The sequence below is a fragment of the Paraglaciecola sp. genome (genome assembly GCF_039943935.1).
Classification (GTDB): domain Bacteria; phylum Pseudomonadota; class Gammaproteobacteria; order Enterobacterales; family Alteromonadaceae; genus Paraglaciecola.
Window position 1 is genome coordinate 230,686 of sequence record NZ_JBDUZQ010000023.1, and the last position, 57,671, is coordinate 288,356.

At 39.9% G+C, this 57,671-nt stretch carries 39 protein-coding genes (2 of these 39 only partly in view); 23 read left to right on the top strand and 16 right to left on the bottom strand.

Annotation, left to right across the window (positions count from 1 at the left end; all coding sequences use genetic code 11):
- On the top strand, positions 1-301 hold the 3' portion of the coding sequence (locus tag ABJD71_RS15905; protein WP_348171957.1) for a tetratricopeptide repeat protein. 65 nt of this gene lie to the left of the window's left edge; the window shows 301 of its 366 coding nt (coding positions 66-366); the start codon falls outside the window, past its left edge; it ends in the stop codon at positions 299-301.
- Between the two features lie 86 nt (positions 302-387).
- On the top strand, positions 388-1,359 hold the full coding sequence (gene rho, locus ABJD71_RS15910) for a transcription termination factor Rho (RefSeq protein WP_348171602.1): 972 nt from the start codon (positions 388-390) through the stop codon (positions 1,357-1,359).
- 101 nt (positions 1,360-1,460) lie between these two features.
- Here the strand turns inward: rho and ABJD71_RS15915 are convergent, their stop codons facing one another.
- Positions 1,461-2,378: a LysR family transcriptional regulator gene (locus tag ABJD71_RS15915; protein WP_348171605.1), complete on the bottom strand. Its 918-nt coding sequence runs from the start codon at positions 2,376-2,378 to the stop codon at positions 1,461-1,463.
- Positions 2,379-2,563: 185 nt separating this feature from the next.
- Here ABJD71_RS15915 and ABJD71_RS15920 point away from each other — a divergent pair, with 185 nt between their 5' ends.
- Both ABJD71_RS15920 and ABJD71_RS15925 read left to right on the top strand, forming a co-directional pair.
- Entirely contained in the window at positions 2,564-3,907 is a 1,344-nt protein-coding gene (locus ABJD71_RS15920; RefSeq protein WP_348171608.1) for an aspartate aminotransferase family protein, read from the top strand.
- A 76-nt stretch (positions 3,908-3,983) separates the two neighbouring features.
- Positions 3,984-5,474, top strand: coding sequence for a CoA-acylating methylmalonate-semialdehyde dehydrogenase (locus ABJD71_RS15925; RefSeq protein ID WP_348171611.1), 1,491 nt, complete (start codon positions 3,984-3,986; stop codon positions 5,472-5,474).
- A 398-nt stretch (positions 5,475-5,872) separates the two neighbouring features.
- Here the strand turns inward: ABJD71_RS15925 and ABJD71_RS15930 are convergent, their stop codons facing one another.
- On the bottom strand, positions 5,873-6,922 hold the full coding sequence (locus ABJD71_RS15930) for an AraC family transcriptional regulator (RefSeq protein WP_348171614.1): 1,050 nt from the start codon (positions 6,920-6,922) through the stop codon (positions 5,873-5,875).
- A 300-nt stretch (positions 6,923-7,222) separates the two neighbouring features.
- On the opposite strand from ABJD71_RS15930, the gene ABJD71_RS15935 reads away from it, so the two are divergent.
- The 6 genes from ABJD71_RS15935 to ABJD71_RS15960 all read left to right on the top strand — a co-directional run bounded on the left by ABJD71_RS15935 (position 7,223) and on the right by ABJD71_RS15960 (position 17,044).
- On the top strand, positions 7,223-9,424 hold the full coding sequence (locus ABJD71_RS15935) for a TonB-dependent receptor (RefSeq protein ID WP_348171617.1): 2,202 nt from the start codon (positions 7,223-7,225) through the stop codon (positions 9,422-9,424).
- 193 nt (positions 9,425-9,617) lie between these two features.
- Complete coding sequence (locus ABJD71_RS15940) at positions 9,618-10,772, top strand: MFS transporter (RefSeq protein ID WP_348171620.1); 1,155 nt, start codon at positions 9,618-9,620, stop codon at positions 10,770-10,772.
- Positions 10,773-10,836: 64 nt separating this feature from the next.
- Positions 10,837-11,967, top strand: a complete 1,131-nt coding sequence (locus tag ABJD71_RS15945; protein ID WP_348171623.1) for a P1 family peptidase — start codon at positions 10,837-10,839, stop codon at positions 11,965-11,967.
- Positions 11,968-12,175: 208 nt separating this feature from the next.
- Positions 12,176-13,279, top strand: coding sequence for a site-2 protease family protein (locus ABJD71_RS15950; protein ID WP_348171626.1), 1,104 nt, complete (start codon positions 12,176-12,178; stop codon positions 13,277-13,279).
- A 148-nt stretch (positions 13,280-13,427) separates the two neighbouring features.
- Complete coding sequence (locus ABJD71_RS15955; RefSeq protein WP_348171629.1) at positions 13,428-15,041, top strand: FAD-binding domain-containing protein; 1,614 nt, start codon at positions 13,428-13,430, stop codon at positions 15,039-15,041.
- A gap of 137 nt (positions 15,042-15,178) precedes the next feature.
- Positions 15,179-17,044, top strand: coding sequence for a class I SAM-dependent methyltransferase (locus tag ABJD71_RS15960; RefSeq protein WP_348171632.1), 1,866 nt, complete (start codon positions 15,179-15,181; stop codon positions 17,042-17,044).
- Positions 17,045-17,295: 251 nt separating this feature from the next.
- Here the strand turns inward: ABJD71_RS15960 and ABJD71_RS15965 are convergent, their stop codons facing one another.
- Positions 17,296-18,753 carry an amidohydrolase family protein gene (locus tag ABJD71_RS15965; protein ID WP_348171635.1) on the bottom strand — a complete coding sequence of 486 codons (1,458 nt, stop codon included), beginning with the start codon at positions 18,751-18,753 and terminating at the stop codon, positions 17,296-17,298.
- An 87-nt stretch (positions 18,754-18,840) separates the two neighbouring features.
- On the opposite strand from ABJD71_RS15965, the gene ABJD71_RS15970 reads away from it, so the two are divergent.
- A complete protein-coding gene (locus tag ABJD71_RS15970) occupies positions 18,841-19,917 on the top strand; it encodes a helix-turn-helix domain-containing protein (protein WP_348171638.1) in 1,077 nt (358 codons plus the stop codon).
- A gap of 168 nt (positions 19,918-20,085) precedes the next feature.
- Here the strand turns inward: ABJD71_RS15970 and ABJD71_RS15975 are convergent, their stop codons facing one another.
- The 6 genes from ABJD71_RS15975 to ABJD71_RS16000 form a co-directional block, all read right to left on the bottom strand.
- Positions 20,086-21,153: a type 1 glutamine amidotransferase domain-containing protein gene (locus tag ABJD71_RS15975; RefSeq protein ID WP_348171641.1), complete on the bottom strand. Its 1,068-nt coding sequence runs from the start codon at positions 21,151-21,153 to the stop codon at positions 20,086-20,088.
- Between the two features lie 55 nt (positions 21,154-21,208).
- Entirely contained in the window at positions 21,209-22,432 is a 1,224-nt protein-coding gene (locus tag ABJD71_RS15980; RefSeq protein ID WP_348171644.1) for a HAMP domain-containing sensor histidine kinase, read from the bottom strand.
- Between the two features lie 9 nt (positions 22,433-22,441).
- A complete protein-coding gene (locus tag ABJD71_RS15985) occupies positions 22,442-23,131 on the bottom strand; it encodes a response regulator transcription factor (RefSeq protein ID WP_348171647.1) in 690 nt (229 codons plus the stop codon).
- 199 nt (positions 23,132-23,330) lie between these two features.
- Positions 23,331-24,446: an ankyrin repeat domain-containing protein gene (locus tag ABJD71_RS15990; protein ID WP_348171650.1), complete on the bottom strand. Its 1,116-nt coding sequence runs from the start codon at positions 24,444-24,446 to the stop codon at positions 23,331-23,333.
- 10 nt (positions 24,447-24,456) lie between these two features.
- Positions 24,457-25,827: a DUF1552 domain-containing protein gene (locus tag ABJD71_RS15995; RefSeq protein ID WP_348171653.1), complete on the bottom strand. Its 1,371-nt coding sequence runs from the start codon at positions 25,825-25,827 to the stop codon at positions 24,457-24,459.
- A complete protein-coding gene (locus tag ABJD71_RS16000; RefSeq protein ID WP_348171656.1) occupies positions 25,796-28,321 on the bottom strand; it encodes a DUF1592 domain-containing protein in 2,526 nt (841 codons plus the stop codon). Before ABJD71_RS16000 ends, ABJD71_RS15995 begins: the two co-directional genes overlap by 32 nt.
- Positions 28,322-28,613: 292 nt before the next feature.
- Between ABJD71_RS16000 and ABJD71_RS16005 the strand changes: the two genes are divergently transcribed.
- From ABJD71_RS16005 to ABJD71_RS16030, 6 genes are all read left to right on the top strand, one after another.
- Positions 28,614-28,865, top strand: coding sequence for a DUF465 domain-containing protein (locus tag ABJD71_RS16005; protein ID WP_348171659.1), 252 nt, complete (start codon positions 28,614-28,616; stop codon positions 28,863-28,865).
- Between the two features lie 144 nt (positions 28,866-29,009).
- Positions 29,010-29,489, top strand: coding sequence for a DUF6491 family protein (locus ABJD71_RS16010; RefSeq protein ID WP_348171662.1), 480 nt, complete (start codon positions 29,010-29,012; stop codon positions 29,487-29,489).
- A 158-nt stretch (positions 29,490-29,647) separates the two neighbouring features.
- Entirely contained in the window at positions 29,648-31,030 is a 1,383-nt protein-coding gene (locus tag ABJD71_RS16015; protein WP_348171665.1) for an MFS transporter, read from the top strand.
- Between the two features lie 328 nt (positions 31,031-31,358).
- The gene (locus tag ABJD71_RS16020) at positions 31,359-33,653 is read left to right on the top strand and encodes a tetratricopeptide repeat-containing diguanylate cyclase (RefSeq protein WP_348171668.1); all 2,295 of its coding nucleotides are present in this window, start codon (positions 31,359-31,361) and stop codon (positions 33,651-33,653) included.
- Between the two features lie 40 nt (positions 33,654-33,693).
- Positions 33,694-34,326 carry a 3'-5' exonuclease gene (locus ABJD71_RS16025; protein WP_348171671.1) on the top strand — a complete coding sequence of 211 codons (633 nt, stop codon included), beginning with the start codon at positions 33,694-33,696 and terminating at the stop codon, positions 34,324-34,326.
- Between the two features lie 134 nt (positions 34,327-34,460).
- A complete protein-coding gene (locus ABJD71_RS16030) occupies positions 34,461-36,158 on the top strand; it encodes an alkaline phosphatase D family protein (RefSeq protein ID WP_348171674.1) in 1,698 nt (565 codons plus the stop codon).
- A 63-nt stretch (positions 36,159-36,221) separates the two neighbouring features.
- Here ABJD71_RS16030 and ABJD71_RS16035 read toward each other — a convergent pair whose 3' ends face one another.
- Positions 36,222-37,088, bottom strand: a complete 867-nt coding sequence (locus ABJD71_RS16035; RefSeq protein ID WP_348171677.1) for an MYG1 family protein — start codon at positions 37,086-37,088, stop codon at positions 36,222-36,224.
- 186 nt (positions 37,089-37,274) lie between these two features.
- Complete coding sequence (locus ABJD71_RS16040) at positions 37,275-37,844, bottom strand: TetR/AcrR family transcriptional regulator (RefSeq protein ID WP_348171680.1); 570 nt, start codon at positions 37,842-37,844, stop codon at positions 37,275-37,277.
- Positions 37,845-37,982: 138 nt separating this feature from the next.
- On the opposite strand from ABJD71_RS16040, the gene ABJD71_RS16045 reads away from it, so the two are divergent.
- Together ABJD71_RS16045 and ABJD71_RS16050 are read left to right on the top strand one after the other, a co-directional pair.
- Positions 37,983-39,029, top strand: coding sequence for an efflux RND transporter periplasmic adaptor subunit (locus ABJD71_RS16045; protein WP_348171683.1), 1,047 nt, complete (start codon positions 37,983-37,985; stop codon positions 39,027-39,029).
- Positions 39,029-42,073, top strand: a complete 3,045-nt coding sequence (locus ABJD71_RS16050; RefSeq protein WP_348171686.1) for an efflux RND transporter permease subunit — start codon at positions 39,029-39,031, stop codon at positions 42,071-42,073. The genes ABJD71_RS16045 and ABJD71_RS16050 overlap by 1 nt, the downstream gene beginning before the upstream one ends.
- A 108-nt stretch (positions 42,074-42,181) precedes the next feature.
- Here ABJD71_RS16050 and ABJD71_RS16055 read toward each other — a convergent pair whose 3' ends face one another.
- The 5 genes from ABJD71_RS16055 to ABJD71_RS16075 form a co-directional block, all read right to left on the bottom strand.
- Positions 42,182-43,366 (bottom strand): DEAD/DEAH box helicase, encoded by a 1,185-nt coding sequence (locus tag ABJD71_RS16055; RefSeq protein ID WP_348171689.1) that lies wholly within the window; start codon positions 43,364-43,366, stop codon positions 42,182-42,184.
- Positions 43,367-43,393: 27 nt separating this feature from the next.
- On the bottom strand, positions 43,394-44,071 hold the full coding sequence (locus ABJD71_RS16060) for a hypothetical protein (protein WP_348171692.1): 678 nt from the start codon (positions 44,069-44,071) through the stop codon (positions 43,394-43,396).
- A 239-nt stretch (positions 44,072-44,310) separates the two neighbouring features.
- On the bottom strand, positions 44,311-46,674 hold the full coding sequence (locus ABJD71_RS16065) for a TonB-dependent receptor (RefSeq protein WP_348171695.1): 2,364 nt from the start codon (positions 46,672-46,674) through the stop codon (positions 44,311-44,313).
- A 297-nt stretch (positions 46,675-46,971) separates the two neighbouring features.
- On the bottom strand, positions 46,972-49,218 hold the full coding sequence (locus tag ABJD71_RS16070; protein ID WP_348171698.1) for a heparinase II/III family protein: 2,247 nt from the start codon (positions 49,216-49,218) through the stop codon (positions 46,972-46,974).
- Between the two features lie 271 nt (positions 49,219-49,489).
- Positions 49,490-52,531: a TonB-dependent receptor gene (locus tag ABJD71_RS16075; protein WP_348171701.1), complete on the bottom strand. Its 3,042-nt coding sequence runs from the start codon at positions 52,529-52,531 to the stop codon at positions 49,490-49,492.
- Positions 52,532-53,219: 688 nt separating this feature from the next.
- On the opposite strand from ABJD71_RS16075, the gene ABJD71_RS16080 reads away from it, so the two are divergent.
- The 4 genes from ABJD71_RS16080 to ABJD71_RS16095 form a co-directional block, all read left to right on the top strand.
- Complete coding sequence (locus ABJD71_RS16080; RefSeq protein WP_348171704.1) at positions 53,220-54,677, top strand: mannitol dehydrogenase family protein; 1,458 nt, start codon at positions 53,220-53,222, stop codon at positions 54,675-54,677.
- Between the two features lie 15 nt (positions 54,678-54,692).
- Entirely contained in the window at positions 54,693-55,889 is a 1,197-nt protein-coding gene (gene uxuA, locus ABJD71_RS16085) for a mannonate dehydratase (RefSeq protein WP_348171707.1), read from the top strand.
- Between the two features lie 212 nt (positions 55,890-56,101).
- A complete protein-coding gene (locus ABJD71_RS16090; protein WP_348171710.1) occupies positions 56,102-57,352 on the top strand; it encodes an Nramp family divalent metal transporter in 1,251 nt (416 codons plus the stop codon).
- A gap of 109 nt (positions 57,353-57,461) precedes the next feature.
- Positions 57,462-57,671: the start of a class I mannose-6-phosphate isomerase gene (locus ABJD71_RS16095; RefSeq protein WP_348171713.1), read on the top strand. Its footprint extends 867 nt past the window's final position; 210 of the gene's 1,077 nt are visible here — the first part of the coding sequence; it begins with the start codon at positions 57,462-57,464; its stop codon lies beyond the right edge, outside the window.

Consider the following 57,671-nt stretch of genomic DNA (forward strand, 5'->3'; position numbering starts at 1 on the left):
TTGTGTAGAGAACGAGAACACGCCTAAAGATCATCCCGAGCAGTGGGAAACATTGGCCGATTTTACCGAAGACTTGGCCGAGGCCGTAATTGGGTATCAAAAAGCGCTCTCAAAAGCCGAGGCGATTAATTCGAAAGATCATATGTCGTCTATCGGGTATTCAATGGCTAGGTTACAAGTTGAATTGGGTGATACCAGCGGGGCCGTTAAAAGCCTAGAAGCGGCAAAAATTAGTGCTAATAAAATTCAAGATAACGAGCTTAAAGCAGAAATACAGCAACTGCTTGAATCATTACGTTAGGCTTGTCTTAATGGCTAAAGCAAAGCTAATCTTAAGCGCAACATTTAACTCATCATTTTACATCTCATAGGGTACGCATAGGCATTATGGCCAGAGAAATATTATCGTTAAACTTGAAAAGAAAAAAAGTCAGCAAGCCTGCTGATAGCCAAGTTAACAAACATGACGTTAACCCATCGCCCACCAAGCAAGCAGTTGAAGACCCTCAATCTTGTTTTTTAAAGGGCACGGCGGTTAATCCTTATGAATGTATTCAACTATCGTTAACCTCTAACGAGCCTACCATGCGGGCGATGGATATGTTTACGCCCATTGGCAAGGGCCAACGTGGCTTGATTGTGGCGCCGCCAGGGTGTGGAAAAACCACTATGCTAAAACACATTTGTCAGGCCGTAGGGGCGGGGCACCCCAAGATAAAGCTCTATGCATTACTGATTGATGAACGCCCAGAAGAAGTCACCGATTTTACCCGCAGCGTACCTGCTATGGTACATGCCTCATCTACCGATGAAAGTTATGCTCACCACGTTCAAGTGGCGAATAACTTACTGAATATCGCCCGCAAAGAAGCTGGCGAAGGGCATGATGTGATGATTGTGATTGATTCATTAACCAGACTTACGCGAGTGCATAATGCTAAACAAAAAAGCAGTGGTCGTACTATGTCGGGTGGCCTAGATGCAAAAGCAATGGAGATGCCTCGCAAGTTATTTGGCTCAGCCAGAAAAGTAGAAGATAGCGGCTCGCTCACCATTTTAGCCACAGTACTTGCCGATACCGGTAGCCGTATGGACCAAGTGATATTTGAAGAGTTTAAAGGCACAGGCAATATGGAAGTGGTATTATCGCGCGAGGCGGCCAGCCAACGGGTATTCCCAGCGCTTGATATATCAAAAAGCAGTACACGCCGAGAAGAGCTGCTACTAGCCCCTAAAACCCTGCCTAACATTAGAGCACTACGCAGGGGATTAACTGGTCTTAAATCCGTTGACGGTGCTAAAAAACTAGTTGAATTACTTAATAACTACCCAACCAATGCAGAGCTGTTGCACCGCTAAACCGCCTAATATTTGCAACCCATAATCCAAACTAGGTTAATATTGCCCTAAGAATTTTTGTTGAGTGAATGCTATTCATTTTATTCATCACCATCACCCGCTTAGGTCTTTTCTAGTTCTGCAATATATGCATCTAATATTGAGTGGCTACGTGCTCCTTTATTAACAATTGCTGAAAATTTGGTATTAAATTTCCGAGTGTTTGACTCAATAGACCGCATTTTATCTAGTGTGGTCCAACGTTTTGCAAAGTGAGTCGGTAAGAAGCCAATAAATCGCCCAGTTAATATTAGAAAAGCGATACCCTCTCTATCTGTTGCTGTGGCAGTGGCATTTAGATAGCTCTGTTGTTGTTTTATTTCTGCTGATTGCGGATAACTGGGAAGGACCGCATCGTATTTCCCTAACGAACTATCACTAATAGTGTCCGTTTCGGAATGAAACAATGGATGTTGATCACTACAGAAGAGTTGAGATTGTTCTTGATACAGTGGAGTATAATTAAACCCAGTCAACGTTCGAAATTCAGGCACCACACCAACATGTAATTGCCCATTTAGTATTGCTGTTTCTATATCATTGGGAGGCATCATACGAATGTTAATGATCACTCCTGGTGCTCGATGTTTAAGGGCACTTAGTGCGCGGGTAATACGCATTTCTTCCATAGTGACTAAGTTATCTGTGATTCCAATATTGAGTTCACCTATTAACTCGGTATTAATTGCATTTATTTCCGCTCGAAAGTTTTCAATATTACCCAATAATAATAATGCGGATTGGTATACCTGCTTACCTTGTTCAGTAACAGAGAAACCGGAACGACCCCGATAACAAAGCTTCATTCGCAAAAGAGATTCCAATTCTGTCATCGCTAAACTTATAGCTGAGCGACTAATATTTAATTCAACTTGGGCAGCAGAAAACCCTCCAGATTCAATGACTATTTTATATATACGCAATAGTCGAATATGGCTATCGCCAATTTTGTGGGGAAGAATGTTCGTGTTTTTCTTCATAAATTAAACTTTCCTATACGTAGTAGCCTATTGAATAGCCTTACGGTTTCTTATAATCGCATCTTTTATAATAAGTTAAGTAAATACTAAACTTAACGTTATTTTTATTGAATTTAATAACCTATTTAAACATTGATAATACATTCTCACAATTGAACAAGTCGCAATTTGATGTTGAGGTAATAATGAGTAAATCAACAAAGGCTAACAATCATGGCATCACCCAGGCTCAATTAGATGCGCACTGGATGGCATTTACTGGAAACCGTGAATTCAAAAAAGATCCACGTATTCTTGTTTCAGCAAAAGGAAATTATTATACGGATGCAGATGGTAGAGAAATTTTTGATGGGTTATCTGGGTTATGGACCTGTGGAGCTGGTCATTCGAGACCTGAAATTACAGAAGCGGTAAGTAAGCAGGTTCATACGTTAGATTATTCTCCTGCCTTTCAACATGGGCACCCAAAAGCGTTTGAATTAGCCCATAGAATTACGGAGTTTATGCCTGAAGGGTTGAATCGTGTGTTTTTTACTGGTTCGGGTTCAGAGTCGGTAGAAACAGCATTAAAAATAGCTCGTGGCTATTGGCGTAAGAAAGGTATGGCTAGTAAAACCCGATTTATAGGGCGAGCAAAGGGGTATCATGGCGTAAACTTTGGTGGTATTAGCGTCGGAGGTATTGGCGCTAATAGAGCTATATATGGTCAAGGAATCGAAGCCGGACATTTAGCTCATACAATGCTGCCTGAAAATAAATTTTCAAAAGGGATGCCAACAGAAGGTGCTCATTTAGCTAAAGAGTTGGAAGATATGATAGCAACATATGATGCATCGAATGTTGCTGCTGTTATTGTAGAGCCACTCTCAGGATCTGCAGGTGTAATCCCCCCTCCGGTAGGCTACTTAAAGCAATTAAGAGAAATTTGTAACAAACATAATATTCTACTGATCTTCGATGAAGTCATTACTGCATTTGGGCGTATGGGAGCCAATACTGGTTCTGAAGAGTTTGGTGTAGTGCCAGACATCATGACGATAGCCAAACAGTTGACTAATGGTGTTATCCCAATGGGAGCAACCATTTCTAAACAAGAAATTTATGACACATTCATGGATACCGCCGGACCAGAATACATGTTGGAATTACCACATGGTTATACTTACTCTGCACATCCTGTGGCCTGTGCGGCTGCTTTAGCTTCTCTAGATATTCTACAGCAAGAAAAATTACCTGAACGTGTCAAGTCAATTGCCCCCCATTTTCAAGAAGTATTACATTCATTAAAAGCTTGTAATCATATTGTAGATATTAGGAATTATGGGCTTGCAGGGGCTTTAACTATCAATGCTGTCCCAGGAGAGCCTGCAAAACGCCCTTATCAAATAGCGATGAGAATGTGGAATAAGGGATTTTATGTACGCTATGGCGGCGATACGATCCAATTAGGATTACCTTTTACGTCTGAACTTTCAGAAATAGATAGCTTAATAAATGCATTGGGCGAGACCCTCAATGAAATTGAGTAAAGCTCATAACATACTTTAAATATAAATTGCTGTGATAACTTTTATCGCATGAGTCACATAGAGTTGAGGAAATAACATGAAAACCATAGGTCACTTAATTAATGGTGAAATAGTTAATGATAAAGAACGTTGCCAAGATGTGTTTAACCCTGCTACTGGTAAAGCAGAAAAAACAGTTGCATTAGCTTCAAAAAAAACAGTAGAACAAGCAATTTTAGCTGCTGAATCTGCATTTCCTGGGTGGAAAAATACGTCACCTATTAAACGTGCACGTGTTATGTTTCGTTTTAAAGAATTACTTGAACAAAATGCTGACAAAATTTGTCAATTGATTGGTGAAGAACATGGAAAAATCTCTCATGATGCGGCTGGAGAACTGCAACGCGGGATAGAAAACGTTGAGTTTGCTTGCTGCGCACCAGAATTATTAAAAGGCGAACATAGCAAGAATGTTGGGCCTAATATTGATGCTTGGTCTGAATTTCAACCTTTAGGCGTTGTTGCTGGTATTACACCATTCAATTTTCCAGCCATGGTGCCTATGTGGATGTTTCCACTTGCTATTGTTTGCGGTAATACTTTTATTTTAAAACCATCAGAACGAGATCCAAGCTCTACACTTTATATTGCTCAACTTTTAAAAGAAGCCGGTTTACCTGATGGAGTGATGAATGTTGTTAATGGTGATAAAGAGGCTGTAGATGTACTCTTAGCCGATCAACGTATTAAAGCGGTTAGTTTTGTTGGTTCAACGCCAATTGCTGAATATATTTACTCAACTGCCAGTGCAAATGGTAAACGATGCCAGGCACTTGGTGGCGCTAAAAATCACGCTATAGTTATGCCTGACGCGGATATGGATAATGCTGTAAATCAATTGTTAGGTGCAGCTTTTGGATCATCAGGTGAACGTTGTATGGCGCTTTCTGTTGCTGTAACTGTAGGTGATGATGCTGGTAATGCGCTTGTTGCTAAAATGAGAGAAGCAATGAAAGGCTTAAGTGTTGGAGAGTATACAAATGCAAAAAATGACTTCGGCCCAGTAATAACACAAGTACACAAAGATAAAGTCAATGGCTTTATTGAAAGTGCAAAGCGTCAAGGAGCCGATATAGTTGTTGATGGTCGAAATCCTGAAGTAGCAGGGTTTGAAGATGGTTTTTTTGTTGGCGCTACATTAATTGATAAAGTATCACCAGATATGGATAGTTATAAAGCGGAAATCTTTGGTCCGGTATTACAGGTCATTCGTGTAGAAACAATGCAAGAGGCAATGAAACTTATTGATGAGCATGAATATGGAAATGGTACATGTATATTTACTCGAGATGGTGAAGCTGCTCGTTACTTCTCTGATAATATTCAAGTAGGAATGGTAGGCATTAATGTACCATTACCTGTACCCGTGTCTTATCATAGTTTTGGTGGTTGGAAACGTTCACTTTTTGGTGATTTGCATGCTTACGGCCCTGACGGCGTACGTTTTTATACGAAGCGCAAAACCGTCACCCAACGTTGGCCATCAAGCGGCGTTCGTGAAGGAATTAGTTTCTCATTTCCTAGTTGAATTGAACTCTAGATAAGCCTTACCGTCCAGTCTGGCTATTATTACGTTTACCTTGGTCGAACTTGCTCTAAAAAGCTCACTGTTCCTTTGCAAGTTCGACTCAACAAACGCAATAATGTCAGCGCTGGATGTGTATAAAGCTATAATCAGTTAAGGATGACTATCTAACTTACTGTTACCGCAACGCCTAATCCTGCGATAAAGTTAGTTTGTGGAAATTAAAGCCAAGCTAGTAATTGGTGACATTAATGAGTAGCTAGGGCTTTAAATCGATTTTAGAGGTGACCCTAAAATCAGGGTTGAGTAATAGGTGTTATTTAGGCCTGTGGAATAGAAAATATACGCAAAAAAGATGCTAATCGTGACTTTTCAATTTGTGAATACAACTTGAGGATAATTCATTTTGGTGTGATCCTATGTTTTTTGCGAAATTCTAAAGGTGTCATATTCGTCCATCGCTTAAAGGCACGACTAAAAGAACTAACATCTGAATATCCCAAAAATATGGCGATATCTTGTGGTAACACCTCTGAAGCACTTAAATAATTTGATGCTAGCTTGTAGCGTATACTCTCAATAACGCTCAAAAATGATAACCCCTCATTAGAGAGTTTTCGCTGTAATGTACGTTTACTAACATACATTTTATCAGCAATATCATCTATTTTAGGGACTCCGTTTTCCAACGAATTAATAATTTTTTCTTGAAATGGGTGAAACCAATCTTCTTCTAGTTGCTCTTGATTAATAGAGAGAAGTTGTTCCATAGTAATAGTGAGTGATTTCTTTAATTGAATATCGATATTATGTACTGGAGCATTTAAGAGTTTCTTTTCAAAAAATAAACAATTAAACGATTTATTAAAGTGAACACTTGAACCGAGTAATTTCGTATGCTCGCTAGTGTCATCAGGCGCTTCATGTGAAAAGTGCACTGCAGATGGTTGCCATAATCCATCATAAAGAAAACGTATTAACGTTACGGCTCCCATTAATGTCATTTCGGCGTCTTGTCTGCTTTTGGGACAGTTTTTTGTGGTTATATTATAAGTTAAAGTAGCAATGTCATCTTCTACAACTAAATTATATTCCATCCCTTGTTGGAATAAACAATAATAACGACTTGAAAAATATAATGCTTCTCCAATTGTTGTACTATTAAGCAGTACATAACCAAAAATACCTAAACGTCTGAAGTCAACATGTTGGTAATAATGAAGTCCTAAATTTTCATCTCCAATATATTTAGCGGCTTCTTCTAGTATCATGACAAATTTAGACATAGGCATTAAGCCTTCATCATCAATAAGGCTATCTTTATCAACATTTAGTTGACTTAGAAAAATGTCTGTATCTGCCATTGCTCTATTACGCATATGTTCAAGCAATATATTTACATAAGTTTTGCTGATTTGCGCTTCATCTAAAGATAAATGGTTACTTATCATTTATTAATGCCTTAATTGCTACCAGAAATACTAATTATTATATTTACCAATATTCGAACATTTTCCCATTTTTATTGATATTGCAACATGTGCCAACAAATGGCATGTGGCGTCATTGCAAAGAACAAAGCGGTCGCTCATTATTTAATTCGTTCGATATTTATACTTTAAAATTAAGTACGTTTAATCACAATACTTTAATGTACAGAAGTAATTAATTTTATCAATGTATGAACAACAGCCAAAGTTAAATCATCAGATACGCTAATAAATACAATAATTAAAAGGTGGTGAATTACCATGAAATATAAAATCAGTAAAACATATCAATCTGTAGTTTTAGCACTAACTGTTAGCTCGTGTTTTAGTCTTAATTACGTTTTTGCAGCAGAGGAAGATACTGTAAAAGAGAAGAGCACAACCTTTGAGGTTATAGAGGTTAAGTCGCGCAAGCGTGTCGAAAATGTTAGAGATATTCCCATTGCGATTAGTTCCATGGGGGAAGAAAAACTAGATGCGTTAGGTGCAGACACCTTAGGCGATATAATTGGTAACGTACCAAATTTAGCAATCGACCCAAATGGCAACTCTTTAAGTTCTTGGGGGATGAGAGGCATTGTTAGTGTTACGCGTAATGCGGGACAAGAAAGTGGCTTAGGAGTATATGTTGATGGCGTCTATGCCGGAAGACCTGCATCATACAACGTCCCCACTAGTGATATTCAACAGGTTGAAGTATTACGTGGTCCGCAAGGTTCATTATTTGGACGTAATACAATTGCTGGTGCAATAAACATTACAACCAAGGCTCCTGAAGGTGAATTTGCCGGTAATTTATCAGCATCTTTTGGTAACTTTTCTAGAGTTGAAATACAAGGCGGTATTTCAGGTGAACTTATTGAAGACGTGCTCTCAGCCAAAGTCAGTGTTTTCTCTAATAAACGTGACGGCTACGTGAAAAACGTGTTTGATAATAATGATTATATGGATAATGACCGCCAAGGCGGTCGCATAGGATTATATTGGACACCGAGTAGCAATTTATCATTCACTCTGGCTTCTGATTTTGTGGACCAAGATAACAATCAACTTTTTGGCCAAACAGTCGAACCTCAATTAAACGAATTTGTACCTGATTGGTACCAAAATGATCCGTATACCGTTAACCATAATGATCCAAATAGCGAAGAAATTCAATCTGGTGGTACAAGTTTGACTGCTGAATGGGAAATGGATTCAGGGTTTATTTTAACTTCAATAACCGCAAAGCGTTATGCTGATTTTGAAGTGTTTGCAGATGATGATGCAGGGCCAATCACACTGAGTTATTCACACTTTGAAGATAACTCAGAAACCTTTAGCCAAGAACTCCGTCTAACGTCACCTGAAAATAATTCTTTTGATTATTTAGTTGGTGTTTATTATTTAGATCAAGAAATTACCGCAAATCGTGAAACAATAACTTTTGACCCTTTCCCTACAAATTCTTTAGGTATTTTTAGTGATGCTTCTGTTGATAGCGAAGCTTGGGCCATTTTTGCCACAACCAATTTTCGTTTAAATGAAGAATTAACGTTAAGTGTTGGTCTACGATATACCGATGAAGAAAAATCAAGCGTGTTTCAACAACTTGAAAATGCGGATCTTGGTTTTCCTACCGTATCTTTTGAGCCAACAATTCAAGACAGTGGCTTATCCGGTGATATAAGTGTTGGTTATGAATTAAATAGAGAAATTAATTTATATAGCTCTATACGAAAAGGCATCAAAAGCGGTGGTTTTCAAACTGATATCATCGACTTTAGCTCAGAAGATTTATTTGCTTTTGAACCAGAAGAAGCCACATCATACGAAATAGGTATGAAAGGCATACTGTTAGATAATACCTTACGACTAGATCTTGCCTTATTTCATACTGATTATGAGAACATGCAAGTAGGTCAGTTGTTAGGTCTTGGTTTTACAACTACCAATGCTGGTGAAGCAGAAATAACAGGAGTAGAGGTAGAATTTGAATGGTTAGCCACTGATGATTTGGCTATCGGATTCAATGGAGGGGTAATGGATAATGAATATACTTCTTACGACGGATGTAATGGCGCAACTGTAAGCTGTGCAGGAAATAATTTACAGTATGTAACTGATTGGACTGCTGCAACCACAATCGATTATTTTTACAATTTCGATGATGATTCAGGATTAAATATCCACTTAGATGCCACTGCTCGAAGCGATAGTTTCTCAGATGCTATCAACGATCCTGATTTAATTGTAGAAGGCTATACATTACTTAATGCACGTATTAGCTATGTTACACCTGATGAAGATATTACCGTTGCGTTGTGGGTTAAAAACATTACTGATAAAACTTATAGCTCTCTTCGCTGGAAGTATCCTATAACTCCTATCGCTTTTGGTGAATTCGATCCTTCAATCACTGGTGCACAACATTTATTAGGCTCACCGAGAACTTTTGGTCTTGATGTTAGTTACAGGTTTTAACTTATTTAGCTAAATTTACGGTTTATATCTGGAGTTCAGTGTAATTGTTTGCATTGAACTCCATCGTTTTTCACTAAATGCAGACTATATAACTTTTATAAATTGCTCATCCTAAATGAAAAGTAAACTTTAGAGTGAGTAAAACTATTTCAGTCTTATATGACGTTGTTTTTCATGCTTGGGAGTTAATGGGATGGAAATTTATAAACGTGACGCCGTTATATCACCAATCATATTAAGCGTTATAGGGATGAGCGGCTTTCTCATATTGCCATTAATAATTGGCGCAGCCGCCAATAGTTTGCACTTTGATGAGCAACAACTTGGCTGGATGGCTTCTATCATAATGTTTGCAGCCGCATTAAGTTCAATTTTTGCTATAGTTTGGATCCGCAAGATAAATTGGCAATTAGCAGGATATGTAGCTCTGTCAGTTATGTGTTTTTCTTATGTCGCGGCGTTTTTCATTCATCATCAAATTTTTTTCGTTTTGTTAATAGCCTCAGCCGCATTTGGCGGTGGCACTTTATATTCTATCGCTCTCACCGTTCTTTCTGATAGTAAACATACTGATAGAAACTTTGGTTTTTCAATTGCAGCTCAGGTTTCTTTTCAAGTTTTGAGCTTGATGATATTACCCATGTTTATTCAGCAACATGGTATTAATAGTTTAATTGTATTATTTCTCATACTCGTAATCGTAGGTTTAACACTTGTGCGATGGATTCCTATTGGTGGTGTTAAAAGTATCAAGAATGAGCCCAGTAAAAATAATGTGACCGATGTAAAGCATGTTCTAAGTGCCATTTTGACGCCTAAAATCATTTTTGCTTTACTAGGCTGCTTTATGTTCTTTATGAATGTGGGTGTTATATGGACATACATAGAACGGATGGGGAACAATGAGGGGTTTTCTGCTGAAAATATTGGCCTAGCATTAAGTATAGGGGTGTTTTTTGGGATCCCTGGAGCATTGCTCGCATCATGGGTTGGTGAGCGTTTTGATTGTATTCGTTCTCTAGCTTTAGGAGCTATAGTCACCGTTATCTCAGTATATATGTTACTTGAAAGTATGACTTTTGTTGATTATATCATTGCACTTGCTCTCTACAATTTAGCATGGAATTTCTCACTTACTTTTCAATATGCTGTCGTTAATAAAGTAGATACTTCAGGAGTAGTGGTTGCAGCAGCTCCCGCTTTTCATGCAACAGGAGCTGCAGCAGGTCCGGTTATTGCTGTTTTGTATGTCACATCAAGTAGCTTTGTTGCAGTCAATACGTTAGCTATATGCAGCGTTATCATAAGCTTTTTGTTTTTTGCCATAGCGACTTATTTGGACAAATGATGACCAAGTCATTCATTGACCCAATGGATGTCTAAAATAATTGTGAATTTTGAGAATAATATTAATGAATTTAAAACATAAAATACGGGCAAGAGATCTTGGTTTACCGTTAGCGGGTAAACCAGGGAAGTGGAATGCCATCACTGATGTTGCGGGTGTAGAAGTTGGGTACACAACAGTAATGCAAGGGGCCAGTGACTTGGTTGTTGGTGAAGGACCTATTTGTACTGGCGTTACCGCTATATTACCTCGAGGTCGACAAGAGACACCTCGCCCCATTTGGGCAGGCCAATTTGATTTAAATGGCAATGGAGAACTAACAGGTTCTCACTGGATCAAAGATGCAGGATATTTTGTTAGCCCCATTTGTATTACTAATACCCATTCGGTTGGTATTGCTCACCATGCGACAACTGCTTGGATGATTGATCAACATAAAGAATATTTTCAGAGTTCACATACATGGGCTCTTCCTGTAATCGCAGAAACCTATGATGGTTTATTAAATGATATTTGCGGGCAGCATATTACGTCAGAACATGTACTTAGCGCATTGAATACTGCCACCACAGGAATGCTCGATGAAGGTAATGTCGGCGGTGGTACAGGTATGCAAAGCTATGAATTTAAAGGAGGGACAGGTACGAGCTCACGTCTAATTACCATTGAAAATAAAGAATATACCGTCGCAGCCCTTGTACAATCGAATTTTGGTTTAAGGCCCGAGTTTACTGTTTGTGGAGTACCTGTCGGTCAACACATAACAGATAATGCAATTCTATCTGAAACAACTGGTCATGAAACGGGTTCTATTATTGTCATCTTAGCTACAGATATTCCGATGCTCCCAACTCAACTACAACGGCTAGCTAAGCGAGGTGCTATTGGTATCACTCGGACTGGCAGCTATGGAGGTCATTTTTCAGGTGACATAATGCTAGCTTTTTCTACAGGCAACAATATTGATATGCCGCCATTAGGTGCCGAACAACCTCTTAGTTTTAATTTGGAGTGCATTAATGATGCACATATGGATGTCATTTATGAAGCGGCAGTACAAGCAGTCGAAGAGTCGGTACTTAATGCAATGGTAGCCGCTAAATCCGTAGCAACTGTAAAGCCAGCTAACCGTGTTCTTGAAGCGATAAACCATCAAGCTTTATGCGATGTCATGAAGAAATATAATCGACTGTAACTAGTATTGAGTGAAAGAGGATACATATGAGAGCAACAGGTTTTGTTTGCCAAGAAATTTATTTGTGGATGGCAGCAGTGCTTGTGACTGTGTGTTTATGTCTGTTTGTTCCCTGTAAGACTTCTTCTCTAAATCAATGCTGAGTGCTCACTTGTTAACATTAATAGGGTTATAATATCGGCCTATGCTTTTTTGTTAGGTTTATATAGTGCAGTTATTAGAAGTAGAGTGTTTAGGTAAGCCCCTTAAGTTAGAAGGGTCTATGGCAGGGTGGCAGCAGTTGTTTTGGGGTGACCAATGCGTATCGCAAATTGATGCGAGCGCCACCCATAACAACAGTGATGAGCCAGACGGTACGCCGTTTTCACACCAGTTTACGTTACAAAGTGAGCAAGGTGATGTTCATATTGAGTTGAGTGGGGCACTTAACTGGCAGCCATTTGCACTGCAATTTACGCTTTTGGTCAACGATGAGCAGGTAAATGATGGCTCTCTCAACGAAAAAGACATAGAGCAGCGGCAGATTACTCAAGGTAAAAAGCAGCCAATTAAGTTTAGTTTTGTGGGTATGGCAAGCCTAGGGTTAAAACTGCTAAAAAGTGCCAAGGTGGTTAAGGTACTGTTTGCTGCGGGCAGTTTAGCGGCTTATAGCTGGTTGTTTTCTATCGAGTTTGCCATTGCCCTTATTCTTTGTTTGGTATTTCACGAATATGGTCATATTAAGGCTATGCAGTACTTTGGCCTAAAAACCAAAGGCATTTATCTCATCCCCTTTGTGGGTGGCTTGGCCTTAAGCGACAGCAAAATAAATACTCGCTGGCAAGATATCGTGATTTCAATCATGGGGCCATTTTTTGGTTTAATATTGTCTGTGGCATGTTTACTGGCATATTGGATCACCGATATAGAAATACTCGCAGGTTTGGCGGTATTTAACGCCTTACTCAATTTATTCAATATGTTGCCGGTACTCCCCCTAGACGGTGGTCATGTGCTAAAAAGCATCGCGTTTTCTGTCAACTCTTGGGTGGGCATTATTGCCTGTATATTGGGCGCGGTATTAGGTGTGTTTGTTAGTTACTATTTTGGTTTGGCTTTGCTAGGGTTTTTGCTCGCCATAGGTAGCCTAGAGATATTCTTTGAATACAAACGCAGGCATTTAAGTGAACTGTTGCCACTAAACCGTTATGCACAGTTTGTTTCTGTAGCTTGGTACGTGGTTACAATAGGCGGCCTAAGCGCGATTATTTGGTTAGTTGGGCAAACCGGTAATGATGCCTTGTCTTTACCCTTAAAAATATTGGGTAGTTAGGTTTATTAGCCTTAACTAGCCCAGTTAAACGCTAATAATTCACAGCTTTGTTCTAATCCAAAATTTGGTTTTAAACGTACTACTAAAAGCAGTCTAGTGCTGCTTTTTTATTTGCTAACGTTTAAACACCGGATTCCAAGATACAAGCATGAGTACAGCCCCCCATACCCCAACAAACGTGGCCATTTGGTGGGTTAAAAGAGACCTTAGACTGTTTGATAACGAAGCATTAACTCAAGCTTTGGCCCACAGTAAGATTGTTATCCCGGTATTTTTACAAGAGCCATTACTACTAAACGGGCCAGACTGGGGCGCGTTTCATACCCATGCCTTACAAACTGGGGCCAATGCCCTAAGCCAAAACCTGAATCACTTTGGCAGTGGCCTATTAGTCTTTAAGCTGTCGCCCATAGAGGCTGTGCAATATATTAACGCCGCCATCAGCGAGCTTGGTTTTGTAGTCAATCAAGTGTTCTCCCATGAAGAAACAGGTTTAACCCATACGTTTGAACGTGATAAAGCCTTTAAGCTTTGGTGCGACAACAATCATATAAAATGGCACGAATACACCAACAATGGTGTGGTTCGTGGCCCCATGAATCGCGATTACTGGGACAAACACTTTAAAGACTACATATTCAAACCTGTACTTAACATACCCAAAGAGCCCTTACTGGGTAGTTTTCCTGAAGCGCTTAAACAGGCTTTTTTCAAGCATTTACACCCCAACCACCCAACCTTAAAACTTAACTCTTTTGCAGCCGAATACTCATCGGTAAGCGAAAGATATGCTAGGTCTACACTCAAAGACTTTTTATGGGTACGGGGTAAAAAATACCGAGGCGGAATAAGTAGCATGAACAAAGCCCCCAGCGCATGTTCAAGGGTGTCGGCCCAGTTAGCGTGGGGCGCGTTATCCCTAAGGGCGGTATTTCATGAATGCGATGTTAGGTTACAGCACTTGGTTGAAGCCCAGCGCGCCATGCCAGAGGTTAATTACAAGCAATGGATATCGAGCTTAAGAAACTTCACCTCGCGGCTTTTTTGGCATGCTCACTTTGTACAAAAGCTAGAGAACGAAGTCGAAATGGAAGTGCAAGCGGTTAACCCAGCCTTCAGAAGCGGCTTGCCCTACATTACCAAACAAGAAGACGAAACTGAGCACACAAAACGGCTTCAAGCATGGTTATATGGCGAAACGGGGTTTCCGGCCATTGACGCTGCCATGCGCTACTACCAAAAATATGGATGGTTAAATTTTAGATCAAGAGCCATGATCACCAGCTTTGCATGCAATGCCCTAAGGCTACCGTGGCAAACAGTTATGTATGAGTTGTCTAAGCTAATGGTTGACTACGTGCCCGGTATACATGTGTCGCAAATTCAAATGCAGGCAGGTATCACAGGTATTAATGCCATTAGAATATATTCACCCCAAAAACAGCTCAGCGACCATGACCCCCAATGCCATTTTGTGCGCAGTATGATACCCGAGCTGCGCTCTCTAAAAACCGAACAAATCATGGCGTTAAACCATGAAAACGTAGCACCAAAATATGCAAAACCTATTATTGATTTCAAGCAAGAATCAAAAATAATGAAAGACGCCCTCTACGGAATATCAAAGTCTGTAAGTGGTAGGCAAAACGCTAAACAAGTGTTTAAAAAGCACGGCTCACGAAAACGCAACAGCACCAAAAAGAAAGCCAAACAAAAAGACAAACCAAGCGCCCAAGACACCCCCCAACTAAAACTGTTTTAAATGGCCTGCATTGGCTTTTGGTTGATAGAGCACATAATTACCTTTACGCCAGAACCTTTATTCTTTTAATATAAAATATCAGTTCTAACAACACTCAAGTTTGGCAATTTGAACCGCTGTATGACTAAAGGAATATAATGTCGTCGGAGTATTACAACAAGCAGGTTAAAAGCGTATCTGAGCAGTATCTATCTCTTTCATTTGAAGATGTTCATGCTAGTTGGCTACATCACCTACCTGCTATTTGGGAAAAACCGAACCTTGCTATTTTAGATGTCGGGGCAGGGGCTGGTCGTGATGTAAAGCGAATGGCTGAGCTCGCAGTTGCTGAACAACCCGAAGGCAGCACATGCCAAATATATGGAGCTGAGCCTTCAGAGGCCTTGTTAAAAGTCGGGCAGCAAACCACCGCTGGCCACAATGTAAATTGGCTACAAGATTCATTACCGTCGTTAGATAAAATCACCTCTTTAGAAGTTAGCTTTGATTTGATTCTATTGAGCGCTGTTTGGATGCATGTGCCACCGTCACAGCGTAATCGAGCCTTACGTAAGCTTACAAACTTGCTTAAACCTGGCGGTAAGATTGTTATTTCGCTTAAGTTTGGTATGACAGTCAGAGAGCAGCAACAACGCAGTATGTTTGATGTCAGTGTAGAAGAGCTTGAACACTTAGCGCAAACCCTCGGGTTGTTTTCAACCTTGGCGGGTTCTGCCGACAAAGACAAATTAGGTCGCGATGCCGTCTATTGGCAAACCTTAGTGTTGCAACTGCCAGATGATGGCACGGGCGCATTTCCTTTTATTCGCCACGTTGCTATTAATGACCATAAATCTGGCACTCATAAACTAGCATTGCTTAGAGTGTTATTACGTATTGCTGATGGACACCCCGGAGCCGTGTTACGGCGCGAATCAAGCCCAAACGGCGACAGGGTGATTTTGCCCATGGGGTTAGTGGCTTTGTATTGGTGTCATCAATATAAAGAGCTAATTGACACTCACCAGTTATATCAAACACCTAATGAACGTCCAAACATGGGGTTTATGAAAGAAAATGGCTGGCATAAGTTAACCCACCGCACAGCTGCAGATTACCGTATTGGTAACTTGTTTTTAGGTGAGGATGCTATTTCACTTCACAGAGCACTGTCGGCAGCGGTCATTAATATTAAAAAAATGCCTTGTAATCGTATAACCTTGCCCAATAGTGACCAGACTATATTTGAAGTAGACAATAAAACAGTCAGAGCTAAAGACAGCTTGTTTCTAGACTTGCAAACTCTAGAGCAATGGGGCGAGTTTTCATTGCCAGAGTCTACATGGTTGGCCTTTAATCGCTATGCCTGTTGGATAGAGCCTGTATTAGTGAGCGAGTGGGTTAAAATCATGGCGGGTTATACTGGCAACCAGCAATATGCGGCACCTAAAAGTCAGTATTATTTGCAACAAGCTTTACTCTGGTTAGAGCCTAAACGCAGCACAGGTGAGGTGCGAACAAGGTTTGAACAAGTAACCCAACAAAGTCCTGAACTCGCTCAGTGCGTTTGGTCTGCTAAATCACTTAAAAGAAAGTACGACATTGATCACAGTATGCCGTTTGCTCGCTGGCCCAATAACGACCTGTGGAACCTGTTACCAACCGATAGCAAAATTAATAATCAAAAAAGCGATAAGCTACCATCTGAGCAAAAATTAAAAGAGGCTAAAGAACGGATCCAAAGCTGGTGGCAACAAGCTTGGCTTCAAACTACTGACCAGAAGCTAGCAGTAAGAGAGCAATCTGCAAGTTATCGTATTGGTCGTAGTGAGACTAGCTCAAAGGTTGCAGAGCCTTCACTGGAAGGATGGCAACAAGGCAATCAAATCAAACGCTTTTTCGCCGAAGCTAACATTGCTTTACCTGGACTAAGTTCAAACAACGACTCAATTGACGATCTTTTTGAAGCGCTGATTTTACAAAGAGGTAGATTGAAAGAAATGCAACAACTGCAAGAGTGGTGACACTTAAGCATTGGTTAAACCTCAATATGTGATGTATTACCTTCTCACCCTCCCAGCATGTTTATGATTTCAGGTAATTTATTTTTCTTTGCTAGCTCTAGCGGGGTGAGTTGGGGTGGGTAGTAGTTTTCGATTTTAGGGCATAAGGTTTGAAACTCTGTCGCTTATTTGCCATTTCTTAGACTGCCAACTTGGGGATATCCTCGAATTTGTTGATGAGCGCTAAGGCCTATTAGGCTCATCCTGCGTATTTACTTTGCTGCTAAACTCTCACGAGCAACCGCTTGGCCATTTATAATAATGGTCTCGATACTGTTGTAGGCTTGAGCATTGTCTAATGGGTTCTCGTTTAGTAGTAGTAAATCAGCCTGCATGCCTTCTTTAATACTACCTACGCGATTTTGTATGCCTAAAAGCGTGGCGTTGCGAATGGTTAAGGATTTAAATAAGGTTTTTAAATCAACTCCTGCAGCTACCCAAGCTTGTATTTCTCGAAAGCCGTTTAAGCCCGGAAACTGGGTGTAAATCGGCCCACTTGGTGTATCGCTGCCAAACACAAGATTTGCATTATGTGCTAATAGCAGTTGTACACCTTGTCTATGTGTTTGCTGGGGGAACTTGTATTGCTCTTTAGCTTTACTGTACTCGTTATTTCCTTTTGATCTGTCTAAACCTTTGCTTATCACTTGCTTAAACCATTGGCCTTTTTCACTTTTATAATAATGAAGTAAAGAAGAAGGGATGGCTGCTCGAACAGTTTTATCTGAAAAAAACGACGGGTTAAATAATTCCAGTTCACCGTCTAATACGGTAAACGTAGGTTGTACAGACATGCCTTGGTTCGCGATATTTTGTATAAGCGGCACAATATCTTTGCCTCGGCTATGCCATATTCCGTGAGCCAACACCGAAACCTTGGTTTGTATGGCAAACTCATAGGCCTCAGATGAATTAGCATGTAGGAAAAGCGGCATATTCTCTTGGTCTGCATATCGTTTTAGGTCGCGGATCAGGGACTGGGTGGGTACTGCTAAGTTTTTTCGTATCCCAAAGCCTGTTTCATAAAATGCTTTTATACATATTGCACCTTCTTGTTTGGCTTTTTTAACTAATTGCTTAGGCAGATGCTGTTTGATTGGGAAATCTGTTGGGTATTGAGCGGATTGGTTTTTATCATACAGTTGACTGTAAGCCATGGGAGAGCTTAGTTGGGCGGTTGTATCTCCTGCATAAACCATGGGGTACCCGTTTAAGATAGAGCTTGCTTTACAATAAAGTGCTTCTGGTGCCAATTGTTGAGTGTTCCACTGATTGATAAAGCTAGTATGACTCGCGAGATCAAGCACAGTTGTAAAGCCAAAATATAGGTAGCTTTTCGGTACTTGACTCAAACCTACGTGCTGTAACAGTTGCTCTTTGCTAGCGTCCCCTTTTAGTCCAGGAACACCTTCTAAGTGCACGTGAGAGTCAATTAGGCCAGGTATAAGGTACTTTCCCTTTCCATTGATGATTCGGTCGGCTTTTGTATTAACATGGCCAATGTTAGAAATGATCTCTTCGGTGATCAGTATATCGACTGCTTGGTTTTCTAACTCTGCGTGGTGGTTGATAATTTTTACGTTGGTTATGAGAGTGGTTCCGGCTTGAGATAAAGTCGTGTTAAAAAAACTAATAACAATAACCAAGCGTAAATTGTTTTTGCTAAACATTGTGGGTCCTTGTGTAGAATAGGACGCCATAACACCCTGACGAGCGCCTAGTAGCGACGCAAAACGCGTTTTTGGACCAATTAATTTATGGAAATACCTCTTAGTACCCTGTTTTTGATCAATGCTTTGATATGTGGGTTGCTTGCTTCTCATTTAATTATCAATCCGGTTAGGGCTGAGCACACTGTGTTTTTAGGTAGTTGTTACGCGTTATTCGCTTTTTTGCACCTATTGGGTTTCGTTTTTTTGATTACGGATATCTGGCAAGTCGGAGCGCTAAGAGCAGCCGCTGCTGCGTTGGTTGGTCCATTGTTTTACTACTATTTTCAAAAAGTACTTCGTTTGAATAATGCTTGTTCTCTAAGGCTTCAAATTCAACGCGCAGTGGTCCACAGTGCCCCTGCGATTTTTGTGGCTTTGGTACTATTTTGCAAATTTACGTTACTTACAAGATGGGTTGATTTATTGCTATTAGTCAGCTTTTGGACGTATTTAGGCTTGACGATTAACTGCCTCGTAAAATCAAAAGCACAACTACAAGGCGCTAAGGTTAAGTCAATGATGTTGCAGTGGCTGATGCTGCTAATTGCTATTCTTGGGTTAAATGCTGTAGTTGAAATATTGATTGTTTGGGAGGTAAGTACGGGCAAACGACTTGCAGAGTCGGTGGTTATGACGCTGTTTGCTGTAGTATTTTTAGTGATTAACGTATTCACTATTTATTGCGCATTGCAGCGACACCCTTTGTGGGATTGGATGTTGGAAACCCATACCAATACCCAGCTTGATCAGAAAAATTCGACGCAAGGGTCAGCGGCGACTCAGGCACTTGTGCAATTATTTATAGAACAATTGAATCGTTTTGAGTGGTTTAAGGCTGAGTCGGGTTTTACTGTTGCTATGGCTGCTAGCGAGTTAGAAGTGTCTCAGCGGCAGTTATCAGAAGCGATAAACGCAGAGACCGGAAAAAGTTATTCTCAACTAATGAATCAGCGCCGCGTAGAAGAGGCCGTAGATATGATCAGGCAAAATCCAGAGAAGCCACTAACGGCCGTTATTTATGATTCAGGGTTTAGAACTAAATCTAGCTTTAATCGAGAATTTGTAAAAATTACTGGAAAAACACCCAGTGAATTTCAGCAAACATTGAAATTTCAAAACTAACTCTTTGAAAATTTTGAGCGCACGTTGTTTTTTGAATTTATCATTCACTCGCCACTATCTACTATTCACTTATTTTGTACATTTATTTGGCCGTTTAGGTTAACCAGTGTCACCTTGCTGGTTAACCGTGTTTTTTGTGCGCTCAAGTTTGCCTTTTGCAGGTATAACTTATCTTAAGGCGTTCGCGATAAGTAAAAGGTCTAACCCTTCTGATAAATTCATTTTCATGAAAGCTACAATACTGTGCATAACGATTAAAACTTGCTGATATTTTAAGTTGTTATTATTTACAAATGAGCGGGCTGATTTGTAGCCTTCTTGTTTGTAAAGGGTGAGCAACTGAATGCTGTTTTCTTCTGCTGTTATTTCCCGAGGAATTGGATCGTAACCTAATGCTTCGATGGTTTTTTCAGCAAGAGTCCAGACAGACCAAGGGTTTTGCCCGGTAATTAATTGCCCGTCTTGGACTACTTTTTCTAAATAGGTTTCGCCCAATTGAAAATTTGCCCCTCGTTCAGATAATTTATCTTGTAACAAAAAAGGAAATATTGTTTGCGCATCTGGGATCAAAAATAGTTCTTCATCGTTGGTAAAACCGCTAACGTCTTTATTTGTAATTAACCAGTCATTATTGTCCAATTTTACGTTTACCAAAGCTGCTGGTCCATGGCATACCGCAGTAATGATTTTGTTATTTTCATGGAGGTTTTTAACAAGCTTCTGAATAGCAGGGTTGTTTGGAAAATCGAACATGGCACCTTTTCCTCCAACAAAATAAACAGCGGCATAGTCATTTGGGTCCACGTCATCAATAAAAAGGGTTTGGGTGACTTTTTGTTGTGCTTTGGGATCATTTAAAAATGCATAGTCATATTCTCCCATATCATCAGCATCAATGACTACGGGCGCTTTTCCTCCTTTGACACTTGCTACATCTACTTTGAAACCATTGGCTGTAAATACCCAATATGCTCTCGATAGTTCGGTAAGTTCATACCCTGTTTTTTTATTAGATTGGCCCATTTTGTTAGTGCTTGTGACCACGGCTAAGATTTTACCTCGGTGCTCGGAAGTAGAGCCTTGTAAGTAAGTAAGAGCAGACGGTTGGCTGGCTTTTAACGCTGTAATTTCGTGTTCTTTTGGCATAAAACTAGATAACCAATAGAATGCATACGCACCTAATGATAGAACTAAAACTACGATTGTAATGGTTGTAATTAAAATTTTTTTAAGCATAGAACCCTCCTTTTTTTTATATAGTAAAATTAAGGAGGTGAAAACCAAGTGAAATTTAAAAGAAAATACTGAACCGAAATGAGCGAGTGTTTTGACTAAGTTGATAGCGCCAATTACAGCTTTCGACAATTCGTGTTACTAAGTATAAGCCTTGTCCTACACCTTTACTTTCGTGATTTTTTGTACCTCGAGACAGTAAAAAAGAGCCCATATCACTATTTGTTATGTTTTCAAACGTAAGCGTATTTTGCTGTAAGGTTATTTTTAATTGTTGCTGCGGGGCGTGCTCAATTGCATTGGTGATTAGGTTGTTTATGAGTAGTGTTAACAAAGTTGGATTGGCTAATAGTGTATGTTTGTGATCGACATCAATTGCAATATCTAAGGTTTGTTCGCTATGTGTATTCACCATTATAACCTGCTCTATAAACGCGCAAAGATTGCAATGTTTCCTGTCAATAGATTCTGAGCGGGCTAAAGCCAATAAAACAGATACTGTGTTTTCCATTTGGTGGCTTAATTTTGTTATTTCAGTTAAATCATTTTGAGAAAAGCCTCTTTGTTCAATTAACGTTGCAAGGTTTTTCAAAATGGTTAGAGGTGTGCGTAGCTCGTGCCCTAGGTCGGTGGTAAAGTCTTTTTCTCTCTCTAGCGCGAGATGTAAATCACTAAACGCTTTTTGTAACGTCTCAGATAAGTAGCCGATTTCATATTGATACGTTTGTGTTGGCTCGGTTGATTGATTGACGTACCCACTTTTTATCACAGTGGTTAAGTTTATTATGGGATCAACGATTTGATTCGAAAACGTATGCGCAACAAATACTGCAAGCATTAAAGCTAGCAGTAATCCAATCAAGTAAACAGTAAATATATCTGGATGCCTGCTAACCGCCAATAAATCGGATACTTCTGCAACAATGTAAGCTTGGTTATTGTCGCTCAATGTTAGTTTTTTATAATGGTAGTGAGTATCGTCAGGCATGAATATTTCGTGGTCGCCAGTCGCAGCCGATATACTATTCATTAGTCTGTGAGGTAGGTCTTTTGCTGATGGGTACACTTGGATGAAATCAAGATCTATAGTAGGTAATGTCCCCGTTTTTTGATAATACTGTTCAATGTAATTTACGTGTTTATTGAGCATCTTACTTAGTATCATGTCTTCAACTACAAAACCAACTATCACTGCAAGACTCAGATAAATACAAGTGAGACCAAGGGTAAGTGAAACCATTAAAGCCAAAGATTTGTGTTTAATACTCGTTATTAGTGCCATTAGTCGAGTCTATGTTGATTGAGCGTTAGATGGTAACTCAAGCTTATAACCCACATTCATAACTGTTTTGATTTGTGGTGCATTGTGAAAAGTCGTCAATGCTTTTCTAAGGGTATAAATATGTGATTTTAGTGGGTCGCTTTCAGGCGGAAAGTCGCCCCAAAGAGTGTGAAGTATTAAAGACCGTGTAACGCCCTCTGGGTAAGATTTGATGAGTAAGGTTAAGATTTCAAACCCTTTAGAGGTCACTACACAAGGCTGATCGTCTATTGTTACAGTTTGAGATGTACAATTTAGAATTACTGCCTCTAGTTGCAGTGTATTTGATTGGTGTAATGTGCTTCTTTTGGCGAGCGCTTTACAACGTAATACAAGCTCTCTTAAATCAAAGGGCTTAGTTAGATAGTCATCTGCCCCATGCTCAAACCCCGCAGCTTTGTCTGTAAAGCAGTCTCTAGCCGTTATCATTAATACAGCAGGGGTAATTGGCGCGTGTTGTTTAATCGCTTTGCATACTTTTAAGCCATCCATATCTGGTAGGTTTAAGTCCAGCAGAACAACATCAAATGTGTTGTGCGTAGCTAAGTTTAAACCCAGTTCTGCATTGTCTGCGTAATCAACTTGCCACTCATGTGCAGTCAAAAATTCAGTTATTTGGGTAGCGATGACTCGATTATCTTCTATTAACAAAGCATTCAAGTAATTATGGCTCTTATTTTGTGCAAACAGCTTATATTTGCTATTTATCGAATATTAAATATAACAACTATTGCTAGAGTTTATGTCAATTGAGGTGAAATCTGAGTGAATTTTATAGATTTTTTATATTAGGGGTAGGCAATAGGGTGGCAACTAATGGGTCTATAGTTAGCGTATTTTCTGCCTACCAGCTTCTACTTTACTCTTTACTTAACATAGAAATAAGGTGTGTAAATTTATTTTTCTTTGCTAGCTCTAACGGGGTGAGTTGTGGGGGAAAGTAGTTTTCGGTTTTAAAGTTTGCCTCGTAACGCCAGTTTAGTTTTGAGGGTTCGCTAACTGTATTGGTGCTTGCGCCTATTTTGATTAACTTTGCTACAAGTTGGGGTTGATTGGCGTTTATGGCGGCGTGCAGCAGTTGGTAACCTTCGCGGTCGAAGGCTGTTAATACTTTTTCGGCTTGATCTTGGCTTACCAGTGAATGCAGTTCGTCGGCATACCAGTTTAAAAATTCGTAATTGGCGGTATAAGTAGCGAGTTGCGCGGCTGTGGTGCTGTCTTTTGCGATGGCTGTTAAGTCTGCACCATTGGTTATGGCTGTTTTGATAGCCGTTAAATTGTGACTTTTTATAGCGAAAAATAGCGGGCTGTAACCTTCATTACTTTGATGGTTAATGTTTGCGCCTTGATTGATTAGGTAATTGATATTGTCGACCTTACCGTAGTTGGCGGCCCACATTAATGGGGTTTGCCCGAGCTTATTTGGGGCGCTGATATTGGCACCTAGGTTGATCATTCTGGCCAAGTCAATGCTTGATGCTGAACCTGCGCAAAGTTGAAAAGCATTGGTACCGTCTTCTATGGCTGCATTTACATCAGCGCCTTTGTCTAAAAGGGCATTGATGATGTGGCTGTTGCCGTATCTGCAGGCTTGTATGATAGGGGTAAAGCGGTTGCTGTTGTTTATGTTAACGGTGGCGCCGTTGTTAAGTAGCAGGTTAACAAATTCAGGCTCTTGGGTTTCGACAGCCCAGGCTAACAGGCTTGAGTTATCGGGTAGTGGTCGGTTAACGTCGATTTTAGTAATGAAGCTGGCTACTAGGGATAGGTCTAAATCTAGTAAGGCCTGTTTGGTATCTAGTAATAATTGGGTGTGATCGGGTTCAGTCAATACTACTTTGGCTGAACTTGTTTGTGTGTTATCTGCACAGCCAATAAGGTGCGCCATAACTAAGGTTATTGCCCCTATTTTAAGGAGACGTTTTAAGCTTTTAAGGGGGCAGCTTGTGTTGTTTGTTAAATTAAAATGTGTCATAGGGTTAGCCTTAAGTTATTAAGCCTGCAAGTGGTTCTGAGCTGTCGCCAAAGCTTTGTGCGGGGACGCCCATTTGCTGTAATACAGACAATAAAAGGTTACACATAGGCGTATGTTTTTTGGCGGCGATGTGACGGTTACCTTCTAAGCCACCACCTGCAAGAATAACGGGTAAGTCCATGTGATCATGCTCGTTCGACTCACCAATACAAGCCCCGCGCACCACAAAGGTGTTGTCGAGTAAGTTTGAATCACCATCAGGAATACTGGCCATTTTTTCTAGATAGTCTGCAAACAATTGCATGTGGTAGGTGTTTACTTTAACGAGCTTATCTATTTTTTCTGGGTTATTGGCATGATGGCTTAATGCATGGTGGCCGTCGCGCACCCCAAGGTTGTTATAAGCATGGTTACTTAATTCTCGCCCGAGCATAAAGGTGCTAACCCGGGTCATATCGGTTTGTAATGCTAACATTTGTAAATCTAGCATGATTTTTACATGCTCTTCGTAATCACTGGGAATGTTTGCGGGCACGGTAAAGCCGTCTAGGTTCATTTCTATGGTGGTTTGCTGGGCTTTGGTTATGCGTCTTTCAACATCTCGGATAGATTCGAGGTATTGCGCCATTTTATGACGGTCGTTCACTCCTAGGCTTTGGTTCACTTTTTTGGCTTCTTGATTGATAAAGTCCAAAATACTGCTTTTGTGTGCCAGTCTCATTTGACGAGTGGGCTCGTCAATTTGATTGCCATCTCCAAACAGGTGTTCAAATACGTCACTGGGGGCCACCATTGCAGGCAAGGCTTGTGTTGGGCTTTTCCACGATATGGTGTTGGTATAAGTGCAGCTGTAATTAATGTCACAACTACCTAATAAACTCGGTGGCTCTATGCCTAATTCTAGTGAGGCAAGTTGGGTGTCTCTTGCAAAGTATTTGGCTGCGACTTGATCTACCGACACACCACAGTATATATCTGCCCCTTCGGTCGCTTTAGCATGTGCTCCTGTTAAAAACGCAGGGCAACTTCTGCCATGGCCAGCCGGAGGCGCACCAAAAGCACTGGCTTGATAATGGCCTAACCCAGAGATTACCGTGTATTTGTCTCGTACCTTTTCAAGGGGCTGTAGGATAGGGGGCGCATCGTAATTTTTACCTGCAGTGGTGGGGGTATAATGGGTCATTCTCATGCCATTTGGCGAATAGACCACCGTCATGCGTTTTGGGCGTTGCTCTATAGACTTAGCCATAGCAGGCGGTAATAGTGATTCCATTACCGGAAGGGCAATTGCTGCCCCTACGCCTTTTAAAAAGACACGGCGAGACGGGCCACTACCATGATTAATGGTATTAATGTGCTTTAACGATTTGTTGATTTTCATTATTCGCCTCTGGTGCCTTTTTATAGTTAAACGGGGTGCTGGCGACCACCGCCTCGATGATGCTGTGAATACGATAGTCTTGTGTACTTGCCTGTTTGGCTATTTTTCGAATGGTTGGTTGGTCGTATGGCTCTAGTCCTCTGCCAAGAGCATAGGTGAGTAATCTGTCTGTAAAGGCCTCTGCAAAGCGTTCTCTGCGATCCCACAATATTGAATGTAAGCCATTTAATCCTTCAAAGTGAGTGCCGTCAGGCATGGTTGCGGTTACATCAATGTCTTGGTTGGCATAGGTGTGCCTAAAGGCGCCTACTGCATCGTATTTTTCTAGGGCTAAGCCTAGCGGGTCCATACGCACATGACAGGCGGCGCACACTGGGTCTGCTCTGTGCTTGGCAAGTTGCTCTCGAGCTGATAAGGCAATGCCATCATGCACTGCTACTAATGCAGGTACGTCTGGTGGCGGCGGCGGTGGGCTAGCAGCCAGTAAATTATCTAATATCCATTTGCCCCGTTTAACGGGCGAGGTGTGATTGGGGTTAGAGGTTAAGGTTAATATACTGGCTTGGCCGAGTAGGCCTCCTCGGTTAGTTTGTGAGTCTAAGGTGACTTTTCTAAAGGCACTGCCGCGCACTCCCGGTACACCATAATGCTCAGCCAGTTGTTCGTTTAGGTAACTGTAATCAGCATTTAGAAAATCAAAAATAGAGTGGTTGTCCTTTAAAATGCGAGTAAAGAATAATTCGGTTTCTCGCTTAATGGATTGCTTTAAGGGGATATTGAATTTGGGAAACTCAAATACATCAGGAAAATGATGGGGTAGGTTACGCAAATAAAGCCACTGGCCGGCAAAGTTGTCAGTTAAGGATTGGGCTTTATGTGAACTGAGCATGCGGGCTATTTGCTGGGACAATACCTTAGGCTCTCGCAGGGTGCCCTTTGCCGCTAAGTCGGCGAGCTCTTTGTCTGGCAAACTACTCCATAAAAATAACGCTAGCCTAGTGGCAAATTCATAGTCATTAATTTTGTAGACTAGACCGGGCTCCATATTCGCAGGCGTTGGTTCTTGAATATATAAAAAGCTTGGTGATACCAATAGTGCTTGTATGCTGGTAGCAATGCTGCTTTTAAAGTCTAAGTCGGCCCTTGCATGTTTAAACACATCTAGTAACGGCAAAATGTCACTGTCGGTGATGGGGCGACGATAGGCTTGATTAGCAAGGTTAGCCATAATGTTATGAGCACAATCTATCTCTTGGGTGCTATTGGCCTTGATAGAGGCAGGGCCGGTTTCTGAGCTTGGATAACACACAAAAATTTTACGTGTGCTAGCGGTGGCGGTTATGTCGTTTGGGCTGTGACTTGGGGGGGGCTCATCATGGGTTTTCAAGGGGCCAATGACTTCAATCTCGAGTATGTCTCGTAAAAACGCTGCTTGGGAAAACCGTGACGACATATAATAAGACGGCACTTGGATAGTATGTACGCGGGCGCCATCAATTATAAAGTCTAAGTCTAATAAACTTGGCCCTTGGGTTGGCATTACAACATAACTGGTACCTTTACGAACCTTAGGTACGCCTTCGGTAAGGGCTAATTGTTTGCGAAAGCTTAGGCCGATAGTGTGGTGGCCAGCGGCTAACGTCATTTTGTAGTTTTGTCTTAGGTTGTCTAGCCTGTCTACCTCGTTGGCGGTGTTCGCATTAAGGTAGCCTGCAATGTCATAGGTGCCTGTGATTGGGGCGTAAAAATTAAAACTGCCACCACCTCGAGAGTCTAAAGGCAATTGGTCGTTTGCTCTGAGATCAAATGCCTGTACACCACTATTTTTTACTGGTCCATCTTTAGGAATTAAGTAATTCTTTTTAGTGGCCGATGCGCCCGCTACCCCTGTAGCCAATCTACTGAGCTTACCGGCTACCGATAGGTACCTTTCGAGCAGGGTGGTAGATACTCCTAATACGTCGGCATTGTTGTCAAATCCATAGCCTGAATCGTCTCCCGGTAATGATTGTGTGATATCAATATCTAGTGCGAGTAGGTCTCTCACTGAATTAGCGTATTCGCTGCGGTTTAAACGGCGAATGGTGGCTCGCCCGGGGTTTGGGTTGTGCTTGCTGTAACTATTTAATGAGGTTTCGAGCCAGTGCAAAAACGAGGCTTTTTGTTCTGGGGTGAGTTGCTTTTTATCTGCAGGAGGCATGTCTCCCATAGACACTGACTTAAGCATAGCCTCCCACAGCCTTTGGTTTTTACCCTGTGATATATCGGTTACGTCTACATCTTCAACAGACCAATTACCATCAAAAATATAATCGTTATGACAATTTTCGCAGCGCTTGTCGATTAATTCAGCTGCTTGAGTTTGAGTAAAATCGATGCTGGTAGATTGTGAGTAAGCTGTTGTACTTTGGCTAATTAGCATTAACCCAAACAACATAGGTAAGCCCTTCCGTGAACAATAAATAAACCAATTATGGGGCGTATACAGGGCCATTTGCACTCTCTTTGAGCAATTCTACGTAATTGCAGGGGGTATATCAGGACTTAGGGATAATCACTAATTTCAGCAGCTTTTATGCCAAGGTAGCTTGGCTGGTAAATTAACTAACCTAATGATAACTAATAAAAAATTATGGTTAATGAACTAGGCTTACCCCAAAATTAAGGAGCGGCAATATTTAGCTATAATTGAGTTTTGATTTAACCTGATGCAGATCAAGAACCTCACGCTATTAGGCCCTAATATTGATGCTCCAATTAGTTATATTTAAAAGGTTTGCATCATTATGGAATTAGATAAACATACATTACTTAAGGATTTTCCAGATCATCACCATACTATTCGTCATCTTAAAATGAATGATGGTCATTTTGCTAAGCTATTTGATGAGTACCACGAATTAGAAAATGAAGTGCACCACATCGAGAAAAACGTTGAGGCTGTTGCTGAAGATTATTTAGGTAATCTTAAAAGTCGCCGAGTTCATTTAAAAGATGTGCTTTTCAATTACGTTAAAAGAGCCGAGCAAGAGCTGTAGCGCAACAGAATGCTAAAGGGATGACTAAAGCACTGAACTTTTTTGATTTTGCTATACCATAGGTAATAATCAGGAGAATGCCTGTTTATTGTAAATGTAATCTGATTGTATAAAAATTAACGTCAATTTACGGTTGGTATTGTAATGAAAATATTGAATTGTGGTTTAGTGTTATTTGGTGTGTTTAGTTTAGTTTCTTGCTCTAGCTTAAATGTTGATGTGCCCAGTTACGATGAATTGCTGCGGGCAGAAACAGAGCAAGATGGCAGAGCTTGTGTTCGCCAGCGCAGTATTCGAGGGTATGGCTTGTTAGATGATGATTTAATTAGCATCAGTAGTAGTGGTAAAAAACGCTACTATCTTGCTACAACTTTTATGCAATGTTACTCATTGCAAACGGGGTTTCAGGCGGGCTTTAAAGGTGATTTTTTTGAAGTGTGTGGTGGGCGAAACGATAAAATTATTACCTCTGACGAAGCTTGTCCCATTAAAAGTATTTATGAATTTGAAAACCGTGAAGCTGCATTTGCTGTCGTCAAAAAAATAGAGAAAATTCAAGATGTTATAAGAGAAGAAGCTAAAAAGGAGCAAGAAAAAAAGGAATTAACAGATACACCAGGTTAGTTATTATTATTTTGTAGGTTAGTGGGTAACTAATGGCCCTTATTTTTACATTCTTTTTGTTTTTCTGATCAACCTTAAATAAAACTATTTTTCTTATATACAATTGTTATTGCTTCGCTATGATCTCTGTCTCATATTACAACTAAGTGTCTCCTATTTTGCTCGAGCCATCTGCCGAAAAGTCTGGTATTGCCAAGTTTGCGTTAATCATTGTGTGTTTGGGTTCCATTATTGGGCCTTTGGGTATGGCATCAGTGAATATTGCTATTCCCGATATGGCGGCTGATTTGCAAGCGAATGCAAAAATGGTGTCTTGGTTACCTACTCTGTTTATTTTAAGTAGTGTGGTGTTTATGTTGCCAGCAGGTAAGTTGGCTGATAACTATGGACGTAAGCGCATTTATAGTTATGGTTTAGCATTAAATGCTTTCTCGTCTTTTATGTGTGGTGTGAGTAGTAGCATTGAGTGGGTGCTATTTTGGCGCTTTATACAAGGGCTTGCATCTTCAATGATATTTGCAACGGGTATCGCTATTATCAGTTCTGTTACACCTTCTCATAAGCGTGGCGCAGCTTTAGGGCTTGCATCGGCCTGTATTTACATTGGTTTAACCGTTGCCCCAGCTGTTGGCGGTTGGTTAACGGAGTTATGGGGCTGGCGAGCGGTATTTTTGTTTCAGGTGCCTATAGTTATAGCGCTGCTGGCTTTAATAAAAATTCGACTTGAAGGTGAATGGAAAAATGACGATAAAACCAAATTTGACTGGTGGGGTACGGGGATTTTTGCTGTATTTTCTTCTTCTCTTGTTTATGGGTTGAGTATTCTTCCTAGTGTACTAGGTGGAGGGATTTTGATGTTATCAACCTTGAGTTTGGGTTTGTTTGTGTTGCATCAAAGTCGCAGTCGAAAGCCGCTCATCAGAATACAAATGTTCCGAGACAGTCGAATTTTCTCTATATCTTTGTCTACTTCGTTACTGATGTATGCTAGCAATTTCCCCTTAGTATTTTTAATGAGTTTATATTTGCAGTATGTGAAAGGATTTAGCCCTTCTCATGCAGGGCAAATTATCTTACTTCAAGCTTTATCTATGGCCATACTGGCGCCAATTTCTGGAAAGCTAGCGGATAAGTTCGAAGCAAGGATAATAGCAACACTAGGGTGTGTGATAGTGGGGGCAGGATTAGCAGTACTCAGTATGATAAGTGCTGAAACTAGTATTGTGTATATTGCCACTTCTCTATTATTAATTGGAGTTGGATTCGGGTTGTTTTCTACTCCCAACAATAATGCCATTATTGGGGCTGTGAAGCCGAGTGAAGTTGGCGTGGCGTCTGCTACTTTAAATCTATCACGGACTATTGGTAATCTATTTGGGATGAGTTTGGTTAACTTGATGGTGCATTTTTATATTGGCGATGAACAGTTTAGCGCTGAGCAAAATCCTGCTTTAATTCATACCTTTGATATGGCTTTGTTGATGTCTTTAAGCTTTGCCGCAATGGCTTGTATATTGTCAGCATTACGAGGTAAGTCTTAGGCATAAGTAAAAATAAGTTTTTGGTCCAAATTATATGGTCAATGATTGTAAGAAGTACTCAACGTAAAGGCATACTTTGTAATTTTATAATTGTCGATGAATATGATGTAGGAACTGAGTTTAAAGGTTGTTAATTTATGCTATTTTTAACATACAGGCGGCGGTTACCGTAAAACGAAAGATAATTGGATATTGACACATGCTGCATATTTGCAATTTTCACCAATGGGATGTTGGCTTCTTTAAATTTACGACAAGGTTTGTAACAAAACTCTTGTGGTTACTGAGTGGCAAATATGTGCTGAGCTTGTTGCTTTGTTCATTCTTAGTGAGTCCTATTGAGGTTTTGAGTCAAGAGAGTGATCAGAAAATAAGGAATGTTGGGAGTGAATATGATCAGCTGTCTGATGTTGAGCTTATTGAATTAGCTGAGTCCTTTGAAAATACTAATTTAAATTTAAGCCAGCAATTGGCCATTAAAGGGTTAAATAAATCCGAAGAAAACAACAATTCAATTCTGAGTGCGAAGGCACTCCGGTTTTTGGGTAACCTTGCTGATAACGCAAAGGACTTTGAGCTGGCCGCCAGCTACTTTTCAAAAGGGGCGCTTATATATCGAGAAAAGGATCATCAAGAAAATTATATTAAAATGTCTCTCTATTACACTAAGGCCTTGTTAAAGCAAAAGCTTTATAAGAATGCCACAGAGATCGTCAATGAAATTTTACCTATAGCAATAGATTTTGGTGATAAAACGCTTATTGGGCGTTCTTTGATACTAAAAGGGGATGGGCTATACAAAAGTAAACGTTATGAAGAAGCTATTTCAGAATACTTAGAGGCTACAACTTATCTCACTGGTCACGGTGTAGTTATACAAAAATTTCTTGGAAATACCTACAAACAACTTGCTCAGTCATACAAACGCGTAAAAAATAGAGAGAATACGGCGCTTTACTATAAAAAAACCTTGGACGTTTACACTGCTTTGCGTGACGAAAAGTTAATGGCGCGTACCTTAAATACATTAGCAGAAGCAGAACGGTACTTAGGTAATTACGTCATCGCTTTGGATTATTCAATCCGTGGTATAGAACTTCACAAATTACTTGAGGATCCAGAAGGGCGAGCGAAGGCTTTAACTGGAGCTGGAATAATATACCGATATATTGGTCGTTATGAAAAGTCTTTAAAGCATATTCATGAAGCTTACCTTTATTATAAAAAAATGAATGATAGTAGTGGTATTGCTAAAACTTCTAATCAAATGGGGCTTATCTACACGAGACTAAAGCAGTTTGATCAAGCTCGCTCGTTTTATCAACTAACGATTGACCTGCCAACAACTGAAGTAGACGCTAACACCTTAGCAACAGCCTTAAGAGAGCTTGCCGTAATTGACTTATATAACGGAGATTTTACAACTGCATTAATCATGGCTGAAAAAGCTCTTGATACCTATCAATTAGAAAATGACAAAGATAAACAAGCATTAATTTTGCGAATCATTGGAAATATATTTCGAGGCTTGGAGGATAAGACCAATGCTATTGATTTTTATAGACAATCACTCGCTACAGCATCTGAGGTTGGTAATAGATTATATGAAGCTAAAGCCAAAACATCTTTAGGTGGGCTTTTGATTGGTGAAAATACAGGTGAAGCCATAGAGCTACTTATAGAGGCTGTTGAAACCTCAGAAGAGATAAACAACAAAATTCAGATGTTGCACGCTTATGGTTTTCTTATTAAGGCTGAAAAGGTAAATGGAAATATTATAGCTGCCTTGGATTACGCTGAGAAAAAAATATCTCTAAGCCGGCTTGTTCAAGAGCAGACTGAAAACAGTGAGCTGGTGTTACAAAAAGCTAGCTTATATTCTCATAAAATGGAAATCGAACTTGAGTCATTAAGAGAGAAAGCAAAGTTAGATGCATTAGAGCTAGAAAAGAAAAGCAATCAAATAGAAATTGCTGGACAAGCTCAGAAAATTTCAGATTTAGAACTAGTAAAGAATAAATATGCAAGTATTGCTTTAGTGGCATTATTGATTATTTGTTTGCTGGTAGTTTTAGCTATATATAGGCGGTTTAACGACTCGAAAAAACGCAATATAGAGTTAGATTATTTGGCTGCTCGAGATCCTCTTACTAATTGTTATAATCGCCGGGTGTTATTTGAGCTTATGAGTAGAGATTTTGCTAGTTTAGAGCCGTTTAATGAGTACTGTGTCATTATGATAGATATTGATCATTTTAAGAAAGTGAATGATACATATGGCCATAGTATAGGAGATGAAGTCATTCGTGGTGTTGGCGATCTGTTACAAAATACCGTAAGGCAAAATGATATTGTTGCTCGATATGGTGGTGAAGAGTTTTGTGTTGTACTTCCTAGCGCTTCACTGAACCAGGCTATGCGTATATCTGAAACTATTCGTTCAAAAATCGAAAGTAGCATGTTTGAGAATATAAGCATTACTTCTAGCTTTGGTGTTTCATCCATTAAATTTAAAGCTAAAAGTCCTTCGGAGATAATTAACCAGGCAGATGATGCTTTGTATAAATCAAAAGCTTCAGGGCGCAATAGAGTGACCCTTTGGGATGAGTCCTTATGCAAATAAAATGACTTAGGTTGAGCGAAAAGAAGTTAATACCTGCCAAATGAAAAATGCAAATACTGTGGTGGTTTTAGATTTTGAAACCACGGGTTTGTCACCTGACTATGGTGATAGGGCCATAGAAGTAGGTGCTGTGAAGATTGAATCTGGAATAATAGTTGAGCGCTTTCAAGGGTTAATGAACCCTGGTAAACCTATTAGTTCTTTTATTGAAAATTTTACAGGTATCAATAACTTTATGCTCAAAGGCGCGCCACCCTGTGGTGATGTTATGGCGCAGTTTGCAGATTTTATTGCCGATTATAATTTAGTTGCGCATAACGCTTCCTTTGATAAACGTTTTTTGGATGCAGAGTTTGCAGCCATTTCTGAGTCTTATTCTGGGCAGTTTTCATGTTCTATGTTGATGGCTCGCCGTATATATCAAGATACGCCTAATCATAAGTTGTCATCTTTGATTAACTATACGGGTATTGAATCACAGGGTGGGTTTCACCGGGCTCTATATGATGCGGAAATGACAGCCAAATTTTGGTTGGTGATGTTGGCAGATATGGAGCAGCGATATGGTATGTCGTCGATCCCTTTTTCATTAACCCAAAAGCTTACTAAAACTCCTAAACAACAGGTTGCTAAGCTAATGCACAGTCAAAAGGCTAGAAAACATCCACATTAGTCGTGTTAATCAGAATTATATTTAGTTTCAAATATTAGGTTTCTATTCGCCACAAAACTGCAATTCTACCGTTATAAATATGTCATAAAGGGCCTTTATGATACTCGCAAATTATTTTTCAATTTATAGGTATTATGTTGCAACCTTTATCACGACGTCATTTTTTATCTTTATCTGCTACCTCAATCGGTAGTATGGTTTTATCTAATAGTTTGACAGGATGCGCTATTTCAAGTGCCCAAACGGATGACTTAAGTGATGTAGAGTTTAGCCATGGTGTCGCCAGTGGCGATCCTTTGCAAGGCTCTGTGATTTTATGGACTCGGGCATTACCCCATGACGGTGCAGTTTATGCTCGCTTGGTTTGGGAGCTAGCAACCGATAAGTACTTTACGAATATTGTACGCTCTGGGCTGGTGGATTCTTCTGAGCCTAGAGATTATACGGTGAAAGTAGATGTACAAGAGTTAAACCCTGCTACTGAGTATTTCTATCGCTTTAAAGGTAGTCAGCAAGTCAGTATGACAGGCCGCACAAAAACCTTACCCTCAACTAACCCAGAGCAGATCAAGTTTGTTGTGGTGTCATGTTCTAATTACCCTGCCGGGTACTTTAATGCTTATCAAGAAGCCGCCAATACTCCTGATTTAGACGCGGTATTGCACTTAGGTGATTACATCTATGAATATGATGCTAAAGGTTATGCAACACAGCGAGCAGCCGAGATTGGGCGAGAGTTTGCTGCTGATAACCTTGGTGAGCTACTTACCCTTGAGGATTACCGCAACCGATATGCCATCTATCGCACTGACAAAGGCTTGAATGCGTTGCATGCTGCGGCACCATTTATTGCTGTGTGGGATGATCATGAAATTATGAACGACACTTGGTCGGGTGGGGGAGAAAACCATAATCCCGGTGAAGGTGACTTTTATGAGCGCCGCGCAGCGGCTATTCAAGCTTATTACGAATGGTTACCTATCAGGCCGCCTAAAGGGGATTTACAACCTCATATTTATCGTACCTTTGATTTTGCTAACTTGTTGTCATTGCACATGTTAGATACCCGAGTGATAGGTCGAGATGAACAGCTTAATTACAGTCATTACATCAACAAAGATACCCAACAGATAGATAGCGAAGGCTTCATTGCTGATTTACAGGATAAAAATAGAAGTTTACTCGGTAAAGCGCAGTTTGATTGGTTGCTTAATTCGTTGAAAACCTCTGAGGCCAAGTGGCAATTATTAGGACAGCAGGTGTTAATGGGTAAAATGCTTATTCCTGACGCAATGTTGAGCCAGCTTGGTAAGAAGGACTCAGCAGCGTTAATGACAAAGTTAACGAGTATAAAAACTAGATTACGCAAAGGTGAAGCTTTAACGCCACAGGAACTAAGTTTAATTGATACTGTTTTACCCTATAACTTAGATGCATGGGACGGGTACCCAGTTGAAAGAGAAAAACTATATGCCGCTGCTACTAAATTAGGTAAAAAACTGGTTGTGGTGGCCGGTGATACCCACAATGCGTGGACTAGCCAATTAACTAATAGCAAAGGAGACATTGTAGGGATTGAATTTGCAACACCTGCGGTCACCTCTCCGGGAATTGAAACTTACCTAAAATTAGATGAGCAAGGTGCTAAACAAACCGCACAGGCACTAACCTTATTGATTGATGATTTGCAGTATTGTGATTTGCATCAAAGAGGATATTTGCAGCTTACTGTTACGGAGCAAAATATTGATGCGACTTGGCGTTTTGTCGATAATATTTTGTCTACGGATTATACCATCTCAAATGAGCATCAAGTGAGCTATCCAGCCTAAGTGCGGCTAGGAGCAATAAAAAAGGGAGTCAATTGACTCCCTTTTTTGTCAGGTTGTTAAATTCTACTGAAGGGCAATAGATGCCATCTTCATGGTGCTTTCGAAGGACTCTGCTCCGGCAATAAATAACCCATTATGACAAAACATAGCATCAGCAATACCAGTGGCTTGCTGTAATGCTTCATCTGATAAGCCTGCCCATTCTTTTGGTAGAGACTTTCTGTTTTCAAAAGAGCCTGGTTCAATAGGTACTGTTTGGATTCTCCATTGGCCCGTATCTGACGGATAAATAACATACAGCGCTTGCTCTGATAGGGCATGAACTGTTTTTTTCCAAGGGGTGTATTTTTCTAACACAATTACTCGTGGGTCTGCGGCGTTTGCAATGGCTTCGGCCACGATAGACTTGGCATTAATCCCGCCACTCGCTGCTGCAATAAAGCGTTTTAAGATGCGAGATGCAAAGGCAACGGCTTCATTAAAGCAGTCGTCATACTGACTGTCTTCTTGCCATGTGGGGTTGAACATCGAAATGGTTTGGCTAAGGCTAATACCTTCTGACACACCTTCTGTGTACCCACAATCTATAGCATCAATAGTTGAGACTAGCCCTGCATCAATGGCGTCGGCCACTTCTTGGTTTCCTTCGCAAAGTGCTAAGCCGTATTTTTGCCAAATTAAACCAAAGGACGAAAAGGGGATGCCATTTTCACGGGCGCCAGCGCCCCCTCGTTGATGGTGGTCAAACCGCCCTGCATCCGGATCATACTCTCCGCCTACATCTATTACGATATCGGCCCTGGCTATAATGTCTTTGTGGCGTGTACGTACCAAGGTAAAGTTTGGGTAAACATTTTTAAGAGTGGCAACGCTAAACACGTCATCAGCATGAAAATTACCACTGTGGGTAACTATAGTTTTATCTGTCATTGTGGTGTGGCCAAGTAAAAAGGAATAGGACGGTGTAGAGGGACCGCTTCATTTAGGGTGTTATTTACTAATAAAAATCACTAAGACGATTTTATACGAAAAACCTAGTTAAAAGCAGTGAGTCATAGTGAATTTATTAAAAACAATTAGTTTTGGTGAGTAAATTGCCCGGCTCTCTGGGTTAAATTAAACGGTGCAAGATACTTCATAAACGTGCAGGGTTGTTTTTACAACTTGATTAGGTTCAGCCGCAGAACTCGATAGCATGATCCCTTCAGCTAATAGCTGTATATTTGTGGCTAGGGTTTCGCAGTCTAAGCCAATCTTCTTGAGACAAAGTTGTTTGTCTTCGATAGCTCGTTGTAAACGTGTTTGAATCGCATGTCTTGTTTTAATCCGATTGTGTTCTAGTAAGTCGTGACAATGGGAGTGGCCTGCTAGGATCAAATCTGACTTAATCATCGCATTAGGAATATTGTCGAAGATTTCTGTGCAGCGTCTTGCTAAAAATTCATAGGTGTCACACCAAAATAATCCAGTCTTATTGGTATATATTTGAATTTCAGTATCTTTTTCTAATAAAAAGTTTTCTATTGTGGCTCTAAATAGCTCCTCTTTTGAAGAAAATTGTTTGTGAATTGTCACTCTAGATACGCCAGAGTAACGGCTGATCATAGCAATACTGGATGCACTATAGCCGTGTTGAAAGAAACACTCTTTGGCTGTATCGAATATTTTTTGGGTACTTTTTAGCATCTATCTCTGCCTTAGTCTAATACCGCTAGTTTACCTGAAATAGTTCATTTTTCAATTGGGTTTACACTTAGTGTTAATGTGTTAATATTGCGCCCAGTTGATTGATACTCAATTGGCAAATTTTTTGGGGAGAGTAGGATGAAACAATTGATTTTTATAGGTCTGATAATTTTGTGTCAGAGTTGTAGTGAGTCAGAGGTTGTTGAAGTAAAAGAGGAGCCGTTAGTGGTACAAACTTTTACTGTGGTGGAGAAACCAATCAATGATGTTTATGAATTTCCTGCTGTTGTATCTGTTGTTAAAAGTGTTGAACTTAGGTTTGAAGTATCAGGACGCTTGATTGCAACAGACTTAGTTAAGGGCCGAAAAGTTCAAAAAGGTCAGGTGTTAGCTCAAATTGACCCTCTTCCCTATGAGCGAAAAGTAAAAGATAAAGAAGCTAGGCATGAACTAGCCAAAAACGATCTAAAACGTATCGATGCGTTATATAAAACTGGTGGGGTATCACCTAGTGCGTACGATAACGCTAAAACACAATTCGAAACCACCTTATTAGATCTTAATAACGCCAAACAAGACTTAAGTTATACCAAAGTAACAGCCCCATATGATGGTTTTGTATCTGACAGATATGTTGAAATTGACAGTTATGTTCAGGTGGGCTTGTCTATAGCGACAATACAAGACCGTTCTAGTTTGTACTTTTCTTTTGATGTTCCTGAACGAGTAATGACGCTTAATAAAGGCAATAAAGATGTGGTTGCAACTGCCCGTATCGTGGGTATAGATGACCAAGTCTACCCTATTCATTATGTTGAACATCAAGCCACTCCTGATCCTATTACACAAACTTTCAAGGTGACATTTGGCATTAATAATGCACAAGAAACTATCTTTAATCCTGGCTCAAGAGCCATGGTGAAAATAGAGAATCAGGCAACCAAAAGGAACGTGATTACGGTTCCTATATCTGCTGTATTTGGTGATGCAGAGTCAGGATTTGCTGTTTGGTGGTTTGATGAAGAGCAAAATAGGGTGACTAAAAAAGCAGTGACTGTTGACGCAATCTTCGACAAATATGTTCTTATTGGATCGGGGGTAGTGGCTGGGGATAGGATTGTGTCTGCTGGTATTACTAATATGAGAGAAAATCTACTCGTTCGTGAATACAAGGTAGCGCCATAATGGATATTGCTCGTTATTCTCTTACAAGGCCTGTCAATATATGGTTGTTAGCCATAGTTTGTATTATTGGAGGCCTAATCGCCTTGGGCAATATCGGGAGGCTAGAAGATCCCGCTTTTACTATTAAACAGTCGATGATAATGACTTATTATCCTGGGGCAAATGCTGAAAAAGTTGAAAAAGAATTAACTGAACAAATTGAAATTGCATTGCAGAAAATGCCGCAGTTGAAACGTTTGGTTTCAACTAGCAAACCCGGTGTATCGCAAATTAGAGTTGAAGTACTGTCAACCTACAATACTGAAGAGTTACCTCAAATTTGGGATGAGATGAGAAAACGTTTAAGAGACCTTAACTCTTCTCTACCAATCGGTACGTCTACACCTTTGGTGATTGATGACTTTGGTGACGTGTATGGTTTGTATTATGCGCTTACTGCACCGGATTTTTCACCTTATCAAATTAGAGAATTTTCTCGTGTTATTCGTAGAGAATTACTGACTATTGATGGTGTAGCAAAAGTCGATGTTAACGGTATTTTAGAAGAAGAAATTGTTGCGACTTTTGATACTTACCAAATAGCAGGACTAGGTTTATCGTTTCCAGATATTACACAACTTCTCAGTAATAATTTGCAACCTTTTACAGGGGGCAGGTTATTGGTAGAAGGCAAGCAAGTTAGGATTTCTCTGGCGGATTCTACAAATAGAATTGATGAGATAAGAAACTTATCCATTGTTCTACCTGGAAATAATGCATCTATAAAGCTACGAGATATAGCCGAAATTAGCATTCAACCTGTAGAAATTCCACAAAGTATTATGCGCTTTAATGGTAAGGATGCCATTAGCTTTGCCGTCTCAGCCAAGTTTGATGTAAACATAGTCGATGTGGGTAAGAAAGTTAATCAAAAAGTCGACGAGTTAATTAAATCTCTCCCTACAGGGATAGTAGTAGAGCCATTATATGACCAAGCTGGAATTGTAGAAGAGGCTGTAGATGGTTTTATACTCAATTTAGAAGTGTCTGTGTTAGTTGTGACCTTAGCTTTATGTATTTTTATGGGCTGGCGCTCGGGTGTAGTAGTAGGGGTTACCCTACTGATTACTGTGCTTGGTACAGTATTATTAATGTGGTTGAGTGATTTACGATTACAACGTATATCTTTAGGTGCCATGGTCATAGCCATGGGGATGTTGGTGGATAATGCCATTGTAGTCGCCGAAGGTATGATGATGCGCATGGCTAAAGGTAAATCCGCTTTGGAAGCAGCAAGTTTCATAGTTAAGCGAACCCAGTGGCCTCTACTTGGGGCTACCATAATCGGAATTATGGCGTTTTCTGGTATAGGGTTGTCAAATGACGCTACAGGAGAGTTTTTATTTTCACTTTATGCGGTGGTATTGATTTCGTTATTACTGAGTTGGGTCTTCGCGGTTACCTTAACTCCTTTATTAGGCAAGTATTTTTATAAAGTTGGTGAAGAAACAACTACCGAGCCTAAGTTATCGGTTCTATCTAAAGGGTATTTGAGTTTTTTAAAGTTAGCCTTACGTTTTAGGTGGGTGAGTTTGGCAGTACTACTTATTATAACCATTACTGCATATGCAAGCTTTGGCATGATAAAGCAAGGTTTCTTCCCTCCTTCAAATGCCCCCGTGTTCTTTATTAATTACTGGAGCCCACAAGACAGAGATATTCGTGAAACAGAAATTAATATGGTTAAAGGTGAAAAAATCATATTGTCTGATGACAGTGTTTCTTCGGTTGCTAGTTTTGTGGGGCGCGGTGCCGAGCGATTTACCTTGCTGTATGGCCCAGAAATGCCAAATGAGAGTTATGGGTTGTTTTTGGTCAGGGTTGATAATGCGGAGGACATTGCTGCAACCGCTGAGGCGTTAGCTAAAAAGCTACAGACTGTAGACCCAGATGGTCATTTCTATGAGAAGGTGCTTCAGTTTGGTCCTTCTGCTGAAGCTAAATTGCAAACGAGGTTTTCGGGCCCTGACCCAAAAATACTGCGAGAGCTCGCCGACCAAGCTAAAAATATTTATATTGAAGACCCCTCAATTATCAGTGTTAGGGATAATTGGAGAGAGAAAGGTTTTAATTTGATCCCTCAATATGATGAAATCACTGCAGGTTTAGCAGGAGTATCAAGGTTAGACTTCTCCGAAGCAATTCAATTTGCTAGTAGTGGTTTACGAATTGGCCAACTGCAGTTTGGTGACTACTTATATCCGATTATTGCTAAGAGTCGCTTGCAAACTGAGCCTGATTTATCAGACATACAAAATAGTTTGGTTTGGAGTAGTAGCCAAAGGCGATATATTCCATTTCAGCAGGTATCCAGTGGCATTCAGTATGAAAGCGAAGAGCTGTTAATTCAAAGAAGGGATCGTGTACGTACCATTAGTATATCCGCTGAGCCCGGGGCAAATGAAACCGCGGGTGCTGCATTTGCTAGAGTAAAGCAGCAATTAGAAGACATTCCTTTACCCGTTGGTTACGCATTAGAGTATGGGGGCGAATATGAAACCGCAAACGAAGCACAACAAGCGTTAGGCGCTGGCTTGCCATTAGGTTTTTTGGTGATGTTTTTAATTAGCGTGGTGTTGTTTGGGAGAGTACGCCAACCACTAATCATTTGGTTAATAGTACCAATGGCCATAGTGGGTGTCGTTGCTGGTTTATTAGCAGCTGATATGCCGTTTGGGTTTATGTCTTTGTTAGGTTTCTTAAGTTTATTTGGCATGCTGATAAAAAATGCCATTGTGCTGCTAGAAGAAATCGATTTACAAATCGGTGAAGGTAAAGAACCATTACATGGTTTAATTGAAGCGAGTGTAAGCCGTTTACGCCCCGTCGCTTTAGCCGCGATTACAACCATTTTAGGGGTGATGCCACTCTTATTTGACCCGTTCTTTGCAGATATGTCGGTTACTATTATGGGAGGTCTTGCCTTCGCAACCTTGTTAACTTTGGTTGCTGTACCGGTATTTTACAGCTTATTTTACCGAATACCTTTTAGAAAAGATTTTTAAGCGTTAATTATTGCTTCAAAACCTTTGGGCTGGCGTAGGATCTGTGATTTACGCCAGCACTCAAATCTACGTTTGTATTGGCAATTAAATTTTATCTTGTTTGATAAATTAAATACGTTTGTTTTTAGGCACGTAATTTAAAATAGAAATGGGCACTGTCTTTTTAACTTCAAATCCTTCAAAGGTTTTTCTCGTTATAACATGGCCAACACGACTTTCGATGGCACACAGGTTTCTAAAGTTATCTTTAGCTACAAATGAAATAGCTTCACCTATTGCTCCAGCTCTGCCTGTTCTGCCAATTCTATGAATATAATCTTCAACTTTGTCAGGTAAGTCGTAGTTTACGACCCGTGATAGGTTTTCAATATCTAAACCACGGGATGCGACACCAGTGGCGATTAAAAATTTAATTTTTCCAGACTTAAAGTCCGCTAATATATTCTCTCGGACTGCTTGGGTTCGGTCACCATGAATACTTTCTGCTGAAATACCTCGTTTTGCTAATTGACTCACTAATTTAGCGGCACCTTGTTTGGTTTCAATAAAAATAAGGGCTTGTTCCCATTCTTGTTCTTTAATGAGATGGCTTAATAAAGCTGATTTATTACCTTTATCAACCGTTACTAACCATTGTTCAATTTTAGCTGCGGTGGTTTTGCCTTGCTTGATCGATATTTCAACAGGCTTGTAGATAGAACGTTTGGCTAAGGTGCGTACTTCGCTAGAAATAGTCGCGGAAAAAAGCAGATTTTGACGATCTTCTGGCAGGCGTTCAATAATTTTATTTAAGTCGCCAATAAACCCCATATCCAGCATTCGATCGGCTTCGTCTAGAACTAAAACTTCAAGTTCATCAAAATGTAGTGAACGTTGATGAGCAAGGTCTAAGAGGCGGCCAGGTGTCGCTATAAGTACGTCAATGCCGTTAATTAAGCGCTGTTTTTGTTCAGATGAATCAACCCCTCCATACATCGCCATGGTGCTTAGGCTTATATCTTGGCCATAGGTAATAAAACTCTTTTCAACTTGCACTGCTAGCTCGCGAGTAGGGACTAGAATAAGCGCACGAATACGTTTACCCCTTAACTTACGTTTAGTATCAAGCATTTGTAGAATCGGTAAGGCAAAACTTGCTGTTTTACCTGTGCCCGTTTGTGCCGCAGCTATCAGGTTTTCTCCTGATAAGATAACCGGAATGGCTTTTTCTTGAATAGGGGTAGGCTGGATGTAACCTAAATCAGTTATTGTTTTTAAAATAGTTTCTGATAACTGTAATGCTGAAAATGACATGCTTTACCTTATAAATAGAATTTGCTTCTAAAGTTTTCTTGCTAAAAATATAGTGGGTTGTTTGCCTTTTTTCGAACCGGCTTGGACATTACGTGTATCCACTCTAAAGCCTATTTTTTTTAAACGTAGCGTAAATAAATAGTCAGCCTCGACAGCCAAAATGGCTAGCATGCCATTTGGGCCTAATGTGTCGTAACTATCTTTGAGTCCATCTTCAGAATAAATCGAATTATTGTCTGTTGGGTGAAGACTTTTGGGATCATGACTAACATTAAGTAAAATGGCATCGTATGTGGGTTTTCTGGTACTTAATAACTTTTTTATATCACCAATATGAACATGCGTGCGTGGGTCTTGTAGTGGGTTGCCCGCACATTGTCCTAAAGGGCCTTTATTCCATTCGACTACTTCAGGTGTTACCTCAGAAACTGTCACTTGGGAATCAGAATTGATGGCTTTTAGGGCGGCTGTTAGGGTATATCCCATTGCTAAACCTGCTACCAATACATGTGCGTCGTGGTGAGGTTTAATATGCGCGCAACCTACTTGAGCCAGTACTTTATCTGAATTATAAATTCGGCTATCTATTAGTCCGCCACGTTTACCTAACTTCTTTATCGTGAATTCACCACCACGCTGGGAGAGCTTTAATTCACCGCCATCGTTAGGGATTTTTGCTGTGTCTACAAGAGACCATGGGATCATAATGTGGGCCTAATAAATCTGTATGCTTTAGATATTGTGTAAACGCATACCTTACCATAAGCCTTGAGGTGTGAGCCGATGATTTCGAAGCTTGGGTGTTGCTATTCTGATATTTATTAGTTTGTAAGTGTATTCACCATAATTGGCTACTCAGCAGAGAGTTAATCGTTCTGTTGGTGAGTAGTAAAAAAGGCACCAATGTTGGTGCCTTATTATAGGTTTAGTGCTTGTGGTGTAACTTAGTGACCAAATGATATGGAGAAGTCTATACCTACAAATCTAGGCGGCCCTGCTACAAAGGTTGGGTTTCCAAAACTACCGCCAGTATTACCGGCATCAACTAAATACTCTTTGTCGAACAAATTGCTAGCGTTCAAACTGAGGCTCCAGCCACTCTCTTGATTAGTAATACCAATTCTCGCATTAACTAAACTGATTGCGTCTTCGCTGATATCTAAACCTGAAATAGGGGCATTATCTGGTTCAAAGTATATGTCTGAGCGATAACTGTAGATTAAAGAGCCCATCAAGTTATAGTTGTCTGACAACTCTTGGTAGTAAGACACTCCGGTACTCGCTGTCCATTCTGGTTGTAACCTAAAACGATTACCCGCTAGTTCGCCATTGGCACTATCGTCATCAATTGTGGCGTCTATGTAAGCCAAGTTCGCAAATACGTCAAAGTTATCACCCATAAGCGCTCTTACTTCTGACTCGAATCCAAAGTTTGTTGCAGAGCCCGCATTGGCTGTAAAGAAGTTACCTGCATCGTCTTGTTGGGTGACTTGAAAATCAGAGTAGTCTTGATAATAGACAGATGCAGAGTAAGTAACTGAGCGATTTAGTGCTTGGCCTTTAATACCTGTCTCAGCATTCCAGATTATTTCTGCTGGCACTAGCGTTACGTCAGCCACAACATTGCCATCTTCATCTGTTGTAGAGCTTACATCTAATACTTCAGAACGACGGCCTTTTGAGATAGTTGCGTAGATATTGGTGTTATCGCTTAGTTTATAAAGCATATTAAAGCGGGGTAACCAGTCGTTAAACTTATCTGTTGCTTCAAGTACTACACCATCGGTATTAACGACTGGTAGTAGTGGAGCTGGAGCGCCTATTAACGTTAATATGAGTGAATCGGGTGCAACAGAGCTATAGCCACTGGTTTTTTCTTCAGAGATATATCGTAAACCGGCAGTGATTTCTAAGTCTTTGGTTAAAGCGTAGGTAAAGTCAGCAAAGGCTGATAATGAATCTGTTTCACCAAAGTTACTGAATACTGCGCTGTATGGAATTTCAGAATAAACTCCTTCTGTTAATACGACACTAAGTTGATTAACAGAGCCATCAGCATTAATACAAGGGAGGCCTGTTCCTAGAACACCTAAGCAATTTAAGTATATAGATTCTTCTGTGCTAAAGGGAACGGCTTGATTACCGTCTTCGGTAAAGTAACTAACACCCGCTATGGTGGTTAACTTCTCACCGGTGTGCAGTAATCTAAACTCTTGGCTGAATTGATCACCTTTAGCATCTTCTGCGAATTCTAAAAACCACGCTTGAGTGCCGTCTGCATCAAATATTTCTAATGAATCAAAGCTACGAGTCGCTGAAACAGAGGTAAATGTAAGGCTGTCAGACATTAACCATTCAACGGTTAGGTTAAGATCATCTGTTGTACGATCTACTCCTAGTTTTTCTGCACCTAGTACTTCAGCTGAGTAGGGGCTACCTGATAACTCTACGAAACTAAAGGTGCTGGTATCGCCACCCGTAGGTGCATAAAGTCCATTTTTGAAAGATGTTCCTGAGTCTTGGTTTTCTTCATGTGTATAGACCAAATCGGCAGTAATTGTCTCTGTGGGTAAGAAACGTAGAGATGCGCGATAAGCTGTGCGTTCGATGGCATGCATGTCGTCTTGCTGCGTGCCATCAGGTGATTGTGAGTTAGCGTCGCCAGCTATATTTTCGATATAACCATCACGTTGGCGGTAGCTAAGTGCAAACCTGCCCTGAAGGGTTTCATTTCCGCCTGTAACATAACCTTTCACTTGTTTGGCTGAAAAGTTACCTGTGCCAACCGTAAAGGCTGCTGAGAAATCTTCTTCTGGTTTATTCGTGATGACACTTAATGCACCTACAGAAGCTGCCGTCCCAAACAAAGTCGCTTGCGGACCCTTAACAACTTCAACTCTTTGAATATCAAACATTTCAAAGTATGAGCCTCGAGAACGAGAAATATCTGCACCATTGTAATAAATAGATACTCGTGGTGAGGCTTGAGAAGAGCCACTATCTGAGGTGATACCTCGTATAACAAACCCTGGGTTATTTGGACTTTGTTCTTGAATGACCAAGCCTGGTGTAATTTCAGAAAGAGTATCCAATTCACCCACACCAATTGAGTCTAAAAAGTCACCGTTATATGCGCTGATACTCGCGGGTACATCTTGTATTGATTGCACCCGTTTCTGGGTTGTCACGGTAATTTGTTCTATTTGTTGTTCGCTGGTTTCTTGAGCGTAGAGGTGAGCGCCAAATATGGAGCTAATAAGTAAAGACAATTTGCTTAATTTTAGTCTGACTGCTTGGGGTTTTTTCATTATATTACTTCTTTGTTTGCTAGGTTACGTTTGTCCTTGAAGGATGCAAAACTAAGAGTTTTGTGAGACGTTTCCATGACAGAAAAGTGACATTATTATGAATTGACGACTATTGTTAAGCATTGTTTAGCTATGAAAGCTAGGTTTTAGGATGGACCATTTTGCGATGGGGAGTCGCAAGTAACAGAATATGAATGGCAATGTAGAGAGAATTTATTGCTCTATAAAAAAACCTCTAAGTATCGAGTTGGATGATACTTAGAGGCTTGTATTAGTAAAATGCTTTAGTAACAAATATTACTTTTTAGTGAAGTAATAAGGTCCTTTCCAGCGGTATGTTTTTCCATCAACTTTCAACTTATGTTGTTTAGACATGGAAGCATTGGTATTAGACAAAATAAAGATATTCGCATTTCCTTTTAGATCTTTTATAGATACTGCTGTGTATTTTGACGTATCCAATTCCACTTTAAGTTCATCTATGCTGCTATTGGAGTTAACTGATAGTTCTGATACAGGGCTGTAACTGCCATGAGGTTCAACCACAGATACAAAGCTAGTGTCTGCTGTGTTATCTCTGCGTATCATTAAAGCGGCTTCTCTGCGCAGGTTAAAGTCTGGATCATTAGCACCCATACGAGTAAACAATAACTCGTCACCTTTATTTGTTGCAGATGTTAATGTGTAGTACTTGCCTTCGCCTAACCAAGAAAATTGTGTGCTATCACTTGATGGTTTGCCTTTGCCTTCAAGGTAAAGGTGTTGATAACCATTTTTCTTACCTAAAGGCTTTAAGGTTTCAGGTGACTCATAATCAAAGTTGTCACTTAACACTTGGCCCATAAAGTAAAACGGAAAATCATATTGGTTTTTCTTGTCAGCTTTAACTTTCATAATGTCTAACAGAAATGGTTTCTCAAACCCGTCAGTTTTAATGATTGCCATTGTACGATGCAGCTCAGTGCCAGGGTAGGCATTGGCTTCGGTGGCACTGACAACTTGAACATCTTTGTTTGAATCATCATAAAAATACAAATCTGAATGGTGTTGGCTAGCTACCTGATACTTGCCATCAAAATGCATTTCTTCATTTAGTGAAATAGTGTTGTGAGCGATGGTGGTTTTAGCCCAGGTTTTGTTTTCTTTTAAATAGTTACCACCGCCTTTTTGACCAATATTGACAAATCTAGCTAAACCATAATCTTGTATAACTTCATCTCCTTTTTCATATAAAGAGAACGAAAGTTTGTCATAGTGGCCGTGACTTAAGCCTTGAGCTGCATATTTAAATACTAAGGTTAGGTCTTCATTACCATGCCTCAAAACTCCAACACCGCCCTGATCACCGTTTTGGCCATCAGTTAGGTTAAGGGAATTCTTAACGAACGGTTGAGCTTTACCATCACGAATACCCATAGCTACAGCAAGGCCTGATTGGTCTAGTAATACTTCATTTTGTTTTTCAGCAATACTTAACAGCTGTGGGTTTTTATCACCATACTGGTAGGCTATATCAACTGCCGTCACTAGTGCAGGAGTGAAGTACGACATGCCTTTCTGTCCGTCGTTTAATGGGAAAAATTCACCATCAGCATCGGTCAAATTCAACAGTGCATCCACCCCTTTCAATAACACATTGTCTTTATGTGAAAATACTTTCATTTCTGGTTTTACATTGTTCATGGCTAAACCAAAAATTAGGAATGGATACATGGCATAACGCTGGTAGTAAGGGCCTTCTGTATAATAGCCATCAGGAGAGAAGGGGTCTTCTAAGTTAGCAAGAAAACCTTTCTTTTGGCCTGCAACTTTAATTGTGCCGCCGTCGTTGTCTACGCCGCCAATTGGTAGACCGTCATCTTCGATTCCGTATAAAGCTCTGTCTAGTAACTCTTTGTCATCCATTACTAGGGCTATCATACCCACTGCGGCATTACCCCAAGTACTATGATTATGAACACGATTATAAAATTTAGGGTTCTCTAAAGAAATGTAATCAGCAAAGGGTCTAAACAAGTTATTCTCTAACTTATCTCGCTCTTGCTCTGACAGTGTGTCGTAAATCGCATCATAGGCTTGAGCCATATAAACCAACCAATTACTGTCGTTTAGGCACTGCCAAAATAACTTACCTCTTGCATAAGAGCGCTCTTGTGGGTGCACTGGTAGGTCTTTGTACATGGCCTCGTATTGAAATAACATGTCGCGAACATATTTAGCGTACTTGTCATCTTCTAAAATTTGGTAAAGTGCACCTGCTTTTTGAGCGATAAAAAAGTTTAATTTATGCCTTTGGTGAGTGTATCCACCTGAAAAGTCTTTTGGGATAGGGGTGTCAATACCCAAAGCAATTTCTGCGTCTACTTCTTTTTTTACGCTTTGTACTGAAGCGTCAAATAAAGGTACATTACCTAGATTCTTTCTGACCTTTTCCATACCCACTTTGGTCATTATCAAGTTGGGATGTTCCTGCGCTTGAACTATAAGGGGGGTTGTCAATGTCGCTGCCATTAACAATAGGGCAGAGATTTTCATTTTGCTCATCAGCAGTAGCTCCGGTTTTATTTAATGTAAGGTATTGTCTCATTTTTTAGCAGGTGAAAAAATTCACTTAATGATTGTTATTAGTGACTTACCTATTAGGTAAGCTGTGTGTAATCTTATCATTTAAAGCCAAAGTATTGATGAAAACTTTAACTTAATTAATGGGTTATCTAACGTATTTAGTGCTATAAAAATGCTAACCCCAGCAGTAGCTGGGGTTAGTTTTGTACTTTTGAATTATTCACAAATAGTGAATATTGTATGCTGCACCTTAGAAGCGGTAGCTAGCTCCAAATGTAATACGGCGGTCTGCTAAACCTTGGAAACAAAGAATTGCACCTTCATTTACACAAGATTGAGTTACGCCTGCTTTATTTAAGTTAACTGCTTCAACACCAAGATTTAGCTGCTCGTTAACATCATAGCTAACACTAGCATTAAGCTGGCCACGGTCATGTGTATAAACTGGGAAGCCTAACGTTGAGTTACGTGATGCACCACCAGCTGTATCATCTGTGCGGAAAGCCTCACGCCATGTGTAACGAAGACGAGCAGACAAACCAAACTTTTCATAGTATGCAGTAACGTTATATGCATTCTCTGAGAAGTCTAAAAGCCCTTGCACTGCTGTAACTGATTCAAAATCTGCATCATTATAAATGCCGTTGATTGCATTGAAAATGTCAGTACCACGACCTGCAGAAGAGTTTACAGTAGAGCCGCCTTTATATTCTTGAATGGTATAGTTAGCCATGAAACCAAAACCAGATGCCCAACCTAAATCATCTTCAAATGAAGATAAGTCATATTGAACAGCCATTTCAATACCCGTTTGAGTAGTGGTTGCAGGGTCATTTATTTGTGTTTGCTTGTCAACACATGCACCTGTTACACCTAATGGAGCTAGGAAGTCGTCGCCCTCGGCTACTGGGTTGTATATTCCACCGCTAGCACATGTTGTATCGGTAGTTGTAAAGAATCCGTTTGAATCTCTCAAAGCAGAGTCTAGCGTTGACACAAATAAGTTACCAATCTCTTTGTCAAAATAACCAATACTAACCACTGCTGCTTCTGCGAAGTACCACTCGGCAGAAATATCTAAAGTAGTGATTTCTTGTGGCTCTAAACCAGGGTTACCAATTGATACTGACTGATTAATGTTAGCAGGGAAAGATACTGATGTATTTAAGTCTGAAAAATCAGGGCGGCGAATATCTTGGCCCCAACCTAAACGAAGCACAACGTCATCATGAGGAGTTACAACAAGGTTAAGTTTGGGAAGTGTGAAACTATAATCACCTGAAATGGTAGTTAATGTATCCCCAGCGTCAGTTATTGTATTACCTGTTGAGTCAACAGTAGTTTTAAGATGCCTAACACCAATGTTACCTACTACATAATCAAACTCGAAATTTGCTTGAGCATAAAGAGCCTGAGTTTCTTCAGAGATACTGAAAAACGCTGAAGATGAAGGAGATAAAGATGATAAATCAGGTGACGAATCGTGTGCAATTAGCGCTGATTCTAATGTTTCTAGAACAAAATCTGGGTTGTTGAACGCTAAATCAGGGTCAATAATAATAAAGTTTCGCATTGCTAGTTCACGACCGTCAGCATCGCCAAAGTTGCTTGGGCCTTCTACTAATAATTCAGAGAACAAAGAGCCACTTGGGCTATCAACCATCTTGCTAAAGCCACCAATTCTATCAGTAATTTGATTAAACGTACTGTCTCGTTTACTTACGCGAAATCCAAAGTCCACTGAAGTTACAGGTGATTCCTCTAAATAATAAGTGAAGTCAGCACGTAACGCGTCTAGTGAGTTATTTGTTTCATTACGTCCAACATCTACTTGGTCTAGCACTACATTATTAGGGTCTAATAATTCAGCTACAGTAGGAGCAAATGGAGAATCAAAGTTTATACCAAACGTTAACGCACCACCTGTTAAATCATAAATGAAAGGCACCGCATTATCGTTGCTTGTATCTGAAGTGATGTTTCCATCATCGTCAAGTCCATCTAATGGTGCATTAGGATTTATGAAATTTAATGTAGTACTTAGATTGGGGTTAGTAGTATCCGAACTAGCTGAAGAAATTTCAAAGCTAGCAAATAAATTGTCACCTTGCCATTCACCACCAATACGCACTAAAGATGTATCAGTTAGGCGAGCACCAGTATCACTACTAAACCTTAAGTTAGGATCATCATCATCTTTTGCTAAATCTGGTTCGATAGTACCGCGCACTGCAGCCTGAATGCTGCCAAGCTCTACACCATCTAGTGAGCCATAGTTAACCGTTTCAAATTCAGTAGGTAAATTTTGATTAAGTACAGAGCTGACACCAGAACCTTGAACTCGAGTACTATCTTGACGACGCTCTTGGTCAGTTAAAAGAAGGTCAACGAAGAACTTCATATTGTCATTAGGAGCATATTCAAAAGTAGTTGATATGTTAGTGGTTTCATATTCGAAGTTTTCGTATTCTTGGTTTAAAAATTGAATGCCAAGGAAGTCAAAGTCTTGACACACCGGACGACTAGCTACATCTTCAACTTCGCCATCTCTTACTACTACGGCATCACAGTTTTCAACTAGACTACCATCACGGTCAACACGTGGTCTGAAAGAAGATGATTCCTGTTTAGTTAAACTACCACTGAATACGAAACCAAATTTCCCGCTATCCGTGTCCCAGTTGTTCCCATATACAGCTGAAAAACGAGGCTGGATACCGTCTGTAGTTAAGCTACTGTCTTCACCTTGAACACGAACGTTAATTAATTGTTCGCTTAGCTCTAAAGGTCTAATTGTACGTAAGTTAACTGTACCACCGACAGAACCTTCAATGGTTTTGGCGTCAGAAGCTTTTGCAACTTCAACACCAGCAATAATTGAAGCTGAAACATCTTCAAAACTGATACCGCCACGCCCTGTACCAGCACCAACAGTTTGAACACCATTAATTAATACATTATTTGAATTAGAACCACGAATTTGAACACCTGTACCGACACCAGCTGTTCTTGTAATTTGAATACCTGTTACGTTTTCAAGTACTTCTGCTAAATTTTGGTCTGGAAGTTTACCAATATCTTCAGCTTCAATAACTTCTATAAGATTGATTGACTCACGTTTTTCTAAAAGAGCGCTTGTTAAAGAGCTACGAATTCCTGAAACTTGAATAACTTCATAATCGTCAGATGCTTCTACTTCTGCGGTAGTTTCTTGAGCATTAACAACGGATGGGATGTAAAGAGCTGTTGCTGATAACATCGCTAAAGTAATTTTCGATAATTTATGTGTCATGTGTGTCTCCTTGTGCAATGTAAGAGTTAAGTGTAGGAGACTTACATTGCATAGTTGGTTTTAGTTTCAACTTTATAATAACAATATTCATATTGAGTTCGCTTTTGTCACATGCGGATTACAAAGCTGTTACAAATTATCCATGAAAATTAATATTGGTCAACCTCTAATCCCCTGTAAATTACGTTTTTTAACATATTCTGTCTTACCAATATGGTATTTTTGGACATACCAATATTATTTCTATTTAGTTTGATTGCTGTAAACTTCTTGTTTTTCAATGTCCTGGGGGGTTTTGCTATTTTGTTTGAACTTTCTTGAAATTGATTTTGTAAACAAGAGGTTAATTTATATATTTTATCTTATAACTTTTAAGTTGAGTAATTGTTGTACATATAGGTAAACATTATTTTTACATTAGCAATGTTTCGTCATTATTTCTGTACTAAAAGTGTTCATTTTAGGTTGCGCTTGCTTAAAAAATAAACATGAATTTAAGTGGGGATCTTAAGGTTTGTTAAAATTCATTTCTTGTGAAACAAGATTGAGTTAGAATTTCTGTTTGTTGTATGAATGATTCTTCATTTAATTGCTTACAAGCCCAATTAAATAATCAAGGAGGCTCTGAGCTAGCTTATAACAATTTTCACCTTGCTCACTTTAGGCTGAGCAATGCAAGAGGAAGTGGATGAAAGAAGAACAATTAAGCGTACTTAAGTTATCTGAGATTAATAACGACGTAGACGTTCCAAGTTACGATTTGGCATCAATCACCTCTGGCATCGTTCATTTTGGTGCTGGGAATTTTCATCGCGCACACCAGGCCGTATATTGCCACTCTCTTTTAAATATGGGGGAAACGAAGTGGGGAATTACGGGTGTATCCCTTCATTCATCTGCAATGAGAGATAATCTTGTGCCTCAGGATTACTTGTACACAGTGGCGACGTTAGGTGGGTCTTTGAGTTTTCAAGTCATTGGGGTAATCCAAAAAATATTAGTAGGCCCTGAGAAACCGCAGGCGGTGATAGATATTGTGGCTGAAAAACAAACCTTATTAGTTACAACCACTATTACCGAAAAAGGGTATTACTTGAATAGTGGGGAAATAGATATTGATAATGAAGATATAGCGAATGACCTTAAATCTATTGAATCTCCAAAAACAACTTATGGATACTTGGCAGCTGCATGTATTAAAAGAAGCCTCATTGGGGCTGGTCCATTAACCATATTATGCTGTGATAACATGCAAGCAGGTGGTACTTCTTTGGAAAACGGGGTGAAGATGTTATTAGCGCGTCATAGCCCTGATACGCTAATTTGGCTTGCTGAAAATGTCGCTTTTATTTCATCTATGGTAGATAGAGTCACTCCAGCCACAGACCAAAAACTGAAAGAGAAAGTGGCTGCGAAACTTAACTTAATAGATGCTGCGCCAGTGGCTGCAGAGCCATTTAGTCAATGGATAATTGAAGATCGTTTTGCTGGTGTTCGACCGTCTTTTGATAAAGTAGGCGCGTTGTTTGTTGAAGACATCACACCTTTTGAACAGGTAAAACTTAGGTTTTTAAATGCAGGGCACTCGATGTTAGCATCTATAGGGTATTTAGCTGGTGACCAATATGTGCACCAAGTTTTACAACGACCAGCTATAGCTAGATTTGTTGAGAACACTTTAAAATTAAATGTCATGCCAGTTACACCTGTTCCAAAGTCGGTTAATAGCGAAGTATATATTGACCAAGTATTGGAGCGTTTTCGTAATAGCAATCTTCCCTACGCTGTATTACAGGTGGGTACGGATAGCTCTCAGAAAATTCAACAACGTTGGTTTCCAAGTATAGATAACGCCTTGATGGCTAATGGGGATTCCTCATATTTAGCTTTATGCATTGCTGCTTGGGTGTGTTTTATTCAAAAAACAATATTAGAAGGTGACCTAAACGACCCGCTTAAAGAGCAGTTTACTAACTGTGCTCTGATGCCTGCCTTAGGCAATATAGAAGATTTTTTATCTTTAGCCGGTGCTCAAAAATTTAAATTTTTTAACAATAGTTCTTTTATGGCTTCAGTGAAGCAATTCTGCAGTGATATTGTTGCAACAGATGTTGAACAAACAATAACTACTTTTATTAATAATTAAAATAGAGAAACAATTATGCGTGAATCTTGGAGATGGTTTGGTCCTAACGACCCAGTAACAATTGATGAAATACGTCAAACAGGCGCAACAGATGTAGTCAGTGCACTGCATGGTATTGCGACCGGCGATGTATGGACCATAGACGCTATTCGTGAACACAAGGCTCTAATTGAAGATTGTGAGGTGGGCTTAACACCTTTAATCTGGAGTGTGGTTGAAAGTATCCCTGTTCACGAAGATATTAAATTAGCCCGCCCGGGTCATGAGAAGTACATAGATAATTGGATTTTATCGATGGAAAACCTTGCTATGTGTGGTATCAAAACCATCTGTTACAACTTTATGCCAGTAATTGATTGGACCCGTACTGACCTTCAACATATGCTGCCAACTGGGGCATATGCACTGCGTTTTGACCAGAAAAAGTTTGCAGCGTTCGATCTATATATTCTTAAAAGAGAAAGTGCTGAAGCCGAATACAGTGAAGCTGAAATAATTGAAGCAAAAGAAGTATATGATGGTATGTCTGAAGCAGAGCGCATCCAGCTTACTAATAATATTATTGCTGGCTTACCAGGCAAAATGACAGACGCGTACGGAATAGAAGACTTCCGCGATATGTTAGCAAGTTATAAAGATATGGACAGTCATGCCTTAAGAGCTAACCTTTTCTCTTTTTTATCAAAAGTATTGCCACGTGCAGAAGCAAGTGGAGTGAAACTCGCAATACACCCAGATGATCCACCTAGAGATATGTTGGGCTTACCCAGAATAATTTGTACCGCAGATGATTTAGATATCTTATTTGAAGCTTTACCTAGTCCATCAAATGGGATCACATTATGTGTAGGTACATATAGCAGCCGCCCAGATAATAATTTACCTGTTATGGCGAAACAGTTTGGTCCTAGAATTCACTTTTCCCATTTACGTGGCGTAAGTCGTGATCCTGAAGAGCAGCGTTCATTTTATGAAGCCAGTCATCTTGATAGTGACATTGATATGATAGCTGTGGTTAAAGAGTTGCTGAACGAAGAATCAAGAAGAGCAACTCAAGGCTCAGACATGTTAGACATTTATATCCGTCCTGATCATGGACATCAAATGATGGGAGACATTGGCAAAACTGTAAATCCTGGTTACTCGGGAATAGGTCGTATGAAAGGACTAGCGGAAGTGCGTGGTGTTATTCGGGCTTTGTCTGCCATGTAATTGTTAATGTGTCTAGCTTACAAGTTAGTAGTTAAAATGGTCTTGTGAGCTCGCATTGAAATTCTTTGCTTATTAAGTAGTTATTTATAATAATAGATACAAATAATTAACAACTTTCACATCATTTTATCTTGTCCTAAATCGTTTTGATAAAAGAGGTTAGGGCCAATTAATGATTGCTCAGTTTGTCCACATTGCTGGAACCTTTAATAATGACAAATCTAAAAACGTTTTTTAAATCGCTTTTACCGGGCATCTTTTTGTTCGGCTTTACTGTTGGCACAGGTAGCGTTACATCAATGGCTAAAGCTGGTGCTGATTACGGTATGTCACTACTTTGGACGATATTTTTGTCTTGTGCCATTACGTACTTTTTAATTTCTTTATTTGGAAAGTTTACATTAGTCACAGGGTTAACAGCGCTTCAGTCTTTTAAAAGACATATTCATCCTGCCGTAAGTTTGTTCTTTATAGTGGCGCTTACAACTCAGATATGTGGCAGTGTGATAGGGGTAATGGGGATTTTGGCTGATGTTTGTTATGAATGGTCTAAAACCTTTATTAATGGCGGTATTAGCCCCTTTTATTTTGCTTTGTTTTTTATAGGGTTCGTGTACATCATTTTCTTAATCGGTAAAACAGAAGTGTTTGAAAAGGTACTAGCTCTATTTGTTGCCGTTATGGCGTTATGCTTTTTGATTAACTTTTTCATTCTTATGCCGCCAGCAATTGAAATTCTAAAAGGTATGGTACCAAACGTTCCTGATGCGAGTGCTAACAAAAGTTCATTTTTAGTTATTGCTTCTATGGTTGGTACCACTGTTTTTTCTGGTTTATTTATTTTGCGAACTATATTAGTTAAAGAAGCAGGTTGGACTCTATCTGACTTAAAAGCTCAAAATAGAGATGCACTGTTTTCGGCATTTTTAATGTTTATTGTCAGCACCTCTATAATGGCAGCAGCAGCTGGGTCCTTATATGTTAAGGGTATTACGTTACAAAATGTAACTCAGATGATTAACTTGTTAGAACCATTGGCAGGCGCTTCAGCAGTGGCTATTTTCACAATAGGATTAATAGCTGCAGGGGTATCTTCGCAGTTTCCTAATGTGGCTTTACTGCCATGGTTATTAGATGATTTTCATGAACGTAAACCTAATTTGAAACGTCCAAGTTACCGCGTAATGGCCCTAATAATTTCATGTTTAGGATTAATTGTACCAATATTTAATGCTAAGCCAATTGCTGTTATGGTTGGCTCTCAAGCGTTTGGTGCGTTGGTTTTACCCGCTACCGTTGCTTGTATTTTTTACATAGGTAATAAAAAAGGGTTAATGGGTGTCCACAAGTTTTCACCTCTAGTAAATGTGTCGTTATCTCTAATCTTTGTGTTTGCTTTGGTGATGAGTTACATGAGTTACATGAGTTACAACGGAATTGTTTCTATATTACAGACACTGTAATACACACAATTTTATTAGAGCTCTTACAATACTGTACGAGTTTTAATCATTTCTATAATCGGGTCCTTACTAAAAAAGTAAAGCCGTAAAATAAATGGGAGCCGTGTCTATGAGTAAAATTATTAAATTTGGTGCTAACCGTGTCTGGCGTACCTATCAAGGTGGTAAATTATTAGATGCCATCGAAGGAAAGGATCTGCCTGTCGACTCTAGCTTCCCTGAAGATTGGATTGGCTCTACAGTTGAAGCGCGCAATGTTGGTAGAGAGCATATATCTGAAGGGCTAGCCATGGTTGTAGGTGAAGATGGCGAGTCTATT

Excerpts from the sequence above, each read along its gene's own strand:
- rho (WP_348171602.1), top strand. The coding sequence starts at position 388 with ATGGCCAGAGAAATATTATCGTTAAACTTGAAAAGAAAAAAAGTCAGC.
- ABJD71_RS15915 (WP_348171605.1), bottom strand. The coding sequence starts at position 2,378 with ATGAAGAAAAACACGAACATTCTTCCCCACAAAATTGGCGATAGCCAT.
- ABJD71_RS15920 (WP_348171608.1), top strand. The coding sequence starts at position 2,564 with ATGAGTAAATCAACAAAGGCTAACAATCATGGCATCACCCAGGCTCAA.
- ABJD71_RS15925 (WP_348171611.1), top strand. The coding sequence starts at position 3,984 with ATGAAAACCATAGGTCACTTAATTAATGGTGAAATAGTTAATGATAAA.
- ABJD71_RS15930 (WP_348171614.1), bottom strand. The coding sequence starts at position 6,922 with ATGATAAGTAACCATTTATCTTTAGATGAAGCGCAAATCAGCAAAACT.
- ABJD71_RS15935 (WP_348171617.1), top strand. The coding sequence starts at position 7,223 with ATGAAATATAAAATCAGTAAAACATATCAATCTGTAGTTTTAGCACTA.
- ABJD71_RS15940 (WP_348171620.1), top strand. The coding sequence starts at position 9,618 with ATGGAAATTTATAAACGTGACGCCGTTATATCACCAATCATATTAAGC.
- ABJD71_RS15945 (WP_348171623.1), top strand. The coding sequence starts at position 10,837 with ATGAATTTAAAACATAAAATACGGGCAAGAGATCTTGGTTTACCGTTA.
- ABJD71_RS15955 (WP_348171629.1), top strand. The coding sequence starts at position 13,428 with ATGAGTACAGCCCCCCATACCCCAACAAACGTGGCCATTTGGTGGGTT.
- ABJD71_RS15960 (WP_348171632.1), top strand. The coding sequence starts at position 15,179 with ATGTCGTCGGAGTATTACAACAAGCAGGTTAAAAGCGTATCTGAGCAG.
- ABJD71_RS15965 (WP_348171635.1), bottom strand. The coding sequence starts at position 18,753 with ATGTTTAGCAAAAACAATTTACGCTTGGTTATTGTTATTAGTTTTTTT.
- ABJD71_RS15970 (WP_348171638.1), top strand. The coding sequence starts at position 18,841 with ATGGAAATACCTCTTAGTACCCTGTTTTTGATCAATGCTTTGATATGT.
- ABJD71_RS15975 (WP_348171641.1), bottom strand. The coding sequence starts at position 21,153 with ATGCTTAAAAAAATTTTAATTACAACCATTACAATCGTAGTTTTAGTT.
- ABJD71_RS15980 (WP_348171644.1), bottom strand. The coding sequence starts at position 22,432 with ATGGCACTAATAACGAGTATTAAACACAAATCTTTGGCTTTAATGGTT.
- ABJD71_RS15990 (WP_348171650.1), bottom strand. The coding sequence starts at position 24,446 with ATGACACATTTTAATTTAACAAACAACACAAGCTGCCCCCTTAAAAGC.
- ABJD71_RS15995 (WP_348171653.1), bottom strand. The coding sequence starts at position 25,827 with ATGAAAATCAACAAATCGTTAAAGCACATTAATACCATTAATCATGGT.
- ABJD71_RS16000 (WP_348171656.1), bottom strand. The coding sequence starts at position 28,321 with ATGGCCCTGTATACGCCCCATAATTGGTTTATTTATTGTTCACGGAAG.
- ABJD71_RS16005 (WP_348171659.1), top strand. The coding sequence starts at position 28,614 with ATGGAATTAGATAAACATACATTACTTAAGGATTTTCCAGATCATCAC.
- ABJD71_RS16010 (WP_348171662.1), top strand. The coding sequence starts at position 29,010 with ATGAAAATATTGAATTGTGGTTTAGTGTTATTTGGTGTGTTTAGTTTA.
- ABJD71_RS16025 (WP_348171671.1), top strand. The coding sequence starts at position 33,694 with ATGAAAAATGCAAATACTGTGGTGGTTTTAGATTTTGAAACCACGGGT.
- ABJD71_RS16030 (WP_348171674.1), top strand. The coding sequence starts at position 34,461 with ATGTTGCAACCTTTATCACGACGTCATTTTTTATCTTTATCTGCTACC.
- ABJD71_RS16035 (WP_348171677.1), bottom strand. The coding sequence starts at position 37,088 with ATGACAGATAAAACTATAGTTACCCACAGTGGTAATTTTCATGCTGAT.
- ABJD71_RS16040 (WP_348171680.1), bottom strand. The coding sequence starts at position 37,844 with ATGCTAAAAAGTACCCAAAAAATATTCGATACAGCCAAAGAGTGTTTC.
- ABJD71_RS16045 (WP_348171683.1), top strand. The coding sequence starts at position 37,983 with ATGAAACAATTGATTTTTATAGGTCTGATAATTTTGTGTCAGAGTTGT.
- ABJD71_RS16050 (WP_348171686.1), top strand. The coding sequence starts at position 39,029 with ATGGATATTGCTCGTTATTCTCTTACAAGGCCTGTCAATATATGGTTG.
- ABJD71_RS16055 (WP_348171689.1), bottom strand. The coding sequence starts at position 43,366 with ATGTCATTTTCAGCATTACAGTTATCAGAAACTATTTTAAAAACAATA.
- ABJD71_RS16060 (WP_348171692.1), bottom strand. The coding sequence starts at position 44,071 with ATGATCCCATGGTCTCTTGTAGACACAGCAAAAATCCCTAACGATGGC.
- ABJD71_RS16065 (WP_348171695.1), bottom strand. The coding sequence starts at position 46,674 with ATGAAAAAACCCCAAGCAGTCAGACTAAAATTAAGCAAATTGTCTTTA.
- ABJD71_RS16070 (WP_348171698.1), bottom strand. The coding sequence starts at position 49,218 with ATGAGCAAAATGAAAATCTCTGCCCTATTGTTAATGGCAGCGACATTG.
- ABJD71_RS16075 (WP_348171701.1), bottom strand. The coding sequence starts at position 52,531 with ATGACACATAAATTATCGAAAATTACTTTAGCGATGTTATCAGCAACA.
- ABJD71_RS16080 (WP_348171704.1), top strand. The coding sequence starts at position 53,220 with ATGAAAGAAGAACAATTAAGCGTACTTAAGTTATCTGAGATTAATAAC.
- uxuA (WP_348171707.1), top strand. The coding sequence starts at position 54,693 with ATGCGTGAATCTTGGAGATGGTTTGGTCCTAACGACCCAGTAACAATT.
- ABJD71_RS16090 (WP_348171710.1), top strand. The coding sequence starts at position 56,102 with ATGACAAATCTAAAAACGTTTTTTAAATCGCTTTTACCGGGCATCTTT.